Here is a 57,671-nt window from a genome sequence, read left to right on the forward strand (position 1 = left end):
CACAAAGCCCAAACAACGCGTCACCGGATCACCGGAATCAATACGACCGACGATGCCCAGTTCATATTCGTCGATACGCCCGGGTTCCAGACCCGCCACGATGCCGCACTGAATCGCTCGCTGAACCGTGCCGTCACCTCGACGCTGACTTCAGTGGACCTGATCCTGTTCGTGATCGAGGCCGGCAAGTTCGGTCCGGACGACCAGAAGGTGCTCGACCTGATTCCACCCGGCATGCCCACGCTGTTGATCGCGAACAAGCTCGATTGCGTGAAAGACAAGGAAGCGCTGTTCCCGTTCATGCAGCAGGTAAGCCAGTTGCGCGAATTCGTCGAAATCGTGCCGCTTTCGGCAACCCATCCGAAAGAAACCCAGCGCCTGCTGGAAATTATCAAGCCGTACCTTCCGCAAGGAACGCCGATCTACGGCGAAGACGACCTGACCGACCGGAGCTCCCGGTTTCTCGCCGCCGAGATCTTGCGTGAGAAGGTGTTCCGCTGGACCGGCGACGAATTGCCCTACACGAGCACGGTCCTGATCGACAAGTTCGAGGAGGAAGGGCGTCTCAAGCGCATCTTTGCGACGATCCTCGTCGAACGCGATTCGCAGAAGGCGATTGTGATCGGCAAGGAAGGCTCGAAGCTCAAGCAGATCAACACCGATGCGCGGATCGACATGGAAAAGCTGTTCGACGGACCCGTGTACCTCGAGACCTTCGTCAAGGTGAAGAGCGGCTGGGCCGACAATGAGGCCGGACTTCGCGCCTATGGGTATGAGTAACGAAGACCGTCGGCAAACCGGAAACGACCGCATTACGGCTTGAGTGCGCCGCAGTTTTATCTGTAACGACCCGCAGGTTTTTCACCCAACCTCTTTAGGATAACTTATGTCTACGTTGATCGCGATTACCTATCAGAATGTGCCCGATGCGGAAAAAGCGTTGCAGGAGTTGCAGTTGCTTCAAGGCGAATATCTTTTGCAGTTGAAGGACGCCGTCGTTGTCGAGCGCACGGCCGACGGGGCGATCAAATTGCATCAGACGCTAAGCCGCACCGCGGTCGGGGCATTGCGAGGGGCGTTCTGGGGAGGGTTAATCGGCTTGCTCTTTCTTGCTCCGGTACTGGGCGCCGCGGTGGGATCGGCCTCGGGCGCGCTGGCCGGGAAACTGAGCGAATTCGGCGTTAAGGACGAGTTTGTGAAATCGCTGGCGCAAAAAGTCCCGCCGGGTGCCGCTGCCGTGTTCGCGCTGCTGAAGGACGTGACGCTGGATAAGGTGGAAACCGACCTCGGTAAGCTGGGCGGAACGGTGCTGTATACCAATCTCTCCCTGGACGACGAGTTGAAACTCGTCGAGGCGCTGTCGAAGGCCAACGATTCCGCGGATCGATAGTCCAATAGCCGCGCCCGGGCGTGTCGCCGGTATCGTTCAGTTCGTCTCAGGCAACGACGACACGCTTTCTGCGCGGCAATAAATACACTGCGAAACGCGTTATGGGGCGCAGCAAGATCATCGACTTGCAGTAACGCTGAAATGAATGCGCCCGTCGCCAGGTATTCGATCGGTAGCAACGTGCGTGAGCTGCCAGCCGTAGTCCAGGCTGGTATTCAGATACTTGCCCAGCGCAAAGCGCACCATTCGCGCCGAATGGCCCGAGCGGCGAAACCGGCGGCCGCTGGCAGCGGAATTTCGTAGCGCATGCCGATCTGCGAAGCATGGCTCGTAGGGTCGAGCGGCGATTCTATGGTCGGATTCACACGCGACCAGGCGCCGCGGCGTGACGCACGATTGCCGGCTAGATCAACAACGCCAGCGTCTCGAACAACGCAAGGTCTTCCTTTTTCGCGGAACGCGCGTGCCGCCGTATCACCTGAAACAGGCACTCGATGAAAGCAAGGGCCGCTCGGCTCAGCGTGCTGTTGCGGCGCGTGACGATGCTGAGTTGTCGGGGCTCGAACGCCTCGCGCAACGCGAGCGGCCGCAGGCGGCCACCGAAGGGCGGCACGTGGCTCAGGATTGTCGGGCTCCAGGTGCACATGTTGGCGTGCTCGACCATGGTCTGCAGCGTCGCCACCGACTGCGCGCGCACAATGCGGCGCGCGTCGATCTGCGCACCGTGGCGCGTGAAGAGATAGTCCACAAGATCGCCCAGACCATCCGGTGCGAAGTTCAAGACCCAGTCCTCGTCCAGCAGTTCGTGGATCGAGCGCGCCCGCGCCTTGCGGTGGCCCTCGCGCACCATCACCGAAGACTCGTAAGTGAGCACGGGCTCGCAGGCGAACTCCTGCGCGCTTGCGCCGGGCTGCAGTTGGCCAATGGCGAAGTCCATGCTGCCCTCGCGCAACAGCGGCTGGGCCACGGCCATCAGCCCGTCGAACAGCTCCAGTTGAATTTCGGGCATGCGCTTGCGAAACAGCTGCACGGTCTCGGCCAGGAAGGTCAGCGTGATCCACGGCGTGACACCCACCATCAGGCTGCCCTCCACGCGGCCTCTCAAGCGCTCCAGATCGCTGTGCGCGTGCGCCAGCTGGTTGAGCACGAGGCGCGCGTGCGTGAGCAGCACCTTGCCGTGCTCCGTGAACGTAATGCCTTCGGGCGCGCGGATCAGGAGCGGCAAACGCTCCCCTGCCTCCAGCTCGCGCAGGGCGCGCGTGACCGCGGCCTGCGAAAGCCCGAGCGCGCGGGCCGCGCCGCGGATGCTGCCGGCGTCCGCGCTGGCAACGAGCGCTTCCAGTTGATGCAGTTTCATTTGCGCAGAGGCGCCGCCGCCGGCGTGGAACGAAAGGGGGGACAACAGGGAGTTGTCATCATAACAAAACGCTGGCTGTTCCCCGCGATTTGCGCTGCATACGATTCGCCCCACGACATAGGAAGCGCGTGGAGGAAAACGGGTGAGCAGACAGTGGGTTTTGCCGGAGGTGGCGGCAATCGAGGCCGAAATGATCGCGCTGCGCCGCGAGTTGCACGCGCGGCCCGAGTTGGGCTTCGAAGAGCACGCGACGAGCGCGCTCGTCGCCGCGAAGCTCGAAGCGTGGGGCTATCGGGTGACGCGCGGCGTGGGCGGTACGGGCGTGGTCGGAACCCTCGCACGCGGGTCCGGCACCAGCCTCGGGCTGCGCGCCGACATGGACGCGCTGCCGATCCGCGAAGCGACCGGCCTGCCCTACGCGAGCCGGAACGACGGCATCATGCACGCCTGCGGTCATGACGGCCACACGGCGATGCTGCTGGCCGCGGCACGTTGTCTCGCGGAAAAAACGCACTGGCGCGGCACGCTGAATCTGATTTTTCAGCCGGCCGAAGAGGGCCTCGGCGGCGCGCTCAAGATGATCGAGGATGGTTTGTTCCAGCACTTTCCCTGCGACCGCCTATTCGCGATGCACAATGTTCCCGGCTTTCCCGCCGGCAAGATCGGCGTCCACAGCGGCGCATTCATGGCTTCCGCCGACGAAGTGACGATTCGCGTGACCGGCCGCGGCGGGCATGCGGCCGCGCCTCATCAAACGATCGATCCGGTCGTGGTCGGCGCCTCGATCGTCATGGCGCTGCAAAGCGTGGTGGCGCGCAACGTGGCGCCGCACGAGCAGGCGGTCGTGAGCGTTGGTGCGCTGCATGCGGGCAGCGTCTCGAACGTGATCGCTCCGCACGCCGATCTGCACCTGAGCGTGCGCGCGCTTTCCGCCGACGTGCGCGAACTGCTCGAGCGGCGCATACGCGCGCTTGCCGAGGGGCAGGCCGCAAGTTACGGCGCAAGCGTGGAGATCGATTACCGCCACGGCTACCCGGTGCTCGTGAATCATGACGAGGAGACCGCGATCGCACACCGCGTCGCGCTCGACTGGGGAGGCGAAGCAATGCTGATCGACGGCCTGCGCCCGTTCATGGCGAGCGAGGACTTCGCATACATGCTGGAGCGCTGTCCGGGCAGCTATCTCTCGATCGGCAACGGCGACGGCACGCAGCATTGCTCGCTGCACCACCCCGGCTACGACTTCAACGACGCGAGCCTCGCCATTGGCGCGAGTTACTGGGTAAAGCTCGCGGAGTACATTCTGCAATGAACATCCGGGCAACCTGATTCGATCAATTCAACTCAAGCAACCGAAACGACAGAAAGGAGACGATGCAATGAAGCAATGGACGATGGCGCTCTCGCTGGCGCTTGCAGCCGCGGCAACGACGGGCCAGGCACACGCGGTGGATCTGAAGGGTCGAGAAATCCGGCTCGCGGTCGATCCCACCTATCCGCCACTCGAATACAAAATGCCGGACGGACAGCTCACCGGCTTCGGCGTGGATATTGCCAATGCGTTGTGCGCGCAACTGAATGCGCATTGCGTATGGGTGGAAACGAGCTTCGACGGCATGATTCCAGGCCTGCTTGCGCGCAAGTTCGACGTCATCTCCTCGTCAATGACGATCACGCCCAAGCGCATGCAGCAGATCGCCTTTACGAACAAGATCTCGAACGCACCCGCCCGGCTCGTCGTGCGCCGCGGCTCGCCGCTGCTGCCGGACGCAGCCTCGCTCAAGGGCAAGCGCGTGGGCGTGGAGCAGGGATCGAGCCAGGAAGACTACGCGCGCGCAGAGTGGCAGCCCGCCGGCGCGGAGATCGTCGCTTATCAAAACCAGGATCAGGTTTATGCGGACCTGACCTCGGGCCGTCTCGACGCCGCATTCCAGGCATCGATCGAAGCCAGCGACGGCTTTCTCAAGCGCCCCGAAGGCAAAGACTTCACGTTCGCGGGAGCCGCCATCGACGACCCGAAGTACTTCGGTCAGGGCGACGGTCTCGGCCTGCGCAAGGAGGACACCGGATTGCGCGACGCCTTCAACGGCGCGCTCGCCGACATTCTCGCAAACGGCACCTACGCACGCATCAACAAGAAGTACTTCGACTTCGACATCTACGGCACGAAATAACGCCGGACGGGCCGTGCAGGCGGCAACGCGGCAAAGCGGCCGCTGAGCTGCGGGCCGCCGCCGCGAAGGCAAGATGGCAACTCTCGCCTATATATTTAGCATACCTGATAAAAAACGGAATCCACATGAAGAGGAAGATCTTTTGCGTCATGGCGCTGTGCGGTGCGACTGCGCCCGCTTTCGCGCAGAGCAGCGTAACCCTGTACGGTCTGATCGACGAGGGTATCGACTACACGAACAACGTGGGCGGCCACGCCGTGTATGAAATGACGAGCGGTTATGCGCAGGGCAGCCGCTGGGGGCTCAAGGGAAGCGAAGATCTTGGCGGCGGCAACAGCGCCGTCTTCCAGATCGAGAGCGGCTTCAATGCGGGCAACGGCGCGCTCGCGCAAGGCGGCCGCATTTTTGGGCGCCAGGCGTTTGCCGGGCTGGCCAGCGAGCGCTACGGCACGCTCACGCTGGGGCGCCAGTACGACTCCGTGGTGGATTATCTGGCGCAGACCACGGCGAACGGCAACTGGGGCGGCTATCTGCTCTCGCATCCCTACGACAACGACAATACCGACAACACTTTTCGCCTGAACAACACCGTCAAATACGCGAGCCCGACGTTCGGCGGCTTCTCATTCGGCGGCACCTACAGCTTCAGCAACGACACCGGCTTCGCGAACAACCGCGCACTGAGCGCTGGCGCGCAATACACGACGGGCGGCTGGCTCATTGCCGCAGCCTATTTGAACGCGAACAATCCCGCGCTGACTTCGGGCGGTGCGATTGCGGGCGGGAGCAGCACGAATGGCACAGACGGCAATTTCGCTGCGTCGCGTCTGCAGATTTTCGGCGCGGGGGTGAACTACACGGCGGGGCCGGCGACGGTCGGCTTCGCGTATAGCAATACGTATATCGCCCAGCCCGTGGCGAACGTCGGCTATCTCACGGGCGACGAGACGATCCAGCCGGTGACAGGGCCGCTCGCCGGCGGCCGCGTGACGTCGCTCAGGTATCAGAACTTCGAGGTGAACGGCAAGTATCAGTTCACGCCGGCCTGCTTCGTGGGCGCGCAGTACGTCTACACGCTCGAGCGCTACGATGCCACGACGGGCAGCGTGAAGCCCGCGATTCATTCGGTGGGCCTGATGGTCGACTACAACCTTTCGAAGCGCACGGACGTCTATTTGCAGGGCGCATTCCAGCTCGTGGCAGGCGACAGAACCGGCTCGTCTCTCGACCAGGCTTATGTACCCGGTGCGCAGGATCTTTCGTCGACTTCGCGCCAGCTTGCGGTGCGTGCCGCCATCCGTCATAGCTTCTGAATCTGGAGGCGGGCGGCGCTCCATGCAGGCCGTACAATCGGAGCGCCACCCGGCAAGATGGGTCTACCCCGTTTCCCGCCAGTCCCCCAACGAACGCCAATCAAGCTCGCTCAAGACGCGCAACACGTTCGCCGGCAATGCCGTTCACGCGTGCGCCTTGAACTGAAACTGCAACCGCCCGTCCTTGAATGGCAAGCTCGACAAATCATCCTGCCCGACCTCCTCCCGAATCAATCGATTCAGTTTCGCGTTCATGTCCTCCATCAACGCGCCATGCAAGTCCGGCCGGATCGCGAGGTTGTCCATTTCGCCCGGATCGGTGTAGAGATCGAAGAGTTCCAGATCGTTGTGCGCCAGTAACGCTTCCAGCGTTTCCGGCTCGTTGAAGTCCGCCAGCGCAAAGTAGCGACTGAATCGATACCGGCCGTCAAACACGCTGCGAATCGCACCCCGTTGCCTCAGATCCGGCTGCAACGCGGCCGCGCGCGCGTGCATCTCCGCGGGGGGCACGCCGCGTTCGCGCATCGTCCTGAATTCGGCGAGCATCCACTCGCTGTCGTAGTAAAGCAGCATCGCGTAGTTGAACAGCGTTGCGTCGCGAATCGCGTGCACGCCGGCGCGTTCCGGTTGCGCGAGCAAATGGGCAAAGCTGTTTCCCTTCGCGTCGGGGCCGACGATGCGTGCGGCCGTATCGGCCGGCGCGCCGGTCAACGCGACGAGCGTCGGCGCAACATCGAGATGCGAGGTCAGCGCGCGGCAAGTCTTCCCGCCACGAAAAGCCGGATGCCTGACGAGCATCGGCACGTGATTCTGCTGGCGATAAGCGTTGGCGCCTTTGTCGATCATCTGGTGATGGCCCGCCAGGTCGCCGTGATCGGACGTCAGGACGACGATCGTTTTATCGGCGATCCCGAGATCGTCCAGCTCGTTGAGCAGGCGCTCGACGTGCTGATCGCAGTCGCGAATGCAATTCAGGTAGTAGTCCTGATAACGCTTTACCGTAGCATCGTCGAACGTTATCTTGCCGATCAGCGCCTCGTGGGCGGCTGAATACATCGCGTGCGCCTTCGGCCGGTCCGGCGACACGAGCGGTTGTCGGCGCGACGCGGGCAGCGGAACCTGGTCCCAGTGCGCGTCGTAAAGCTGGCTATCCGGCGCCGGGCGCGTTGGAATCAGGCCAGATCCGTTCGGCCGCCCCGAAGGGTCGGTGTTGAGCCACATCGCGTCATGCGGATTGACGAGATTGACCGCCAGGAACCAGGGCTTCCCGCCCGCCGCATCGGGGCGCTGCTCGCGCATCCAGCTGATCGCGGCCTGGGCGGTCATGCCATCGAAGTTGTAGCCGCCATGTGCGGAACCCACGAGATCGCCGACACCGAAATAGTCGTCGAAGCCATACGCGCGCATGGCGTTGTTGTAATCGGCCACCGGTGCGTTGTATGGCGAATTCGATTCGTGCATGGTCGCGCTCAGATGCCATTTGCCGACGTACACGGCCCGATAGCCCGCGTCCTTCATCATGTGGCCGACCGTTCGAATCGACGTCGGCATGTCCGGCTGCCACGGTAGCCCCGCGTTGTCGAATACGCCCGTGTGCTGCATGTGCTGCCCGGTATAGAGGGTCGAGCGCGACGGCGAACACACGCAGGCCGCAATCTGGTGATTGATGAAGCTGACGCCGCTCTTCGCAAGGCGCTCGCGCCCCGGCACGCTAACGGGCCATGCATCGAAATAGCGCTCCTGGTCGACGAGCACGAAAAGAATGTTATAGCCGGCCGGCAGGCCGGGCAGCTTCGCCGCGGAACGGTTCGCCTCGCTCGCGTCCGGACTCTCCGCCGATCCGGTGGCCATCGCCGCGACCGGTGCAATGGCCGCCGTCATCGCGACGGCGCCCGAGGTCTTGAGGAAGGTGCGTCGCTGGCTGTCGGGCAACGACGAATTGGTTTCCGCGGGGCATACAGGGGTGATCAGGTCAGGCATGACTCATTCCGATAACAAAAATCCGCAAGGGCACCCGCATGTTCAAAAATGTTCCATTAAAGGAACGTTGATCCTTTTTTGGCATTGTTGCACAGACGCTTATCGAAGAGAAATTGTTTCATTCGTCGCTGCGCAAATCCCACATTCCCCGTAATACCGGTGAAAACCACAAGATTCGCATCATTTATTTTGATGTTCTAATGTTTCATGTAAGGTCAATAGTTCCCGGTATGGAACATATCGATTTCAAAAACCCTTCTCTTTGAACTTGTCGATCCAGAACAAAAATGAACAGAACATGCATTGCAGGACTGGTTGCTATCAACCTTTGCGGATCCGCTTTCGGGCAAAGCAGCGTGACGCTTTATGGCAGCCTCGATTCCGGCCTGGCCTATGTCAATAACAGCGGCGGGCATACGCTGTTCAAGGCCAACCAGAGCAACATGCAGCCGGATCGTTGGGGCATCATCGGTGTCGAGGATCTGGGCGGCGGATTGCGTTCGGTATTCCGTCTGGAGAATGGGTTCTTCACGAATACCGGCGCATTCGTGAATTCGGGCACCGAATTCAATCGCCGCGCGTACGTCGGCCTCGAGTCGGATCAGGCCGGAACGCTGACGCTCGGGCATCAGACTGCGTTGTCATTCGACCTCCTGACGCCCTTCGCAAACGCGTATGCGGGAAGTTCGTGGAACATGTTCCATCCGGGCAATGTCGACGGGCTTGCCGATTCGGCCACGTCGGTCATCAACAACGCGGTCAAGTACCGCTCCCCGAACTATGGGGGCGTTAGTGTCGCGGGGCTGTTCGGATTCGGCAATACGACCAACTTCGGTCAGGACAACACATGGAGTGCGGCGCTGACCTATGACCGCGGCCCCTTTCAGGCTGCAGCGTTCTATCAGCTTCAGCACAATCAGGCGTTTGCGCTGGCGCCGCTGGCGCTCGGCACGTTCCAGGGGCAGATTGCCACCAACTATGTCGCCGACCGGGCCGAGTTCTGGGGCGCCGGCGGCGCCTATACGCTGGGATCGGTCAAGCTGCACGCGCTCTATACGCGAGTAAGGCTGGAGTCGAAACAATACGCGGACACCTATCAGGCCTATGACGCCGGCTCCGAATGGTCGGTCACGCCGTTCACCACGTTGACGGCCGGCGCCAACACCACGACGCTCCACGCGCACCGCTGGACCCAGATCGGACTCGGCTATATCTACGCGCTGTCCAGGCAGACCCAACTCTACCTGCAGGGCATTTACGAGCACACCAATCCGGGCGGGTATGCGTCGCTGTCCGTTGCCGGCACTTCGAGCACGAGCAACCAGGTCCTGCTGCTGACCGGAATCCATCACAATTTCTGACCGACTGCGAGCACGCGCGCCGACTGCAACGTTCGGCCGCGCTCACCTGGCGCAGTCGCCCCCGCCTCTCCCCTCGGGGTTTTACCTCATGACCTTTTCCTTGCGATGCCGCGCGATTGGCATCAGTATACGTGTTCAATTTAGTTCTATTTGTTCATTTTTGAACATATGAGACGCAACGCAGCGGGAGATGAAATGCTGAAGATTGGAATCGTGGGTGGCGGAATCGGTGGGCTTGCGGCGGCAATCGCGCTGCGCAAAGCGGGTCATCAGGCCGTCGTTTTTGAACAGGCCGCCCGTTTCGGGCGCGTCGGCGCGGACATCAATCTCACCCCCAACGCGGTTCGCGCGCTGGATGGGCTCGGCATCGGTGCCACGCTGCGCGAAACGGCCGCACGGCCGAGCGCGCGCATCAGCCGCATGTGGGACACCGGCGAGGTTACGTCGCGGCTCGCGATGTCGGACGAGGCGGAGCGCAAATACGGCGCGCCGCAACTGACCCTGCACCGCGCGGACGTGATGGCCGCGCTGGAGCAGGCGTTGTTGCCGGAAGAGCTTCATCTGGGCAAGCGCACGGTGTCCGTCGCGCAAACCGGCGATGCCGCCACGATCACGCTCGACGACGGCTCCACGCACGCGTTCGACCTGCTGCTGGGCGCGGACGGCATTCATTCCGGCGTGCGCCGCTTCCTGCTCGGCGACGAGCACCCGCAGTTCACCGGCATCGTGTCGTATCGCGCGGTCGTGCCGGCCGAGCGTCTTCAGGGCGGCGACCTCGGTGCGTTCGTCAAATGGTGGGGTCCGACTGACGACCTGCAGATCGTCACGTTCCCGTTGAATCTCGGTCGCGACATCTTCGTCTTCGCCACCACGTCGCAGCCGGACTGGACACACGAATCGTGGACCATGCCGGGCGACCCCGACGCGCTGCGCCGCGCCTATGCGGACTTCCACCCCGAAGCGCGTGCGCTGCTCGCCGCTTGCGACACGGTGCTGGCCTCGGCGTTGTATATTCGCGATCCGTTGCCGAAATGGACCGGCGAGCGCATGGCGCTGCTCGGCGACGCGTGCCACCCGATGATGCCGTTCATGGCGCAGGGGGCCGGCATGGCGATCGAGGACGCGGTCGTGCTGTCGCGCGCATTGACCGGCGTCGGTACGGACGGTCTCGGTGCGGCGCTCGCGCGCTACGAGCACGCACGTCAGGAACGCACGGCACGCATCCAGATCGGTTCGCGCAGCAACAACTGGCTGAAGGCCGGCGGCAACGCCGACTGGGTCTATGGATACGATGCGTGGACCGTCCCGCTGGCCTGAGCCCCGCCCCCCTTTTCAAGCGTAGAGATGACGACAGACAAGCCCGACCATTCGAAATCGGCCGATACCGCGCCGTCGCCGGTCGAACGCGCCTTCCGCCTGCTGCGATTCATCGCGGAAGGCGGCTCGACCGCGAACATGAGCGACGTCGCGCGGCAGATCGACGTCAATCGCGTGACGCTGAAGCGCCTGCTCGACTCGCTCGAGGCCGCGGACCTGATCGAGCCGCTTGAGTCGGGTGGGTCGTATCGCCTGGGCATGTCCTTCCTGACGCTCGCTGCCGGCGCGCTGGGCAACGCCGATCTCACCGCACGCGCACGGCAGGTCCTGCCGGGGCTCGTCGAAAAGACCGGCCTGTCCGCTTACCTCGCCGTCCTCGAAGACGCGGAGATCGTCTATCTGATGTGCGAGACGCCGGACACGCCGCTGGTCAGCCGCATTCGCGTCGGCAGCCGGATTCCCGCGCACCGTGCGACGCCGGGGCTGGCGATACTCGCCGGTCTGCAAGGCGGCGCGGCGCTTCGCGCACGCTACGGCACGCACGGCGGCGATCGCGACACGCCCGACTGGGATGCGCTGGAGCACGCGCTCGACACAGTGCGAAGCAACGGTTGCGCGTGGAGTTTTTCGGGCCTCGAAGCCGGTATCGATTCGTGCGCGGCCGCGATCCGCGACAGTCGCGGGACCGTGCTGGCGGCACTCAGCGTCGCGGGCCCCGACAGCGCCTTTTCAGCAGATCCTGCGCTGCGCCAGCTCGCCGAGAAAAGCGTCAGGGCGGCGGCCGACGCGCTGTCCCGTTCGAGTCTTTGACGGCCACTCGCCTTTCCTGGCCGATGCCACTTCGACGTCACTGCGAAGCTTTGCGCCCCGTCCCCTCCCCACCGAGCAGAAGCTGGTCAACGAGTTCGAGCTTCAGCGGCTTGTCCGCATCGAGCTTCTTTTTCTCGATCACGTATTTCCAGCCGTCTCCGCTGCCCGGGTTGCGGTAGAACGCCACGACGGCCACGTACTTCGTATTGGCTTTCATCGGCTGCGACAGGCTCGCCGACGCCCCCGGGTTCAACGCCGCGGCCATGCCGTCCTGCAGATCCTGCGCAAGCACGGTGCGGTCGCTTTTCAGCAGATCGTCGTACGAAGCGCCATCGAAAAGCTTGCGATCCCGGAGCTGATACACGCGCACCGCGACCGAGGTCGGCCGGCCCGCATCGTCCGGATTCAGGGCCTCGCGCGCGGACAGATCGACGTTGAGTACCTTGACCTGCTTGTAAAACACAGCGTGGTAAGCACTCGACGTGGTGTCGGACGCAGCCTGCCAGGCGCCGCAGGCCGGCAGCAGAAAGGCAGAGACAGTCGCCGCAATCGTCAGGCGGTTAAGCATCATGGTTCCCCGGTTAGGTGCGTTTCGGAATCAGGTAAGGATTGGGCGCCGGCGTGGGAAACGCCTCGGTCATGCCGAGTGAAATCGTGATCGTGCGCTCGTCCTCGGCGGGCAGCACCGTGGTCCACCCCAGGCGCGGCGCAGGCCCCGCGGATACCGCGCCGATGGCCGGCAGCGGCGCGATCCGCGACGACACCTGCATGCGCAGATGGACGTCGGCCTTCACACCCACATAAAGCCGCACGAACGCCAGCAGCTCGCGATTGAGCCACGCTCCCGGCAAAAGATCGTGCGCCTGCTGCGCATTGGCGGGGCGCAGCGTGACCCGCGCGGCACGACTGCGATAGGCAAGCCGCCGCCCCAGCACGTAGCCTCCGCCCAGCCCTCGCCGTGCGCCCTCTCCCTGCGCTGCGGGACGAGAGCTTAGCGGCAGCGGTTGCCCGGGGCGCGTGAGCACGGCAAAAAATTCGTCGACGCGCACTTCCACGCCCGGCACCGCCAGCGCAATCACGCCCGCGAGACCTTCAGGCGTGCGGGTCTTCAGGTTCAGGAGACCCAGCAGCGCAAGCATGCGGCAATCGGGCAAACCCGCGCGCTTCGGCTTGTCGCCCCAGCCGAATCCGACGAGGCTCAGCAGGTTGCGCGAATGCGCGTCGGTGCCGCCCGGCCGGAAGCTCTCCGGATAGCGGTACTTCTTCCATGCCCGGTACAGCATCGTGACGAAGCGGTGATCGAAGCGGTCGAGAAACGATTCGACCACTTCATGTCCCTCTTCGCGCAAGACAATGTCGTCGATCAGGTGCGGCGGCATCGCCGCATCGACGCCATACAGCCCCATGAAGGTCGTGCGCACGGTGGGCAGCACCGGCGGTGCGGCTTCATCGGCTTCGTCAGTTGTGTCGCCTGTGTCGCCGAAGTCGACCGCGGCGACCTCGCCCGCCGGAAATCCGGCGCGCGGCCACGAGCCGAAGCGCACGGGCTCATGCCCGGGCGTATCGCGCGTACCGAGGCCCGGGCGGTCCGGCGCACGGACTTCGAGCAGACGGCACAACTGCATGAAGTTCATTCGGGGCGCGCGGGCCAGCAGCGAGGCGACCAGGGGCTCGAGATCGGGAGAGTCCTGCGGCTTCATAGCGGCGAATGCTCCGCCTTGCTGCGCGGCCAGACCGTGCGGGTCTGCGACGGCAGGCTCACGATCGCGAGCTTCGTGAACAGGTTGATTTCCGCATACAGCGCGAAGAACCGGTGCAGCAGTTCGCCGAACAGCATCACATCGCCCTCGCCCGCGAACGCATGAGCATCGAGTGTGACCTCGATCAGCACGCCGCGTTCGACCGAGCCGCCCGACACCTCCTCGAGCAGTTCCTCGGAAACCCGGAGGATGCCGTTGAGGCGGCGCCGGTTCAGTTCGTCGTCGGTCCAGTCGTAGAGGCCGAGCGCGCCGCGCAGCACCTGCGCGTCCATCAGCGAAAGGAAGTTGGGCGCAAGGTGCGACAGAACCCGCCACTGGAACCGGTCATCCGTTGGCGGATAAAGCGGCAGCGTGGGCGCGACCAGATTGCGCACGCCGGCAACGTTCGGCGTGCTCGCCGCGAGTTCGTTCAGACTGGCCTCGCGCAACCCCTTGCGCGGCAGCATACCGTTGGTGCCGGTCACGCGCAGCGAGAGACTTTCCTCCGGCAGCGTCTCCATCGTCTCCCAGGCATGGCCGCCGAGGACGACCCACGTTTCATGCAGCCCCGACATGCCCGGCCGCACGCGCGCGTGAAAATACCGCTCCGGCGCCTCGTGACGCAGCATGCCCCCACGATGCCGGAACGTGGCGAACGGCACGTATTCGTAGCGCTCCGCCGTCACGTGGTCGAATGCCTCGATGGCATCGACCGCGTATGTTTCGACGTGCTCGCCCTGATGGCCAGCCGGCACGACACGGTATTCGGTCTCGTGATGATTGATCTCGATGGGTTCCGCGTCCAGTTCGAAGAGATTGATGACGGGCGAGCAGAACAGCCGCACGTTGTCCCGGCTGAAACGCTGGTCGGACGGGTAGGCATCCTTAAGGACGATCTCGAACTCGAAACGGGTGGCTCCTGCAGGCAGCCTTGCCACATCGAGTCCACACAGATCGACAAAGAGAAACTTCTCCCGGAACGAAAAATATTCGAGCAGAAGCTGATAGCCCGAAAACGCAGCCTCCGCCTTGGGCCACAGCCGCTCTTCCGTGGAGAAGCCCGCAGGCTCGATCGTGACGCCGGCTACCTGCAGCGCCTCGCCATCCCGCACTTCCGGAATGCGCCACAGGATCGCATCGACCTGGCGCGTGAGCGCGAGGTGCATGGAAAACGCCACCGGCAGATCGGCGTTCAGGTGCAGGCGCAACCGAGACAGATCGGTTTCCTCGCGCCGTGCCGAATGATGAAGTTCGAAGCCCAGCCGGATGACCGAGCGGCCGTCGTGCCGCACCGTTGGTTCGGCATGCGTAATGGTGAGCGGCTGCAGCATCACCGCCTGAGTGGTGCGATAAAGACACTGCACCGTGCGTGGTGTCGTGCCCTCGGCGCCCGCCGCGGGCGGCACGCTGATCGGCGCGGAGCGGATCGGCACACCCGCAGGCACGACTTCGGTCCGCTGGAGCTTCTCCCGAAGCGAAATCAGTTCGACGACCGAGAGTGACGGCATCATCCGCAGATAGTGCGGCCACAGCAGGCTCACGAGCCCTTCGGTGAGTTCCGGCAATTCGTCGTCGAGTTTTTGCTGCAGGCGCCCGGTGAGAAAGGCAAAACCCTCGTGCATCCGCTCGACGTAGGGATCGCGGTCGCCCACGCGATCGAGGTTGAGCATGCGCGCCCGGTCCGGATACGCCTTCGCGAACTCTTTCCCGGATTCGTGCAGATAGCGCATCTGGGCTTCGTAGTAGCGCAGAATCGGATTGTCCATCGAAATACTTCCTGTTATTTACTCGTAGTGCAGATCAGATTGGAACCGTTACCTGATGTTCTGGATTCCGATGCTGCTGTACGCCGGTGACTCGCAGGCAACAGGCGACGTTGCCCGATTGCCGCACGAACGGATCGCCGCGCGTGCCTCGCTCATTGAGCCAGCGTCAGCGCGCGGGCAGGATCGAGTGTCGTCATCTCGCCCTGCAATTCGCCCATCCTGCGGGCGAGCGCCGGCTTGTCAGCATCCTTGCGGTTGCTCGTCGCCTTCAGCGCTCGCAGCAGTTGATGCTTGACCTCGAAGACGAGCGCAGGATCCCAGCGCACGAGCGGCAGCGATTTCGCGGATGCGTCCAGTTCGACCAGCAGGGCGAGCGCCGTGTCCGCGCGTCCCGCATGATCGGCGAGGCGCGCCATGACGAGCCGCTGGAGGTAGCGGTGGCGGTCGGTCTTCAGACCAGGCAGAGATTCGAGCCATGCGAAGGCGGCTTCGATCCCGTCGCGCCCAGCCAGATCGCGCGCCTGCGCCTCGATTTCCGGCCAGTCGCCGGCAGCATCGTCCTCGCTATCGGCCGAAACCGGCAGCGGCGCGACACCTTCGCCCGCTTCGAGATCGCGAACCACGGCATGGCGGGCGATCCATTCGAGCGTCGTATCGTCGGCGAACGGCGTGCCGTCGCTGAACGACAGCCGTTCGAGCCCGGGCAGCCGTTCGAGAAAGAGCGCGAAATCCGCGCGCAGCAGTTCGCGCCACGCGCTGTACGGCGCGCCCACGTGATCGAGGGCGACGTGCTGGAAGTACTGCAGGTCGAACCACAGGTGATTGACGCCTTCCATGAACGCGCCCTCGACACGTTCAAGCAGTTCGTGCCACTGCTTCTGCAACACGAGCCGCTTCATCTGCTGACGCAACTCGGCGCGCGGCGCCGCGAGCCGCGTATGCGCAGCCGGATCGGCCGGCGGCACATCGTGGAGCGTGTCCCAGCGGATGCTGCGCACGAGCCGCACCGAAGGCAGATAACCGTTCTCCTGGTCCCGCAGCCACACGGCCATCGTGCGCACCTGATCGAGCAGATCGCGCGTCGAGACAATCGGCCCGGATGACGTCCCGGCGACGGCTGGCGACGACAACACGACCGGATCGTCTTCGTCGATGCGATCGGTGCGACCCGCGCCGTCCCTGCGCTCAAACCGCGACACCAGCGGCTGCAGATTCGGACGCGCAGCCTCCGGCCACGCCCCCGTGAGCGTCACCAGAACGTCGAGCGCCGCAAGCGCGCGTTCGAGATCCGTCTGCGCGAACTCGCCGCGAGACTCCAGCAGTTCCAGCATGCGCGCGGTCGCAAGCATCTCAAGGGCGCCCTTCTTCGCTTCGGCGCGCGCGGGCAGCACGGCAACGCCGAAGCAGTCGACGAGCGCAGCGGCCAGTTCCAGACCGTCCGCAAAACCCGCGGTGCCATCCTGCCGCAGCCTCGCAAACGCGTAATACCCCGCGAGGCGCAGATCCTTGCCGGTCTCCTTCAAAAGCTGCTCGCACGACCGGGCGATCAGACTTTCGTCGATGCCCGTGAGCTTGCCCGCCTCGTCCCTGAGCGCGAAGAACGCATCCTCGTAGCCGGGGTCGCGGCCGACGCCGGCTTCGCCCGGTAGCGGCTGCAACCACGGCGACCATGCAGCGAGACGCAAGCGCGCAAGTTCGCCGGCATCCTCTCGCGCCGGAAAGAGGTGCTTGAACAGATGTCCCAGCTTCATTCCGCCTCCGGCACGGTACCGTGCGGCAAAGGCATCGCTGCGTGCTTGGCCGCGGCGATTGCCGCCGGCGGCAGAGGCGGAGGACTGCTTGCGGCGGCCTTCGGCCCGGGCCTGGCGCCGCCGGTCAGAAAGATGCGCGCGGGCAACGCAAAGTGCCGCAATTGCAGAACGTCAAGCGGACCGGCCCCCGCATCGCTGCGCAACTGAGCCCTGAGCGGAATGCCCTGGCTCGAATCCGGCGCCCATGTCAGCAGATAGCGTGCATTGTCCTGCTGGGAGATCTTCGCGCGCTCCAGCAGCCGGATCAATCCGAACCTGCCCTGCGCATCGAGCGCCGAACGCAGACCGCCCTGCTCGGTCTGCCATTCGATGTGCGAAAGATTTTCGAGCGACTGACCCGGCCACTCGAACGGCATCCACTCCTCTTTCTGGTTGAAGTAGTCGAGGGCACGGCCGGACAGCACCAGCTTCATCTCCGTCACGCCCGGCGTCGCGACACCGCGCAGATCGAACCGGATATGGGCATCGCCGGACGGAAACAGCACATTCGCCACCCGTATCAACCGGTTCAGCCCTTCCAGAAAACCCGGGTCGAGCCGCAAGGCATCCTGTTGCGTGCCCGCCCCCCGCATGGCCACCCAGCGGTCGCCCTGACGCTCGACGACGCCCGCCAGTTGCGTCGCGACGAACTGCGCGATCACGCCGTTATCCGGGCGCATGAAGCGGGCCATTTCGGGCAGCGACGCATCGTTGTCAGAATCCGCGAACGGATAGCGGCCTCCGAACGCACTGTTCCAGTCGGCGACGATCGAACTGCGCCAGATGTCGTTCAGGCTGGCTGCCGCGGGCTGAACCACCGCCTGCCAGGTCTGGTCGAGCGGTGCCTGGAACAGGTCGCCCAATCCCGCCCAATGCTCGCCAAGGCTCGCCGCCACCCGACTCGCGTAATCGCGGCTGTCCGCGATATCGGAGGTCCTGCCCTGCAACACCGCCTGCGCCGCCACGCGCGACATGGCCTCCGTGTCGCCGCCGTTCACCATCTGCTCCAGCTTCAGGCGCATCGCCGTGACCCGTTCGAGATAGCGGGCGAGGCTCAGGTCGCCGGTGTTCGTGACCTGCGCGGCCGCCTTGCCGGGCTGCACCGGCGCGCCGGACACGAGGTCGCTGCCGGTCAGGCGCAGGATCGGACCGAACGCCTTCGAGAGCGGTGCAAGCTGAGGCTGCGCCTGCTTTGACGGATCCTTCTCGTCGGCGCCGACGAGTTGCTGCGCTTTGCTGATCAGCGTATCCGAAAGCGATGGCGCCGTGACGCCCGCACCGGCCTGATACACGATGGCATTCATGAGCGCGACGAGCGGCGAGCGTTGCGGGTCGCCCAGCAGCGAAAGCTGGTCGGCGGTGGCCGACAACGTCGAAGCGGACTGCCAGCGCAGGCTGTTGAGGAACTGCTCCCATGCGCGCGCGTAGTCGTCGAAGTAGCGCTGCCGTAGTTCGGCCTTCAGCGTCGACGACGTGGTGCTTGCCGTTTTTGCGTCCGAGAGCACCCAGTCGCCGGCCACGTTCCCCTGCTCGCTCGCGTCTTCGATCGCATTCGCAATGCGCTGGTCCCACGCTTCGCGCGTGAAGACGCCCGGAATGGTCTGGGCCGTGTTGAAGAGGCCGCGCCCGGTAGTGTCGCCAAGCAGGCTCGCCAGAGAGACCGGGGGATACTTCGGCCTGGCGTCATCGAGGATCTGCTGGTAGATCGCATCGGTCGAGTTCTGGATGCCGCGCACGCCGATGACGGTCTGCCGCGTCGCCGCGACCAGGTTGCTGTCCGGCACGATGGCGAGCGGCGAGCCGTTCGCAGCGGGTCGACGGCCCAGGTGATCCGCGAAGAATGCAATAGCGTGCTGGCGAAGGTCCTCCCACGTGCCGGCCGAAAGCGGCGAGTCAGACGGGCGGGCAGGCGCCTGCGTTGCCAGGAGCTGGGGCGTCAGGAAAGACGCAATGGCCCGCTCGGGCTTCGCGAGCATCAGGTAGGCCTTGAGCGTATCGTAGGCGGCCTGCGCCTGAGCGTTGCCGCCGCTCGCGATCTCGGCGTCGGACATCAAGGCGAGTTGGCGCAGGCGATCCTCCAGTTTCTGGCGCATCGGGCCGACGAGGATTCGGCCTGTGGCGTCCTCATAACCGGGCCACAGTGCGGCGAGCAGGGCGCTGTCGCGATTCAGACCAAAGCGCGTTGTCCAGGGTGCCCCATCGCGCTGGCGCGTCTCAAGCGTGTCGATCTGATTGTCGAGGCTGCCCAGTGTCTGCATGCCCTGCGTCGGGCTCAGGATTCCTGACAGTTTCGCGAGCGTGTGTTGCGCTGCGCCGATCGTTGCGCGGTTCGAGAAGCCCGACACCATCGTGCCCGCGATCCAGAGGCCGACCACGCCGGTTGCCATCCACGCAGCGATGATCGAAGGCGAAAAACCGACGCGGCGGCCGTGAATTTTTCGGCTGTGCTCGGCTATCGTCTGCCAGACTGAGCGCTGCTGTGGGGTGACGGGATCGGCTTCCGGTTGATCGTCTGTCTTGCCGTCGGCCTTCTCCGCGGCTTTGGGCGTTGCAAGCCCCCTCTCCCTGAAGAGCGGTGCAAACAGGAGCCCGTGAACGGCCTGACGCCAGTAACGCGAATTCGCCGTCTGCATCACAAGTCCCGACAGGGCACTACCTAGGCGCTCGATATGCTGCGAAAGCTCGGCCGGATAGCGGTCGTAATTGTCGGCGGCAAGCCTCGCAACACCTGTGTCTGCCAGATTGCGCATGAGGCCTTGCAGCGAGGCCCCGACTTCTTCGGCATTAACTCGCGTGTTTGCCCAGGTAAAACCGATCGCTTCATCCGGACCCGTCGGCTCGGTGCCAAAGTCCGTCACGTTAACCAGATAGGCCGGCGCCGCCCAGCGCAGCGCGCGAGCATGGCGTGCGAGCCGTTGTGCAAGGCCGTCGACGTCAAATGGCGCGGTTGCGGAAATACGGTTGCCCGTGACCGCGACGATCGCATCGACCGGGCGACGATGACGCAGGCGGCGGATTTCCTCGAGCCAGCCTGTTTCGAGTTTGTCGCTGGTTTGCTTCGCGTAAAGCAGGACCGTATCGCCCGTGAACGTGTAGCCGGTCTCGATGAGCCCCGGAGCCAGGCGTTTCACCAAGGGTTCATCTCCAGCGACAAGCACCCAACGATCGCGCCAGCGCCAACGCCAGCCATGGCGGTCCCGGAGCGCTTCTGCCAGCGACACAGATCTGGATGAACTGGTTGCCTGATCTGATTTCGGAACGTTTGATTGCGCGTCATATTGCATCAGCCACCGGGCCGCCCGCATGGAAGCGATCCAGAGGAGAATGGCCTCAAAAAGCTTCACAAGAATCAGGCACAGCAGCAGCCCCGAGAGAAGGCCTAGTTCAATAATGATCCGTGTGTTTTGACTCCACCCCTGTTCCATCCCCCCGAACCACGTCGCAAGGCCAAGAATAATAAACAGGATGGTTATCGCAATACCAATGAAAAGCGCTGCGGGCCGTGGCTTGTGATCGTTCATGTTTGTTTCTGGCATACCAGTGCAACCAGGTCATCGCCTTCCTGCGCGATAACGAGCTGGGGTTCGTTCATAAGTGCTGCGTTTGCAGCGGCCAGCGTTGTCGCAAGCCACGCGCGTGCCGCACCAGCATTGCCAACCGTCTCATCTACGTTGACGGGCCTCATCAGGTGTCCAAACCGGCACGATGATCGAATGGTCCTCGAGGCATCCTTGCCAAGTCCGGTGCGCCATGTCGTTCCGGTCTCGTCGAACGATGTCCTTCCCCAACGGACGGCAAGCTTCAGTACGTCCGCCACGTTTCCCGAGGCTCCACGCGCCGGGCGATGGATGCGTAGTGCAGGCTTGTCGTTCATCTGTCCGGCAACAGCAGGACTGCCAACAAGCAGCATCGACGCGGCCTCCGCGACTCCGTTAGCAAGCACCTCACTTGCTGCCTTACGCAACTGGACAGCAACGAGAAGACGAACGACATCAGGGCGAGCTCCGTCGTGCCACGAATCGGCATGGAATAGCGAAAGTTCCCTGGTCGCGGGATTCACCTCGACGCGCAACGACGGAAATTTTTCTTTCAGAAGCGACTGCAGACGTGCAACCCATGTGGCAGGCTGCAGTACAGTGTCAATGCAAAAGTCCACACTCATTGACACTCTCCGGGGAAGCTGAAGAATCTGGGGGGCCAGGTCTCTCATCAACTCGTTCAGTAGCCATTCACAGACTTCCGTCTGACGCGCATGTTCGGTCCGGGTGTTACCCCCATAGAACCGCTTGCCCGGTATCTCGAGCCAACGGGCCATCACGTCGGTGTTGGGCCTGACCTGGCTGGAAGCCGGACACAGTTTTGTTTTCCCATCAACCAGATCTTCGACGGAATTTTCCTCCTCGCTGGACGAAAATCTCCAGGCGTGTCCCAGAACGGCCAACGGCTGACTTGAAAGGTCGTGACGCTGCTTTTCAATGTCATCGGCGGTCCGGTTTGTAGCCAGTGCGGCGTTGATGCGCACGTATGTCCAGGCGAATCGGCAAGCTAGCAGAAGCCCCCACGTCAGGACGGGAAGTACGGCCGCACGAAACCAGAACCCGGCTGTGTTCGTTGGCTTGCCAGCAGGCCAGACGAAAATGGTCAGCAACGCACTCGCCCCAAGCATGAGGCAAAGCAGAAGTGCCCAGACGAGAATAGACGGGTGCGATACTTCCGGGACCCTGGCTCGCGGCGGAATGCGCACAAAATCAACGGGCATGGAGTTACCGGACCTTTGCGCCGTCAGTCGAGGCTATCAGGACACTGCCGCACTGCGTTGCGTCACCATCTCTCGACAAAGGCGTACCAGCGTCTTTCATGCTGCTGCTTCCTTCAATGATTTCGTTGTCGCCGTGGATTGGGCAGGATACAAGGATGCCAACCTTCGCTGTCCGCCGTCCCTTCACCTTGATACGGTCGGAGCCTGAAAGAACCTTGCCACCGTGGCTTGTGCTGTCACCTTCGTATGCAAGTTTTTTCATCTTTTAACAGTCCCAGGTCTATCGACCTGATTCACACTAAAAATTGATTCAATGTACTATGCGCAATCAGAATTAGAGCCTTATATTGTCATCCTCGATCGCCATCCACATTAAAGTACTGCACATTCAATTTTTATCAAGCAATCCTTATCATGATAACAATTCTTTCAATCTACTAATTTCTATTATTTTCTTGCACGTTGGCATCCAATGCATGACACATTAGCCACATTACTAAGGGCTTCGTCTCGCCAGAATACTCAACTTGGCACCATCCCGCAGTAGCCTTATCAACAGTGACCCGATCCCTTTCGATCAAATATTTTCTTGTCTTGCTTTTAACGTTAGGATCTTCAAAAAGATAGCTCTTACTCTTCAATCTTACAGAAATAGGCTCGTCGTCACTCATCAGCGTGGCAAAAGGGGAATTCATTGCCTGCTGAACATCACTCTTTGATTTGTAAGGATATTCATAAATCTTCTTTCGCCCATCCGATACCCAGCTGTAATCGGCCCCAAACCACTCAGAAGCGCGCTCATCACGACGCAAAGTGTTCCCAAACGGGTCAAAGACAGCAACGGAGTAGAATTTACCGGACGAATTCGGCTCCACGAGAGATTCTCGTATATCCATAGAATGAATTACGAATATCTCCTCTCGATGACCGTGATCTGCCGTCAATGAAAACGCGTCAACAATCTCACCAGGCGTATCATCATAAAGGAGCCCCCGTCCTTCCGCCTTCACGGGGGCGTTCCCATTGGGGATGTAGTATAGCGAAATTGCGTCGGCACCGATTTGCGTCCCAGTCTTAGGGTTTAGCACCGGTTCCTGAACAAAGCAAATCGTCCCAACTTTAATGTCCAGCGGCGGATAGCTTTGCTGCCCATGAATATCGGCACATGTACTTTTCGCAAATGCCGAACCGCATATCAAAATAATCACCCAAAAAAGCAAGCTTTTAATCATCCGTACACCCTGACGAAAAAAATTCATCAACGAAGGCACCGTTTGCATTTGGCGCAATTTTCTTCGTGAAGTCTTTAGTCAATATGATTGACGCACCGCACCTCTTACAAATAAGATTTTTGGCAGTGAAATTTCCGACCAAAGCAACCGGGTGGATATGAAAAACGTCCGAACCCGGAAATCCCGACACACCAGCCGTGACCTCATCCCACCACACGAGATTGGTGATGCGCTTCTTTTCCTCTTCGTGCTCCGGTTTCGGCCCGGTGTGCTGCTCAATCGCACTGATCAGTTCCTGCCACTTCGCCGGGTTGGCCCACTCACTCTCGTGCTTCGGAATCAGGCGCGAGGCCCGGAAGGCAACCCAGGGGAAACCGGAGTCCTGCGCGCCTTGCCCAATGCTGGAGAGTTCGTCCGCAGCGTACGCACCGTCGCCCGTCGGGAAAAGCACACCAACTTCGCCATCAGCAATGCTGCGCACCCCACCCTTGAGGTCCATTGACTGCCCGGCACCCGCCTCGGTGACATGGATGCCGCCGTGCCACATCCCCCCGCTGCTTACCGGGAACGAGCCTGATGATTCCTGTTTCAGAAGCCGGTACACCTCGTGCTCGTCAGTAAAGTCTGCTGCGGCGCCACGATTGCCTTGTCCCTTCTTGCGAAACGGAAAGGCAAACGTGATTTGCTTCAGGGGGGGTGTCGGTGTAGCCGCAGACGAACTGTTTGTCATGAGTATCCTATCCAATTACTGGTAGAGCACGCGTTCACATCTTCACAACGAATCCATCGCTCGATAATATTTCCGCTCTTCTGACGATACCTTGATGGCATAAACCCCTGCGACAAGCTAGATTCATTCACCAATACCGAATCGCCTTTCACAAGGTAGGCTCTGGTAACTGATGATTTCTCGGGTTCTGCATAGAGATATGCCTTCTTGGAAATCACTGCGTGGACGACCCACGCGTCCGACTCAACTGGCGCCACGTGGATAGATGTGCCTTTCCGGCCACTACTCAGGATCTTCTTCAGCTTGGCGGCGTTTTCGGTGTCTCCATCCCGCTGCAATTTGACAAGTAGTTTCGAATAGGTGCTTCTGTTGCCTGCATTCGGTGGGTCGCACGCAAGCAGATTGCCAAATGAGGTACCTTCCGCCAGATAGGCCAAGATTGGCGGCCGTGAAATTTGGTTTCCGCTTTTGTATTTCGATACGTAAGCCGAATAGGTGTCGGCTACATTAGGTGGACTATCGAAGATCGGCTCAATGTTGATGGACCACTGGTGAGGCGGGTGCCATTCTCCACCACAGACAGCATCTTGCGCCACATGCACAACGCAACCGTCCTTCATACGCACAAAAGCACACAGATACTCGGTATGCGCAGACACACCGCTGGAATCGGTGAGATCTCCTTCAGCAGAAAAACTCACGATCGAGTACTGCCTGTCCGGAGACAGACTGTTGGTGCCAAGCTTGTAAAAGTTCAATCCCTCATCGAAGGGGGTAAACATCGTGCCATCTGGGCGCTTAAAGCGTAACGGCCGGTAGACGTTGTGCCCGCCATTGGCATACTTTAAAACGCTTGATCCACCCGACACACTTACTTTAGCCTGAACGCAGGCAGACAGTACTGCCAAGAACATAAATAGGAATTTACGAGTCATTTGGATTCCTACAGTAAGCCGCGAAGTTGGCTATAACGTTCTACCGCAGAGTTCATGCGGCGTGATGGGCCATAGATCTGAAATTGACACTCTCCGGGGAAGTTGAAGAATCTGGGGGCCAGGTCTCTCATTAACTCGTTCAGTAGCCATTCACAGACTTCCGTCTGACGCGCATAAAGGTCGTGACGCTGCTTTTCAATGTCATCGGCAGTCCGGTTTGTAGCCAGTGCGGCGTTGACACGCACGTATGTCCAGGCGAATCGGCAAGCTAGCAGAAGCCCCCACATCAGGACGGGAAGTACGGCCGCACGAAACCAGAACCCGGCCGTGTTCGTTGGCTTGCCAGCAGGCCAGGCGAAAATGGTCAACGACGCACCCGCCCCAAGCATGAGGCAAAGCAGAAGTGCCCAGACGAGAATAGACGGGCGCGATACTTCCGGGACCTTGGCTCGCGGCGGAATGCGCACAAAATCAACGGGCATGGAGTTACCGGACCTTTGCGCCGTCAGTCGAGGCTATCAGGACACTGCCGCACTGCGTTGCGTCACCATCTCTCGACAAGGGCGTACCAGCGTCTTTCATGCTGCTGCTTCCTTCAATAATTTCGTTGTCGCCGTGAATCGGGCAGGACACAAGGATGCCAATCTTCGCTGTCCGCCGCCCCCTCACCTTGATACGGTCGGAGCCTGAAAGAACCTTGCCGCCGTGGCTAGTGCTGTCACCTTCGTATACCAATTTCTTCATTCGCTAGCACTCTAGTTCACAGTCAATGACCATCTTTCTAGTTGTCAATATCATTCGCAGGAGGCACAGTGCGAATACCTCGAAATGCGCGAGGACTTATCGCCTGATAGTCACCCGGGTCGCAAGTCAGATTTGAAATGGTTTTGCCTGACTTCTTTATATATAGACCAGAAGGGAAGCCGCTGTAAATTACATAATTATATTTTCCAGATTTGAATTTTAAATGCGTGAATTTAGCATTCCCCTGGTCAATATCACTAATAGAGAAAGAATTCCTCGGAGCATAAGGGAGATTTGGATACTCTAGCTCGACATGACTTAAGTCGCCAAACCGATATTGAACATAACCATTTTCTGGCGAAATATTTCCTGACGCACAAACTGAAGCTATTTTTTTTGCGATATGGCAGCTAAAGTACACCTCCTCGTGTGCCTTGCATAAGGTAGTCTCCTCGGCCAATGCTGATGAACAGCCAATGCACGCGCAGAGTGCCAAAATGAATCGAATTACTCTAATGAAAAAACAAGAAATCATTTAAAGTCCCCTCTATTCCAAATCGTCTGGAAATTCTCCACTCTGTCACCGTAACTATCCGTGTGCAAATTCACAACTGCAGTAATCGCGTTCACCTGTTCCGCAGTTGAACCTTGGTCTGCCAGTTCAGTATCCAGGCGAATCGGCAAGCTAGCAGAAGCCCCCACGTCAGGACGGGAAGTACGGCCGCACGAAACCAGAACCCGGCCGCGTTCGTTGGCTTACCAGCAGGCCAGACGAAAATGGTCAACGACGCAGCCTCCCCAAGCATGAGGCAAAGCAGAAGTGCCCAGACGGGAATAGACGAGCGCGATACTTCCGGGACCCTGGCTCGCGGCGGAATACGCACAAAATCAACGGGCATGGAGTTACCGGACCTTTGCGCCGTCAGTCGAGGCTATCAGGACACTGCCGCACTGCGTTGCGTCGCCATCCCTCGACAAAGGCGTACCAGCGTCTTTCATGCTGCTGCTTCCTTCAACGATCTCGTTGTCGCCGTGAATCGGGCAGGACACAAGGATGCCAATCTTCGCTGTCCGCCGTCCCCTCACCTTGATACGGTCGGAGCCTGAAAGAACCTTGCCACCGTGGCTAGTGCTATCACCTTCGTATGCGAGCTTCTTCATAGACACTTTGCGTTACGTTCGTGTTGATCTCAGTGAGCAACTGAGGGGACCCTCGCTGATTCAGCCAGGTACCATTAAGCGGACGTGGACAGTCGCCTCATCCCGAATTAGCCCACGAACTCTTGCATTAGAAATTTTATTTTGCGCCAATATTTTTGTAATTTTCACGAGGGAAATTCTGATACGCATCCCGCCTAATTGACGCATCATTATTGCACATCATATTTGCAATTTTCAGATCATTATGATATATCACGATGCCAGCTGAAAAAATCGGCCCCTCATCGGTCTTGACAGTTTTATCATAAATATAGTAATTGTAATCATTATTCGAAAATCGAATATGACCCTCTCCACCCCCAGCATACGGAATGTTGCTAAAGAAGAATAAATTCGATTTACCGGCATCTGATAGCACGAGTCGATATCCTGCTCGACCACCATCCCTATATGTCAGCACATTGTCTTTCTTTGATCTACAAAGTGACGCCGTGGTTTTTTTTAGTTCGCAATTGAATATTACTGCCTCGTCAGCATTGCACATTCCTTCCGCCCTAATTTTTGCGCCAGAAAATAAACCGAAAATCAACAATACGATGATTTTATAAGCACGCACAGAGTTACTCCTGATAAAGTCCGAGCAGGGAGGCAATTCTGTTATAACGGGCCAACCGGTCAAGATATCCGTTTTGCCCGCCATTGACGATTTGCGTAACATTTTCCACAGTCCCAGAGTCCGCCGTAGGGTTTAAACTTGTTCTAGACCAAAATATAAATGCCGACTCTACGCCATACTCGATGTTTGACAATACGAGATCTGGGTTTCCAACAAAATCTTGCCGATCATCTGGCGACCTGCGATTATGCTCATCCTGAAATGCCTGATACCCACTCTTGCCGGTAACTTGGATAAACCCGCGGCCACGATACTTAAATCCATCACCGCTCGGTTCGTCATCGTTTCCGTTGCGGTTCGCATATACGTAATCGCCAAGATGCTTCGCATTGTGCGCGTAATATGATTCTTGCGTCCACAGTTTGTCCCGCAAACGCCCAAGCGTGCACTCGTCGTGGTGCTCATCGTATCTTTTTGGCCCACCTCTACACCCAAACGTTTTACGCATTTGTTTGGGCGAGTAATCTAAGCCTTCTTCCGATGAACGAAGATGGCTTTCATGTGCAGCCTGCGACAAGAAGTGTGCAATCCGCTTCGGAGTGTTTACAGCGTAGACTTTCGCGTATTTATTTATGTATGGCAGAATCTCAGCGTAATATTCTCGGGAATTATTTGGCTCTGCGGCTACGAGCATCTCGATGGATATTAGCCCGGGGGCATTTTTAAAATTTCCTACCAACGCAACCGGATGGATATGAAAAACGTCCGAACCCGGAAATCCCGACACACCAGCCTTGACCTCATCCCACCACACGAGATTGGCGATGCGCTTCTTTTCCTCTTCGTGCTCCGGTTTCGGCCCGGTGTGCTGCTCAATCGCACTGATCAGTTCCTGCCACTTCGCCGGGTTGGCCCACTCACTCTCGTGCTTCGGAATCAGGCGCGAGGCCCGGAAGGCAACCCAGGGGAAACCGGAGTCCTGCGCGCCTTGCCCAATGCTGGAGAGTTCGTCCGCAGCGTACGCCCCGTCGCCCGTCGGGAAAAGCACACCGTAGATTGCAGCCATGAGCGGGCTAAGTTGGGCCTTGGAGCCCCGGTCGGGTGTCTGCTGCTCGCCTGCCTGATAGGCGACATAGTCCTGCGTGTTCGCAAAGATGGTGTGCGCTGGATCGTGGTCCTCGTCGTGACACTCGAAATCCACCCAGCTTTGAGCATGTTCGCGGGTCACCATGCCCCCGGCAAAGCTTTGCTCCCGCACCCAACCTGAAACCGGATTGCGTTGAATATCCTCGCTGTCGATTTTCCACCAGGTGCGCTTCTGCCCGTCGTTGCCAGGCTGCGTTTCCGTGACCATGTGGCTGGCATCGTGCGGTAGCGTGGCAAATCCACAGACCTGGATCACATCGGTCGGATTCGGCTCCTCGACAGGTTGTGCGGGAGGCGGGCCCTGGTACAGATGCACGCCGCTGTTCACGCGCAAAATGGTGGGATCCGTTGACACGCCAAGTTGGTTCCACTGATTCTTGTTCCCGGTCGTGTCCTCGATGTGCGCGTCGACCCAGTTCCGTCCGTCTTCAATAAACTGTTTGATGGTGTCATCACAGAACACCTCAATGTGCACCATCCGGGTGAAGGTTGAATTGCGAAGGGAGTCGAAACGACCGAGGTAACCGAGCACATCACCCGCGTTGACCTTGACCCGTCTTCCCTCCGGTACGACGTTCACCGAATCGAAGGAGGAATCCGGCACGACGTTTTTTACGACAGGACCATCGTGCCCGTGCTCCTTGCCCAGGAATATCCATTTCCCGATGGCAACGGCTGGATCTACATACTCACCAACCTTGGGCGCGTACAGTGCTCCGGGCGCGTCCGCTATTTGTCCCCAGGATCCCTCGCGTTTCGAGAGACTCACCTGTGTTCCCTGCGGGAGAATCCCGAGCACGGCTCCGTGAGGTTTGCTTGCGCGGACATTCAGTCCTGTCTGCCCGTCAGGCACCACCTGGCCGTTGGTGCCTGATTTGGGTTTGTCGGAAGCCTCCTGCGTCACTTCTACCTTCGCAGCCCAGTACGCCGGCCACGGCAATGCCGGATCACTTTCGTAACCGGCGTAGTCCTGCAGATGCATATACAGGCTGAAAAACGTGAGCGTCGTGCCACGTGGAAATTCTATCGTGTGCTTCACCAGTGCAAAACCCGTGCTGTACGAGGCGTTGATCTCGGGTTGACCATCGGTGGCCGGGATCTGGTTGACCAGATAAGCCCGATTCAGGCGCCACGCGACAACTTCGCCATCAGCAATGCTGCGTACCCCAGCCTTGAGGTCCATTGACTGCCCGGCACCCGCCTCGGTGACATGGATGCCGCCGTGCCACATCCCCCCGCTACTTACCGGGAACGAGCCTGACGATTCCTGCTTCAGAAGCCGGTATATCTCGTGCTCGTCTGTAAAATCCGCGCCAGCGCTTCCATTGCCCTGCCCTTTCTTGCGAAACGGAAAGGCGAACGTGATCTGTTTCAGGGGAGGTGTGGGCGTGGCCGGAAAGGAACTGTTTGCCATGCGATTTCCTATTCAGAAAAACCAAAACCCAGGTTGTCCTTAACATCTTTCAACGGTGTACCGTTCCAGTTCGGAAACGTGAAGTTGCCGCCGGCCGCGTCGTCGACTTCCAGATTGCCCTTCGCATCGATCTGGCCGCTTGGGCTGGCCAGTTCAATACGCCCATTGGCGACCTTGATATACGCGCCGGACCCATCGCCGAGCGTGATGCCTTTTGACGCGGTGATCATGACTTCGCCAGTGGAAGAGCTAACCACTACGTTTTTAAGCGCCATCAGCTCCAACTCGTCGCCCTGCGCCTGAACCTGTACTTTTCCCTTTGCCGAGAAAATCCGGATTCCAAGTCTCGCCGCAAACAACGATATGGCCTCACCGGCTGCAAAGGTAATGCGCTTGAGTACCCCCACGTCCAGGCCCTGGCCGGCAGTGACGAATATCTGCTTCTGGGCCGCCAGTTGCATGTGCTGGCCGCTGGCAATACCAACGCCGTCGGGCGCACTGGCAACGACCACGGACTTCTTGAGCGCGATGAGCCTCTGTTCGATAAGGTCGCGCTGCTGTTCAATTTCGGCAACCCATGCCTTGGCGGCATTGGCCGAATCATTGAGCGAGCTCAACAACTCTTTGGCTTGCTCGAGCGTCGCGTTTGCATCGTTCATCGCGAGCTGCTGCCCTGAGGCGCCAGGCTGCGCCTCAGCGGAAACGAGTACGCCCTTCGCCCCCCGAACGGCAACGTGTTCATCCGAGCGCAACTCCGCCCCCCGCCCCCGCTCCTTGCGCTGGTCATCGACCATATGCCCGAGATTGAGCTCACTGGTCTGAAACGGCGTCGTCAGGTGAATATGCTCGACACCTTCCTTATCCTCCATCCGCATCTCATTCTGCGCGGCCGTCCGAATCAGGTTGCGCGTATGGTTGAGATTGTTGACGAGATCCGGATGCAGGCTGTCATGCATCGCCCCGATGATGATGGGCCGGTTGGGATCGGCCGCCGTAAATTCCAGCGCCACCTCCGCCGAATCGATCAACGGAAAGTGGTGGCCATAGTTATCGCCGCTATAGGGCTTGGCAAACCGCACAGGCCGGCTAGTCCCCCCCGGACTCCACTCGTCCAGATCGAACGGCAGCTTGATCACATACCAGCCTTCTTCCGTTAAATAGGCATACTTATAATTTCCGGGCGACGCAATCCGCGCCGGGAGAACCCCTCTGATCTCCGGTTTCGCAATCGCTGCCATCGACGTGCGCCAGATCCGATCCGAAGGAATTCCCTCGAACGTCACCCGGTACGACTTGTTGCGGCCGCCGTGCGAGCGGACCGACGTGATGAAGATCCCATGTTTCGCATCCACCGGCGCCGGATCGACCAGCATGACCTCTCCGGCCTCCAGCCAGAACGGATTGCCCGTGCCGATGAACGTCACCTGCCCCGCGAGGTGGGCCTCGTGCCGCAAGCGGGCAATGCGCTGCCCCTCTTCCGGCGTCTCGTAGTGCTCGCCCCAGTGATAATCGACGGCATTCGTGGTCTTGTCGCCGCGTGCGGTGTTCTCTTCCACCAGCAGCGACACATCGGCCTGGCGGTGGTTGTAGTCGTGCAGCCGCACCGATTGCGGCACGCGCAGGGTACGACGTCGCAGCGACTTGATCGCGTCCGTGCCAACGCTTTCGAGCCCCGAATCACGACGATACGGCACCGTACGCTGCTTGCGCGCGTACGCATCCAGATCGTCGCCAAACACCATCGCGGCGTAATCTTTCTTCTGCTCCCAGCGAAACCAGATGCCCTCTTCCGCACAGATGCGCTGGATAAACGCGAATGTCGTCTCGTGATATTGGGTGATGTACTCGTGCCGCTTGTACTGGCCGCGCAGGTTAAACCTGAAATCGACGCCGGCCCGATAACCGTAGTGCCGCAGCGTGTCCGTAATGATCTCTACGACCGACTGCTTCTGGAACAGCCGGCTTGTCTTGCCGCGATTGAGGTCCGCCACCGCGGGCTCGAGCCTCACGCGGTAGCGCGTCTCGTCCGCGGTGGTCTCGAGTTCGTCGAAACTCGTGATGATGCCGTGGACTGTCTGCGCGGGCGGCTTCTTGCTGAACTGCGCAGCGTTCTCGCCGAACATGCGCTGCAGATGCCCCATGTCAGGATCGATCGGATCGACGATAAACCGGGCAGGACGCCCGAGCACCTGATCCATCGGAATACCCGCCGTCGGGCTGGTGAATTCAATCTCGTACTCGTAGAGCTGGCTGAGCTTGTCGCTACCGACAAATTTCACGATCGAGAACGGGGCCGGTTGCGGCGCCAGTTTCAATGCATAAGCCTGCAATGGCATGAGCCACGACATCGGACTTCTCCCCGGATACGCAAAACGCAGAAGCACCACCGGGGCGCCCACAGGCGCCCCGGCGCTTGCACAGCACACGTCAGATCAGCCGCGCGATCAACCCTTGGCCTTGGGCATCTGCGACACCAGCGACAGGCCGATGTCCATGCCTTCCACCTGGAAATGCGGGATGATGAACAGCTTGATGCGGAAGAAGCCCGGGTTGTCCTCGATGTCTTCCACCGTCACCTTCGCCTCGCGCAGCGGATGCGAAGCCTGCAACTCGTCGCCCGGGTCCTTCATCTCGGTCACGAGACCCTTGATCCAGTTGTTCAGCTCGAGTTCGAGCAGACGCCGGTCCTTGGTCGTACCGATGTTTTCGCGCTGGATCATCTTCAGGTAGTGCGCGATGCGCGAGAGCAGGAAAATGTACGGCAGGCGCGCGTTGATGCGGCTGTTGGCCGTGGCCTCTTTGGTCTCGTACAGCGCCGGCTTCTGGGTCGAATTGGCCGAGAAGAAGCACGCGAAGTCGTGGTTCTTGTAGAACGAGAGCGGAATGAAGCCCAGGTTCGCAAACTCGAACTCGCGCGTCTCGGGAATCAGCACTTCGGTCGGGATCTTCGGCTGCACGCCGGTGCCGAGGTCGTACAAATGCACCGGCAGGTCTTCGACCTTGCCGCCCGCCTGCGGACCGCGGATCTGGACACACCAGCCGTTGTTCACGAAGCTGCGGGCCATGTTGGCCGCGAACGCGAACGAGGCGTTTACCCAGCAGTACTTGCTGTGGTCCGGGCCCTTCACCGCCTCTTCGTAGTTGAAGCCCCGCACCGGCACCGTGTCCTTGCCGTACGGCAGGCGCCCCAGCACGCGCGGCATCGTCAGGCCGACGTAGCGCGCATCGTCCGTGTCGCGGAAGCTTTTCCACTTGGTGTACTCGGCGCGGTCGAAGTAGTTGCCGATGTCCTGGATGGCCGCGACTTCTTCCATCGTCTTCTTGCCGAAGAATTTCGGACCGACCGAGCCGATGAACGGCATATGCGCGGCCGCCGCCACCTTCGAGATGTTGCGCAGCAGTGCGGTGTCCATCGGCGAGTTGTCGAACTCGAAGTCGCTGATCATCGCGCTGACCGGCTGACCGCCCGGCGTGTCGTATTCCTCGACATAGGTGAGGCGATAGAGGCCGCTCTGGATCAGCTCGGGCGTGTCCTCGAAGTCGCGTTGCAGCGCTTCCTTCGACACGTCGAGCACCTCGATGCGCGCGTTGCGGCGGAAGTCGGTCTTCGAAACCAGCATCTTGAGTCCGCGCCAGCGCCCTTCGAGCGCCTGGAACTCGGGGCTGTGCATCACGGCGTCGAGTTGCCGGCCGATCTGGCGATCCAGCTGGCCGATATGGAAGTCGAGCAGCGACTTGTCCAGGCGCTCCACGGGCTGGCTCGATTTCGCGACGAGGTCGAGAAACGCGCCCATGCCGCGCGCGATGCGTTCGTCGGCCGATGCCTCGGAGAGCGCGTCGTTGTCGCGGAACACTTCAAGAGGACGCGCTTCGGAAACGGGCTTGAGGTTGATCTTGTTGCACAGCGCCGCGTACACGCTGTCGGTTTGCTGCGGGGCGTCGAGCACGACAGTGCCCGCGGCGCCCGTGCGCGATTCGTTCTGGTTCATGGCTTGTCCTGTCTTCGTGTGGAACGCAAGCGGGTTGCGAAAGCCGGTGAAGGCCCGTTTGGCGCGCTGGCGCTCAGGCATGTCCTTCCGGCTGGGTCGCGGCCGTTGCAAGCTGCCCCAGCTCGCCGCGCAGCCTGTCGGACAGGCGCTTGTCCCGCAGGATCTTTTCGAACTCGCGGCGGAAGGTGCCGTTGTCGAGCAGATTCGATTTCAGGTCGCGCAGCAGATTGCGCATGGCCAGCAGCGCCTGCAGCTCGGGAATCTGGTGAGCCACCTGCTCCGGCCCGAAGTCCTTCATCGCGCGGAACGACAGGTTCACGGGCAGCTCGGAGCCGTCGCCGGCCAGCGTGTTTTCGGCGGCGAACTTCAGGTCCGGCGCATAGTCCGCCAGCACGGCATCGAAATTGTTCTTGTCGATATTGACCTTCCGGCGCTCCGCCAGCGGCGCCTGCTCGCGACCCGCGCTGAAGTCGCCCGCGACCAGCAGCTTGAGCGGTAGTTCGACCTTTTTCTGGGCCCCGCCCGTGTGCAGATCCAGCGTGATTGAGACCCGCGATTTCGGGATTTCTCTTTGAAAGCTGTCCATCAGTATTCCTGATTGTGTTGGTTTCGGAAGCCCGTACAGCAGCACACCGGTTTCGACATGACGCCACGGTCCCCGTGCGTATCAACGCACGCACGAGATCGAGCAATGGCAGTCACGGCGATACCTCACGGCGTAGCCTCCCTCTCTTAAGCCATCTGTCGCCAGCGCATTAAATCGGTTTACTAAAATTAAGTCAAAGTCTTCCCGACATTGGCAACTCTCTCAGCACGTTAAATATTGTTAATTACCTTAAAAATAACAAAATTTTGCTGGTTCACCGCGCAAATTCCCGGCTTCTCGAAGGTATATCGTTGCATTATCCTGCACCAAAAAAGCCGGCAGAATCTGAAAAATTGTGACGGCATCGATAAATTTATGAGAAGCCATCGAGCATTTACAGATATGCCTCATCTTATCTCTAAATAAAAACTAAAAATTCACACAATTCGCATAACGAAATGTATTTACCGTATACAAAAACCGGATTCCATGTTTAGAATCGCGGCGTTCAATAAACAGCAAGACAGACAGACCACGCCATGCGGATCAACAAACCGCTCTTTCACGACGGGCTAATCCTCACGCAGCAGCACTTCCAGCAGCAGGAGCGGTGGACCGGGTTCGCCCTGCAGCAGGTTGTCGCGGCATCGTTCGCCGATCCCTGGGGCGTGCTGGGCGTCGAGGTCGATACGGAAGCACTTGCGACGGGGCGGCTGAAGCTCGAACTGCTCAAAGGTCGCATGCCCGACGGCACGCCGGTGGACACCACGGTATGCGACGCGCTGCCGGCGGCGCGCGATCTGACTCAAGGCGTGCCCGCAGATCTTCAGAGCGTGGTGGTGTTCGCCGCACTGGCGCTGCCCGACGCCAACGGCAACAACTGCCGTTTCGACGAAACCTCGCTTGCACGGCCGCGGCGCGCCTGGCGCGAATTCGCGAAGGTGACGGACCTGAACGGCACGGGCGAAGCCGAGATTGCAGTCGAGCGCCACGCCATCCGCCTGCTGTTCGATTTCGAGCCGCATGCCGACGATACGGTCTGTGCGATTGCGCGTCTCACGCGGGCGGCGAACGGTCAGTTTCAGGTCGATCACCGCTTCGTGCCGCCATGCCTGACACTGGGCAGCCACCCGCTGCACCTCGAACGGATCAACCGGCTCGCCGATATCCTGCAGGCCAGGAGCCTCGCCCTCGGCGCGCGCCGCGGCGAGCGGATCGAACAGATCGCCGAGTTCGGCGTGGCCGATGTCCAGCTCTTCTGGCTGCTGCACTGCATTCACGCAGCGTGGCCGCAACTGCGGCTTTTCGCGTCCCACCCCGCGCGTCCGCCCGAACAGCTATATGTCGCGCTGGCTCAACTCGCGAGTGCGCTCACCACGTTCTCGACCAGCACGCAACTGTCCGATCTTCCGCCGTGGGACCATGTACACGCCGACGACGTGTTCGCAAAACTGGAGTCGACGATCCGTGAGCTGCTCGACGCAATCATTCCGTCACGCGTGGTGCCGATCGGCCTGACACGCAAGAGCCCGACGACCTGGAGCGGTCAGTTCCTGGACGAGCGCATCGTGGACGGCGTCGCGGACTGGTATCTGTCAGTCAGCGCGCCGATGTCCGCATTCGAGCTCGTCGGGCAATTCCCGCGCCTGTGCAAGATCGGCGCGCCGGACGACGTAGAACACATCGTCAACGCGGCGTTGCCCGGCATTCCGCTCAAGGCGGTCCAGCGGGTTCCGGCAGCCATCCCCGTGCGTCTCGACAACCACTACTTCGCGCTGGATGCCACGAGTACCGCGCACGCGAAGATGCTCGCCGCGCGGGCCTGCCAGATCTATCTCCCCGGCTCGGTGGCCGATGCCTCGCTCGAACTCTACGCGGTGCTGCGCTCATGACTACGCTGACTCCGGGCCGCAACCCGGCTGCCCTCCTGGGCGCCTCGCCAGGCGCGGGCCGCGTCAACGGCAGCGGGATGCGGGATCTGCTGCGCGACACAGCCCTCCTTGTGACCTCGATAGGCTCCGGCGGAACGATTCCCGATGCCGCGAAGTTTCGCGAACGCTGCAGGCAGTTGATCCAGCACTTCTCGGACGCGCTCGAACGACGCGGCTATCCCGACGACATTCGCAACGAGGCGCTGCTTGCCCAGTGCGGCGTACTGGACGAAACCGTGTTGCGCCATCTGCCGGCGGAAAGCCGTGCCAGTTGGGAATTGACGCCGTTGCAGGTCGAGCGGTTCAGGATCCACGATGCGGGCGAGCAGGTGATGGCGCGCATCGAAGCGCGGCTGCGCGAAACGCCGGCTCACGCGGACCTGCTCGAATGTTACGCGGCGATCCTGGGCATGGGATTCCGGGGCCGCTATGCGCGCGACGGTCAAGCGAGGCTCGCCGAACTGGGCGCCGCGCTCGATGCGCGGCTCGCGACGCTTCGCCCGTCTGCCGGCCGGCCGTTCATGACGGACCACGCGGCGCACCGGTTTTCCGACTGGCTCTACCGGCTTTCGCCGTGGGCCATGGCGGGCCTCGCCTGCCTTGCCGCCGCGGCGGTCTGGGGCACGTGGAGCGTCACGCTCGATACCCAGCTTGCGAACGTCGCACCAGCAAAGGTCTCGCGGCCGTGAAGTCCGATCTGCCCGTGCTGACCGCCACCCCCACCGGCACACAGGCTGACGGCCATGAGGGCCTGGGCTATCCGTTCCGGCTAGTGGTCGTGCTGGCGGCTGCGCTGACGCTCGCCGTGATCTGGCTCGTCATTCAGCCGGGACTGGGCACGGCGTGGCTGCTTACCGGCGTGATTCTGGTACTCGCCGCCTGGCTCGCGATCTGGCACACCCGGCGGCTCGCTCTCGCGCGCGAACGGAGTGCACCCGTACTCGCTGCGCTCGGCAAGGCCACCGCCGATATTCCGGTTAAGCTGCGCACCCGCATGCCACTCGTGCTGGTGACAGGCGACGACCTCTCGGCACTGTTCAACCGGCATGACGGGGAACGCTACGCGCACGTCGGCGACGGTGCGATCTGGCTGCGCGCGGACCGGCCCCAGGATCTGTCGCGCCTTGCCGCCGCCGTCAAACAGTGGCGCGACGGCCGTGCCCCCGATGGCGTTGTGCTGTCGGTCGTACCGGCCCGCTACGCCGACGCCGACATGCTGACGCAATCATTGCGCGTAGTGCGCCAGGCCGTGGCCGACACCGCGCGCATGCTGGGGACGCGCACGCTTCCGGGTTATGTCGCGGTCTATCAGCGTCTTGCTCCCACCGCCGCGTCGGCGAGTCTCGCTACACCTCAGTGGTACGGCGTTTCGTCGGCCACGCGCATGGTCGATGCGCAGCGCTTCGAAACCATAATCTGCGCGGCCGAGCAGGAGGCCCGGCAAGCGTCGGGGCGTTCCACGGAGCCTACCCGCTCGGCCGCCCTGGCATCAATCGTCGGCTGGACGCAGCACGTCGTGATCTCCGCGCTCGCGGACCGGCGGCAACCGGCCGCTCCGTGGGCGCTCTTCGGCGCCGGCTGGATCGACTGCGGGCCGGCAGGCAGCGCCGCCAATCCGTGGGAGCGCGACGTGGAAATGCATACGTGCGTCATGCGCGCGACGGCCCCGGCCTCGCCCATGCCCTGGCCATTGCCACAACCGCTGATCGAGGCGCTGCCTGTACGGCTCTGGGCGTCGCCGCGGCTGGCCGCGCTGGCCCACGCCCTCATGCTATTGGCCTGTGCAGGTGCTGTCGCGTTCTTCTGCGCCGGAAAGAACAACCAGGCGCTGCTCACGCGCATCAGTGCGGATCTTGGGCGCTACCGCATGATTCCGGCCAACCACGACACCGCAAAGCGGGACGCCCTGCAGGCGCTGGTGGCCGACCGCGACCAGCTCGACCGGTATGCGCGGACCGGCGTTCCGCTGCCGCTGTCGTTCGGCATGTACCGCGGCGCACGATTGATGCCGGTGCTCGACGACGCGATCGCAACGTATCAGCCGCCGCCCCCTCCTCCGGCCATCGTGACGCTCGACAGCATGTCGCTCTTCGACAGCGGCAAGGCAACGCTCAAGGAGGGTTCGACGCGGGTCATGGTGGGCGCACTGGAGCTCATCAAGGCGCATCCCGACAAGCGGATTCTCGTGGCGGGCTACACCGACAACGCAGGCAACGCGGAGCGCAACCTGATCCTCTCCACCGCGCGCGCCGGAGCGGTGCGTGACTGGCTCGTCGATGCGTCGGGCATCCCCGTCACCCGCTTCGCGATCCAGGGCTACGGCGACACGCGCGCCATCGCCAGCAACGACACGGCCGAAGGACGCGCGAGGAACCGTCGTGTGGAAATCACGCTGGTGCCCGACACGCAGTGACATTGCGCAGCGTATGCGGCCGCGCACCGCGGTCGCAGCCCGCACCGGGAGACGGGGAGTCCACGCGGGTATTCCAGCTTTTTAGCCCCCGAAGCCCGGGCTTCGGGATCATGAAGCCCGGTCACTCACTCCGGGCGACTGTCGCAGTAAAAGAGGGGAGTAAAGCAATGGCAATTCCGGCATACATGTGGCTCAAGGACGACGGCGGCGCCGACATCAAGGGTTCGGTCACGGTCCAGGGCCGCGAAGGCAGCGTCGAGGTCACGGCGTTCGACCACGGCCTGCACATTCCGACCGACGGCAACACCGGCAAGCTGACCGGCACGCGCGTGCACAAGCCGATCAAGCTCGTGAAGGAGACCGACGCCTCCACGCCGTATCTCTACAAGGCGGTGACCAGCGGGCAGACGCTGAAGTCGGCCGAGATCAAGTGGTACAAGATCGACGACGCCGGAAAAGAGAAGGAGTACTTCAATACGAAGCTCGACAACGTGAAGATCGTCGCGGTCAGCCCGGTGATGTACGACATCAAGAACCCCGACTTCGAGAAGCACAACCACCTCGAGGAAGTCGAACTGCGCTACGAGACGATTACCTGGTCGTACAAGGACGGCAACATCATCCACAAAGATACCTGGAACGAGCGCTCGTAATCCAGAACGATGCGACGGGAGGCGAGTCCCGCATGACCGCCTCCCTTTGCCAGCCTGCGCGTGCGCCTGCGGCGGGCTGGACTTTTTATTACCACGGGCGCCGTCGCCCTCAGCGGCCGCAGCCTCTTCAACTGTGCGAGAGCAGTCCGAACATGACCCTGCACTACGACCGGAACCCCGCAGTTCGCGATGCCAGCCAGCTTCTGCAGCGACTCAATCCCCACTGCGCGAATGCGTTCGAAGCCGCGGCGAGCCTTTGCCAGACGCGACTTGCGAACGAGATCTCGGTCGAGCACTGGCTGCTGAAACTCATCGAGGCCGGCGACGGCGACATCCCCGCCATCCTGAACCACTACGACCTCGATGTGGACGCCGTCTGGGACGCCTTGATCGCGGCCATCGAGCATAGTCCGCGCAATCTGCGCGGCCGCCCCAGCCTCTCGCCGCAATTGGCCGTCGTGCTGCAGGACGCGTGGTTTCATGCATCGGCTCGCACCACGGCCGCCGATCCGGCGATCCGCTCCGGCAACGTGCTGCAAGCCATCATCGAGGCGCCGCACGTGCTGCGCGCAAGCAACGCCTGGCCACTCCTGTCGGTGAGCACGGCACAGATCGAACGCCTGCTGCCGCGCCTTGGCCAGCGCTCATGCGAGAATCAGGATCAGGAATCCTGCACATTTCCCGAACAATCCGGTACGGCACGGCAAACCGCCGTTGCGGATCGCACGCAGCAGGAAAAAACGGAACCGGCCGCTAAACGCAGTGTGGATGGCGATGCGCTCGGCCGCTTTTCCATCGACATCACGGCCAGGGCGCGCGAAGGCAAGATCGACCCCGTATTCGGGCGGGATAGCGAGATCCAGCAGATGGTCGATGTCCTCGCACGCCGGCGCAAGAATAATCCCATTCTCGTGGGCGAGCCGGGTGTCGGCAAGACGGCGCTCGTTGAAGGCCTGGCGCTGCGCGTGGCCGAAGGCACGGTTCCGCACGCGATCCGCGACGTGCGCCTTCTCACGCTCGACCTCGGCCTGCTTCAGGCCGGCGCCGGCGTGAAAGGCGAATTCGAGCAGCGCCTGAAGAACGTGATCGACGAGGTGCAGGCCTCGCCTGTGCCGATCCTGCTCTTCATCGACGAAGCGCACACGCTGATCGGCGCGGGCAACGCCGCCGGCGGCGCCGACGCGGCGAACCTGCTCAAGCCGGCGCTCGCGCGCGGCGAATTGCGCACGATCGCCGCCACCACCTGGTCCGAATACAAGGAGTACTTCGAGCGCGATGCCGCGCTCGAACGGCGCTTCCAGGTCATCAAGGTCGATGAGCCCGACGACAAGGCCGCCTGCCTGATGCTGCGTGGGCTGAAGTCGCGCTATGCGGCGTACCACAACGTCCACATCCGGGACGAGGCGCTGGTCGCCGCCGTGAAACTGTCGCGCCGCTACATTCCCGCGCGCCAGTTGCCCGACAAGGCCGTGGACCTGATCGACACGGCCGCCGCGCGTGTGCGCATGGGGTTCGAGTCGCCGCCGATCGCGCTGCAGCGGGCACGGGCCGCCGTCTCGGCTCTCGAACTGGAACGCGCCACCGTCGAAGACGACGCCCACGCCGGCATCGACAATACCGCGGCGCGGCGCGCCGCGCTTGCCGCCGCACTCGACGACGCGCGGAGCGAACTCCAGCGCCTGCAGGCGCGCTACCAGGCGGAGCTCGACCTGATTCGGCATCTGCATGAAAAGCGCGATGCCGCGCCCGCGGGCGGTAGCAATGCCTCGCTCGCGAACGCCCGGCACGCGCTCGTGCGGGCCCAGGGCAAGGCGCCGCTGATTTTCGCGGATGTCGATGCGCAGGCGGTCGCGCGCGTGGTCGCCGAGTGGACGGGCGTACCGGTCGGCAGCCTCGTCGAGGACGAATTGCGCAGCCTGCTGACGCTCGAGACACAACTCGCCGAACGTGTGGTCGCGCAGGACGAAGCGCTCGCGGCGCTCGCCGAAAGCCTGCGTACCGCCAGGGCCGGCCTCAAGAACGAACAGGCCCCGCTCGGCGTATTCCTGCTCTCCGGTCCATCGGGCGTGGGCAAAACGGAGACGGCGCTGGCCCTGGCGGACCTCCTCTTCGGCGGCGAAGCGGCCCTCACGACGATCAATATGTCGGAGTACCAGGAATCGCATTCCGTGTCCCAGCTCAAGGGCTCCCCGCCGGGCTATGTCGGCTACGGGCGCGGCGGCATATTGACCGAAGCCGTGCGGCAGCGCCCGTACAGCGTCGTGCTGCTCGATGAAGTCGAGAAGGCGCACCGCGACGTGCTGGACATGTTCTATCAGGTGTTCGACCGCGGCTCGATGCGTGACGGCGAGGGGCGCGAAATCGACTTCCGCAACTGCGTGATCCTGATGACGTCCAATCTGGGCAGCGCACAGATCGACGAGGCCACGCTCGACAATCCGGCGCTCACGCATGCGGAACTGCTTGAGGCCATTCATCCGCAGCTTGTGGCGCACTTTCAGCCGGCGCTGCTAGCGCGCTTCCAGCCGCTTGTCTACCGGCCGCTCGACGCGAACGCGCTCGCCGCCATCGTGCGTCTGAAACTGACGAAGATCGCTCAGCGTCTGAAGCGGCAGCACGACGTGGAATTGATTTGCGACGAAACCCTGACCGGCATGATTGCGGAACTGTGCCTCGCGCGCGATTCCGGGGCGCGCAGCGTGGATGCTTTCCTGAACCAGCGCGTGCTGCCCACGGTGTCGCGCGAGCTGCTCGCGCGAATGGCGGACGGCGCGGCACCGGCCACCATCGCGCTGTCCATTTCGGCCGAAGGGAACCTCACGATCGACTTCGTGGACCGGATCGACAGCGAGCGCGACGCCTCGGTGGTGTATCACGGGCCGGCTCCGGCGCCCCTCGCCGACACGCTCGTTTGAGGTTCGCCGCAATGCCAGCCGGCCCTTCCCTCTATGACATGCTGCTCGGCCACATCGACGGCGAAGCGCTCGAAAACCACGACGACAAAACGCTCGAAATCCTGAGCGTTCAGGCGAACATCCGGCGCATCCTCAACACGCGAGCCGGTGCCCTCAAGCATGTCCCCGCGTATGGGTTGCCCGATCTCACCGACGTGTACCGGAACCTCCCCGCGTCGGTTCACGATCTGCGCAACCAGATGGAAATGACCTTGCTGAAGTTCGAGCCGCGCTTGCGTTCGGTCGAGATTGAAATCGACGACAAGCCGGACCCGGGGCTGATGGTGAGCTTCACAATGATCTGCCACCTGAAGCGAGCGGGCCTCGTGCGCTTCGGGACGTACTTTGAACCGCCGGGCCGCATGACACTGAAGCGTCTGGTGCCGGGGCGCGACTGAGGTGTTCGACGCGCTCAGGCAATCCAGGAGCAGCGAACGCCACCTGGACATCAAGCCGTGAACGCCCTATCGTGGCAACATGGCTAGACGCAGGAACCCGATTTCACCAGCGATATGACATGACGGCTCACGCATGCCCGGTAAAAAAACCCGCCTCTGGCTTAAAGGTTTCGACTTCCTCTCGAGCTTGACGGGAACACGGCCGAAGCGAAAAAAGGCCGCCCCGCGCAAGACCGCGGCAGTCAAGACCGCTAACCCGGCCGCCACCAGGCGCACCGGCAAAGCACGCGTGACCCGTCCGCCTGCGGCACGCACGCCCGGTGTGTGGACGCGCTCGTTTCACTCCGCGCCGGCGCGGGCCGGCCATCTCGTCAATCACCTCGCCTATGCGTTGTATCTGCCGGCCTGCGCGACGTCGCAAGCGAGCCTGCCGCTCGTCGTCATGCTGCACGGCTGCAAGCAGACCGCCGAATCGTTCGCTGCCGGCACACGCATCTGCCGGCTCGCCGAACGTGCCGGATTTGCCGTGCTGTTTCCCGAGCAGGCCAAAACCGCCCATCCGCACCGCTGCTGGCACTGGCACGACAGCCCGGAGCACTCGGAAGCGCCTGCCGTCGCGTCGCTCGTCGAAGCGATGGTTCGCGAACACGGCTTCGACCCTACGCGCATCTATCTCGCGGGCATCTCGGCGGGTGCCGGCCTCGCTGCGGTGCTGGCCGTCCATTATCCGGCGCGCTTTGCCGCTGTCGGCCTGCATTCGGGACCGGTATTCGGCGCCGCGCATTCCACGCTCAGCGCCATGCGCGTCATGCGCAGCGGCAGCCGCGAAGATCCGCTGCATCTTGTCGAAACGTCCGTCGATATCGCGAGCTATCCGGGTATGCCGGCCATCATCGTTCATGGCGAGCTCGATAGCGTTGTCGCGCAGCGCAACGCCGGGCAGCTCGGCGTTCAGTTCGCGCGGCTCAACCGGCTGATCGACGCGCAAGGCACGCTGCGCGTGGGCGAGCAGCGGGTCACGCGCCGCGACAACATCGACTACGTCGATTACCTGAAGGCCGGCCGGCTCGTGGTGCGGGTCGGCATCGTCCGTGGACTGGGGCATGCGTGGAGCGGCGGCGACCCTCGCGAAGCGTTCCATTCCGGCAAGGGCCCCGACGCGACGGCAATGCTGTGGAGCTTCTTCCGCCGCCAGCGGCGCGAGCACGCCGCGGCTTGACCCCCGTGCCCGACGCCTGGCCCCTGGCGATCAAGCGCGAGCGGCCGCTGCGATCACCGCTCAATGCTCGAAGTACGTGAGCCCCATCGCCCGCTTCACCTCGGACAAGGTTTGTCCCGCCACCTCCCGCGCGCGCAGCGTGCCACGGCGCAGCACCTCCAGCACTTCGCCGCGGTCGGCTTCCCGTTCGCGGCGGCGCGTGCGGATGGGTTCGAGCAGCGCCTGCAGCCGCTCGTTGAGCACCTGCTTCACCACGCTGTCGCCCAGGCCGCCGCGGCGGTAGTGCGCCTTCAACGCGTCCACCTTCTGCACATCGGGCTCGAATGCGTCGAGAAACGCGAAGACGACATTGCCCTCCACCTTGCCCGGGTCGCTCACGCGCAGATGCCCGGGGTCGGTGTACATGTCCTTGACGGCCTGCGCGATTTCGTCGGGCGTGGCGCCGAGCGCGATGGCATTGCCGAGCGACTTGCTCATCTTGGCCTTGCCGTCGATCCCCGGCAGCCGCGGCACCGCGGAAAGCACGGGCGCGCACTCCACGAGCACCTCGCGCTCCACGGTGTGGTTGAAGCGGCGCACGAGTTCGTTGGTCTGCTCGATCATCGGCAACTGATCGTCACCCACCGGCACGTGCGTCGCCTTGAATGCGGTGATGTCGGCCGCCTGGCTGACCGGATAGGTGAGAAAGCCCGCGGGAATGTCGCGCTCGAAACCGCGCAGGCGAATCTCTTCCTTGATGGTGGGATTACGTTCGAGGCGCGCGACCGTCACGAGGTTGAGCAGGTATTGCGACAGCTCGGCCAGCTCCGGCACCTGCGACTGGATGCAAATAGTCGATTTCGCGGGATCGATGCCCACGGCGAGGTAATCGAGCGCGACTTCGATCACGTTGGCCGTCACGCGCTGGTGCCGGCCCACGTTGTCGGTCAGCGCCTGGGTGTCCGCCAGCAGCAGGAACTGCCGCGCCTCGTGCTGGAGCGCCACGCGTGCGCGCAGCGAGCCGATGTAGTGGCCAAGATGCAGCGGACCGGTCGTGCGGTCGCCGGTGAGGATGGTGGGCAGGCTTGTCGATGTCACGGTGAGGGCTCCACGGATTCGATACCGCCAGCCGCCAGCGCGCAGAAACGACAATGCCGCCAGGACTGGCGGCATCACGTTTTAAGGGTGCAAAGAGTGCGTAAAGAAACGGGCCGCCGGGTTCAGGCGCGCCACCAGCGATGCAGGTTCAGCGAAAGCGGTTTCGTTTCCATCGGATCAGTATAGCCTGGCCACGCCGCGAACGCGGACTACGGCTGCTCCATGGGAGCCGATGCGGACGCCGAAGCCGCAACCGCCGCGGCCGCGGGCACCGCCACCCGCGCATCGTGCCGGATGTCGCGCTGGCCGCCGACGATGCAGTTTCTCCCCGAAGCCTTGGCCTCGTAGACGGCCTCGTCGGCCATGCGGATGAGCTGATCCACGTGCTCGATCTCGCCGCCCTCCGAACTCGCAATGCCCACGCTCACGGTAACGCGGCCGAACGTGCTGGGCGCATGTTCGATGGCGAGATCCCACACGGCCGTGCGAATCCGCTCGGCCAGCAGCGCTGCATCGGACTCCGAAGTTTCCGGCAAGACCGTGAGGAACTCTTCGCCACCGTAACGCGCGGCGGTGTCCGCGGGCCGGCGCAGGCACATCGCAATGCTGTGGGCGACGGTGGCGAGCGCATCGTCGCCCGCCTGGTGTCCATAGCAGTCGTTGAAGGCCTTGAAGCGATCCACGTCGATGAAGAGAATCGCGAGCGCGCGGTGCGTTCGCCGCGCGCGCCGCCACTCCTGCTCGAGCGTTTCGTCGAGCAGGCGCCGGTTCGCCAGCCCCGTGAGACCGTCGGTGCGCGCGAGCAGCCGCAACTCCGACTCCGCGCGCATGCGCCGGCGCAGTTGCGCGCTCAACTGCACCGCGAGGACGATGAGCCCGAGCGCGAAGAGCCCCATGACCGAGCCGAGCTTGATGGCCCGCTGCCGCCACGCGCCGAAGATGTCGGTGTCCGCCTCGGCCACCATGATGATGAACGGCAGCTTCGGAAAGTTGCGAAAGAAGTAGTGCCGCCGGATGCCGTCGATGCTCGATGTATCGGAGAAGTAGCCTTCGGAGGCGGCGGCGAAGTGGCGGAAGGTGCTCGCGCTGGCGATGCTGCGCCCCGGGATGCCCGGGTCGAACGGCTGGCGCATGAACATCACGCCGTCCTTGCCGACGAGCGAGATGGCGCCGTGCGGCCCGACGGCGAGGCCTTCGAAGAGCCGCTGAAAATACTCGGGCCGGATCGCCATGACGACGACGCCCGCAAAGCTGCCGTCGGGATGCGAGAGCCGCATGCTGAGCGCAATGCGCGCCCCGCCGCCGAGGCGCGAGCCATAGGGGTCGCTCACGTACAGTCCGGCGTCGGCGCGGTCGCGGTGGATCCAGAAGTACTTGCGGTCGGCGAAGTTGCCTTTGCGCGGTATGTCGCTGCCGGAGTCGATCTGGATATTGCCCTGCTCGTCGAGCACGTACATGCCGCCGAGGTATTCCGCCGTGGCCGCGCGGTCGAACAGGACGAGGCGCTCCAGCCGGGGCGGCAGCGCCATGATCTCGGGCTGCCTGATGCCTTCGGCCACGGCCCGAAGCGAGAGGCCGTAAATCTCGAAGTTGCGTTCGATGTCGCGCTCGGCCACGAGCGCGATGCTGTGCGAGCTTTCCTGAGCGTGTTCGAGCGCGTCCATGCGGCTCTGATAGAGCGCCACCGCGTACAGAACGGCCAGCGTGAGGGCCGCGACCACGCCGCCCGCGACAATGGCGTTCGGGCCGGCATGGAGCGCGCCGCGCAGCGGCCTTCCGGCCAGCCGGAGGCGGTATCTGACGCGTGCTGTGATCCGCCCGGAGTCCGGCATGGTGTTCGGCATATCCCGATGTCGCCTGGAAAAGATGCGTGGACAGGACGCAATGACCTTGTGTTTTACGGCTTCTCGCCAGAAAACTTGAGGGAATGCCGCACGGCCGCAGGATCGGCCGCGCAAAAGGGACATACCGGACCGAGCCCGGCACGCTCTGTGCGCGGTGGGTAAAATGCTTCGCAGCCTGCGCGCCCCGCGCCCGGGCGCGCCCTGCCGGGCCGCCCTTTTTGCTCTCCCGCCGCCTCCGCCATGCCCCGACTGTCCTTTTTCGTGCGCTTCATCACCATCGGCGTGCTGCTGCACGTCTATGTCGGCTTCCGGCTGATCCCCGACCTGCCGGTGCCCGCGGCCGGCAAATGGCTCGCGGCGCTGTGGCTCGTGCTCTCGTGCCTCGTGATTCCGCCCGGCATGCTCGCGCGCACGATCCGGCGCCAGCCGCTCGCCGACCGCCTCGCCTGGGCCGGCATGCTCGCCATGGGGTTCTTTTCGTCGCTGCTGATGCTCACGATCCTGCGCGACCTCGTGCTGGCCTCGCTGATGACGGTGGAGGCGATCTGGCCGAGCGCCGTGAATCTCGCGGACTGGCGCACCGTCAGTGCCGCCGTGGTGATCGGGCTCGCGCTGCTTTCGAGCGCCATCGGCTTCTTCAATGCGCGGCGCCGCGCACCGGTGCGCACGGTGGAGGTGCCGATCCGCGGCCTGCCCGCCGACCTCGACGGCTTCACGATCGTCCAGTTGAGCGACATCCACGTCGGGCCGACGATCAAGCACGACTATGTCGAGGCAATCGTGCGGGCCGTGAATCAGCTCGACCCGGATATCGTCGCGATCACGGGCGACGTGGTGGACGGCAGCGTCGCGCAGCTTGCGCGCCACACCGCGCCGCTCGGCACGCTGGCTGCGCGCCACGGCGTGTATCTCGTGACCGGCAACCACGAGTACTACTCGGGCGCCGACGCCTGGGTGGCCGAATTCCGCCGCATCGGCCTCACGGTGCTGATGAACCAGCATGTCGTGATCGAACACCGCGACGCGCGACTCGTGCTGGCCGGCGTCACCGACTACACGGCCGGCCATTTCGACCCCGCGCAGCGCAGCGACCCGGCGGCGGCGCTCGCCGGCGCGCCCGCGGACGTGGATACGCGCGTGCTGCTCGCGCACCAGCCGCGCACGGCACACGCGGCGGCCGATGCGGGCTTCACGCTGCAGCTATCCGGCCATACGCACGGCGGCCAGATCTTCCCGTGGAATTTCCTCGTGCGGCTGCAACAGCCGTTCACGGCCGGGCTCGCGAAGCTCGGCAGCCTGTGGGTCTACACGAGCCGCGGCACGGGCTACTGGGGGCCGCCGAAGCGCCTCGGCGCGCCATCGGAAATCACGCGCGTACGCCTCGTGGGCACGAACTGACCCGCGAAAGCGCGCGTCCGCCCGCCTCTCCTTCGTCCTTCGCCGCCGCGCCACGGCCGCTGCCGCCGTGAGTCCGGCTGCGCGCGCCCGCGCCGCGCCTCGGGGCCGAGCCGGTATCATGAGCCCGGCGCGCCCCCTTTTCCTTCGCCCGCACCCACAGGAAACCCTTGCCCATGGACGGCAACAAGCATCTTCACCAGACCGCCTTCTACCTGCTGCTGCTCGCAGTTTCCGTCGCGCTGTGCTTCATCCTCGCGCCCTTCTTCAGCACCGTGCTGTGGGGCGCCATCCTCGCGCTCATCTTCCAGCCCGTGCAGCGCCGGCTCGTCGCGCGCCTCGGCCGCCGGCGCAATCTCGCCGCCTTCATCACGCTCATGCTCTGTCTCCTGATCGTGATCCTGCCGCTCACGCTCGTGGCCGGCACGCTGGTCCAGCAGGTGGCCTACGCCTATGGCCAGGTCCGCTCGGGCAGCCTCGATGTCGGCGCGTACTTCAGCCAGATCGTCCACGCGCTGCCGCAGTCGCTCCAGAACCTGCTCGCGCGCTACAACCTGATGGACCTGCCTGGCCTGCAGCAGCGCCTCACCGCCGGCGCCGCGCAGATCAGCCAGTTCGTCGCCACGCGCGCGCTGAGCCTCGGCCAGATCACCGTGCAGGTGGCCGTGAGTTTCTGCGTGATGCTCTATCTGTTCTATTTTCTCGTGCGCGACGGCCGCGAGATCTCGAAGCTCATCCGCAGCGCCATTCCGCTCGACGAGCAGCACAAGCAACATCTGATCCGCAAGTTCACGACGGTGATCCGCGCGACGGTCAAAGGCAATCTGGCGGTGGCGTTCGTGCAGGGCGCGCTGGGCGGCATCGCCCTTGCTGTGCTCGGCATTCAGGGCGCGCTGCTGTGGGGCTTCGTGATGATGCTGCTCTCGCTGCTGCCCGCGGTGGGCGCGGCGCTCGTCTGGGGGCCCGTGGCGATCTACTTCTTCTCGACGGGCGCCGTGGCCAAGGGGCTTGGCCTCGTGATCTTCGGCTCGCTCGTGATCGGCACCGTCGATAACGTCCTGCGCCCCGTGCTGGTGGGCAAGGACACGCGCTTGCCCGACTGGGTGGTGCTGATCTCGACGCTCGGCGGCATCTCGCTCATCGGCATCAACGGGTTCGTGATCGGGCCGCTCGTCGCCGCGCTCTTCATCAGCTGCTGGGACCTGCTGCGGCGCGACCAGATCAGCCAGGAAGGCGGGGCCAGCGCCCAGGCCGACGACGGCACCGCGGGCTAAGGCGAAACGTGCAGCGGCAGCCCCGCGCGGCCGCGCTGCCCGGTATCGGCCACAACCGGCGCATTCGTCTGCGCGCCGTCCACCGCGACCGAAAAGCCGAACGTATTGACGCCGTCCGCGCTGCGCACGAACACCGTGCCGCCGTGCATCTCCGCCACCGCCTTGACGATGGAGAGCCCGAGACCGTGATTCTCGTGGCTGTTCGAGCGCGCCTCCTGAATGCGGTAGAAGCGGTCGAAGATATGCTCGCGCACCACCGGATCGAGCGGCTCGCCCGGATTCGAAACGGCGATCTCCACGTGGCCGTCCTGCGGCGCGATGGTCGCTTCGAGCGTGGTGCCGGGCTGCGAATGCTGGATCGCGTTGACGAAGAGGTTGCTCACCGCGCGGCCGATCAGCGAGGTGTTCACCCACGCGCGCGCATCGCCCTGCACCTGCACGCTTAGCTGCGCGTCTTCGAGCGGCATTTCGAGGAACTCCAGCATGCGCTCCAGTTCGGCGCGCAGCGACACTTCGGTCAGCTCCGTCGCGCGCTCGCCGCGGTCGCTGCGCGAGAGGAACAGCATGTCGTTGACGATCACGCGCAATCGTTCGAACTCCTCCAGATTCGACTGCAGCGTTTGCCGCAGTTGCAGCACCGAGCGGTCGCGCGTGAGCGCCACCTGGGTCTGGCCGATCAGGATGCTGACCGGCGTGCGCAGTTCGTGCGCGACGTCGGCGTTGAACGATTCGAGCCGCTCGTAGGCCTTGTCGAGCCGCTCCAGCGCGCCGTTGAACGAGGTCGCCAGTTCGTGCAGTTCTTCGGGCAGCGCGTCGTCGTGCAGGCGCTGCCGCCGGTTCGAAGGGCTCAGTTGCGCGGCTTCGCGCGAGAGCCGCGTGAGCGGCGCGAGGCCGAAGCGCGTCACGGCCCGGCTCAGCAGCGCCACCGCAATGGTCGAGGCCGCGATCAGCATGCCGAGCACGAGGCCGAAGCGCTGCAGCATCCGCTCGGTGCGTTCGCAGTCGCTCCCGACGACGAGCCTCACGGCCGGCCGGTCGCCGCTCGCGGGCACCATGTAGCGGGTCACCACGATGTCGTAGTCGGCGCCAGGCGGGCGGATCAGTTGATGCTTCGGCCCGAGCGTGTCGGTCACCACGCCGGCGATGGGCGTGCCGAAACGAAAGCGCGGGTCGGGGCCTTCCACGTAGTAGTGCATGCGGCTGTCGGCCGGCGAGAGGTCGCGCAGCTTCTCCTGCACGAAGGCCCACTTCTGCACGTCGGGTGCGTGCGCAACGATCAGGCTCGCAATGCGCGCCCGCGTGTCGAGCGTCTCGCGCAGCTCGTCCATGAGCTGGTTCCTCATCAGCAGGAAGAGCCCCGTGCCGGTCAGCGTGAACACGACGAGCGACACCGCCGCGAACATGGCCGAGAGCCGCAGCGAGATCGAGTGTTTCATGACGGCTGGCCTCCCTCCTCGCGCACTTCCAGCACATAGCCCATGCCGCGGATGGTGTGCAGGAGCTTGGCCGCATGCGGGCCGTCCAGCTTCGCACGCAGACGCTTGATCGCCGTTTCGACCACGTTGGCATTGCTCTCGAAGTTCACGTCCCAGACGAGTTCGGTGATGAGCGTCTTCGAGAGAATTTCGCCGCGCCGCCGCGCGAGCACCGATAGTAGCTGGAACTCCTTCGCGGTGAGATCGAGCCGCACGCCGTCACGCGTTGCGCGGCGGCTGATGAGGTCCACCTGAAGATCGCCCACCGAGATCAGCGTGGACTCCTGCGAACGCGCGCGGCGCGTGAGCGCGCGCAGCCGTTCGACCAGTTCGAGGAACGAGAAAGGCTTCGTCATGTAGTCGTCGGCGCCGTCGCGCAGGCCGTGCACACGGTCGTCCACGCGGTCGCGCGCGGTCAGCATGATGACGGGCGTGTCCTTCTTCGTGCGCAGCGCGCGCAGCACGCCGAAGCCGTCGAGCTTCGGCAGCATCACGTCGAGCACGATCACGTCGAAGTCGTACTCCGTGGCCATCCACGCGCCTTCCTCGCCGTCCATCGCCACGTCGACGATCCAGCCCTGCTCGGTCAGCCCGCTGCGCAGGTAATCCACCACCTTGCGCTCGTCTTCGATTACCAATACCTTCATGCCCGTTTCTCCCTCTTCGTGCGGTGCTGTGCGGTGCCGTGCAACTCCGTGCCGCTGGCCGTCCGCTGCCTTCGCCGCGCCGGACGAGACGCTACGCGAGGTCAGCTTTTTCCGCCCACAGCCGCGAGCGCGGCTGCGTTCCCCGTTGCAGGCACGGCGCTCGCGCCTTGCATGCCCTGTGTTTGCAGGCCCGGGGTGGTTCCCGTGCTCCCCGCGCCCTGTGCGGCCGCCGGCACGGCGCGGCACGTGCCCGCGCTGCATGCCAGTTCGCGCTCGTCGGCGCTCCAGCCGCCACCCAGCGCCTTCGCGAGATACACCACCATCGCAACCTGCTGACCGTGAATCTGCACCTCCGTGCGCTCGCTGGCAAGTAGTTGCTGCTCGGCGGTCAGCACGTCGAGGAAGGCCACGAGGCCGCCCTGGTAGCGGTCGTTCGCGAGATCGTAGGACTGGCGTGCGTCGTCCACGGCCGCCTGGCCTTCGGTCGAGGCGCGCTCCAGCACGGACAGACCCGTTACCGCATTTTGCACCTCCTCGAACGCGGTGAGCACGGTTTGCCGGTAACTGGCTTCGGCCGAAACGTAGCCCGCCTGGGCGTAATCCACGCCCGCCGCGCGCTTGCCGCCGTCGAACAGCACCTCGCCGGCGCTCGCGCCGAGCGACCACATGAGGCTCGGCACCGAGAAGAGCGTGCCGAAGCGGGTGGACTCCCAGCCGAGGCTGGGCGAAAGCGTGATGTCCGGATAGTAGGCCGAGCGGGCCACGCCGATCTGCGCGTTAGCCGCGGCCATGGCGCGTTCGGCCGAGGCGACGTCGGGGCGGCGCTGCATCAGTTCGCTCGGCAGGCCCGCGGGCAACGCGGGCACCGGCAGCGGCGTGACTTTCGGCGCGATCGAGAACTCGGGCGCGGGCTTGCCGATCAGCACCGCAATGGCATGTTCGTCCTGCTGGCGCGTGTTCGCGAGCAGCTCGGCCTGGGTCTTCGTGGCGTCGAGCTGGGCCTTTTGCTGCAACAGGTTGAGACCCGAAACGGCTCCCAGGTCGTGCTGCGCGGTGACGAAATCGAGCGCCTTTTGTTGCAGCGTCACCGACTGGTTCACGACGTCGATCTCGTCGTCGAGCTCGCGCAGCGCGTAGTAGTCGGTTGCGAGTTCGGCGGTGAGCACGAGGCGCGCGTTTGCGAGGTCGTCTCCGGCTTGCTGCGTGGAAGCCTGCGCCGACTCCACCATGCGGCGGATGCGGCCGAACAGGTCCAGCTCGTAGCTGATCGTGGGGCCCACGGTAATGTCGTTCTGGACCGTGGACATGTTCGGCGTGGCGTAGGTCAACTGCGGCCGGTTCGCCGAGACGCGCGCACGCGCGAGGCTGCCGTCGAGCGTGACCTGCGGTGCCTGTTGCGAGGACACCGAAGCAAGCGTCGCGCGCGCCTGATCGTAGTGCGCGACGGCCACACGCAGCGTCTGGTTCTCCGCCAGCGCCTGGGTTTCGAGATCGTTCAGCTCGGCGTTGTCGAACGCCTTCCACCACTGCGGATCGAGCGGCGCATGCGAGGGCTGCGCCGCGTGCCAGTACGAATCGGCGGGATCGACGCGCCAGCCGGCCGGGCTGGCCGTTTGCGGCGCGTGATAATCCGGTCCCACCGTGCAGGCAGCGAGGGACGTTGCAGCGAGCGCCGCCAGTCCCGCGCGGGCACGCGCGCCGAGCCGGGGCTTTGCGTGACGCTTCATGCTCACGTCGTGCTCCGCTTCGCCGTGGCGCTGGCTTCAGCGGCACCGCTTGTGCCACCGCTGGCGCCTCCATTCGCGCGCGGCGCCACGACCGTCACAGTGTCGCCATCGGCAATCGAATCGCTCGGGTTCAGCACCACGTGGTCGGCCGGGTCGAGCCCGTGGGCGATCACGAGCGTCTGGCCCAGGTCCTGCGCGATCTCGACCGGCTTGAGCCTGATCGTGTTGTCGGCGTCCACCACGGCCACGCGCGGCCCCTCCGCGCGGAACAGCAGCGTATTGCCGGGAACCGTAAGGAGTCCGGCAGAATCGGTCTTGATCGAGGCCTGCACATAGGCGCCGGGCAGCAGCTTGCCGTCGTGGTTGGGCAGCGTGATTTCCACCTGCAGCGTGCGCGTGGCCGTATTGATCGCATCCGAGGTGCGCGTCACCTTGCCCTCGAACGTCACGCCCGGCATTTCCTGCTGCGTCACGCTCACCGGCTGGCCCACGGCCACTTGCTGCGCATAGGTCTGCGGCACGTCGATATAGAGGCGCAGCGGATCCGCCTGCGCAATCGTGAAGAGCGCGTGGCCCGCGCCGCCGTTGCCCGCATTCACGAGGTCGCCGATATCGACGTTGCGCTGCGTGATGATGCCGGTGATGGGCGCGACCACGCGCTGGAAGCCCTTCGTTTCCGTGAGCCGCCGCACGTTGGCGTCGGCCGCCGAGAGGTTGGCCACGTCCTGGTTGTACGCGCCCTGGCGGTCGTCCAGTTCCTGCTGCGAAACCGCATCGCGCGTGCGCAACTGCTGCGCGCGGTCGAGCGAAGTCTTGGCAAGCGCGAGCGTGGAAGCCGCCTGTTCGCGCTGCGCCTGCGCCTGGGCAAGCTCCTGGTCGATCTCGGGCGTGTCGATATCGGCCAGCACCTGGCCTTGCTGCACGTGCGCGCCGATATCGGCATACCAGTGCAGCACGTAGCCGTTCGCACGCGAATAGATCGGCGCCTCGACATAGCCGCGCAGCGTGCCCGGCAGCACGATGCTGGCGTTCGCGCCCGCCGCCACGGGCTGCACCACGCTCACGAACTGTTTCGCGTTCTGCTTCGTGACGTCCGCGAGGCGGTGCGAGTTCTCCAGGTTCGAGACGATCGTGCGCGCGGCGCCGGCCGCCAGCAGCAGCGCGACGACGATCGCGGCTACGCGCGCGCGCTTGCCCGCCTGATGGCGCGCCGGCAGATCCATGCCTTGCTGGGTGCCGCCGACGGCGATATCGAGAGAGGAGTGATGATGGGGTTCGTTCATGTCATCAACCAGATAAGACGTAACCGAGGACGTAGCCGGATAACGTGCCGCCGCCAGTCAGCGCAGCCCGTGCCGCGCTTCGCGTTCGCGCTTTCGTTCGGCGCGCCGCGCAAGCCGGCCGTGCACCGTCGCGAACATCAGCGGCACGAACAGCAATGTAGAAACCGTAGCAAAGAGCAGGCCGCCTATCACGGCACGGCCCAGCGGTGCGTTCTGCTCGGCCCCTTCGCCGAGGCCCAGCGCCATCGGCACCATGCCGATCATCATGGCGAAGGCCGTCATGAGCACGGGGCGGATACGCGTCGCGCCGGCTTCGAGCGCGGCCGCAAGCGGTGTCGAGCCCGCGGCGAGCCGCTGGCGCGCGAACGCCACGACAAGAATGCTGTTGGCCGTCGCCACGCCCACGGTCATGATGGCCCCGGTGAGCGCGGGCACGCTCAGGTGCGTACCGGTGATGAAGAGCATCCACGCGATGCCGGCGAGCGCCGCGGGCAGCGCGCTGACGATGATGAGCGGGTCGGCCCACGACTGGAAATTCACGACGATGAGCAGATAGACCAGCACCACGGCCATCGCAATCCCCACGCCCAGGCCGATGAACGACGAACGCATCGTCCCGATCTGGCCGCGCATGGTGATGGTCGTGCCGCGCGGCGCCTGCGCCTGCGCGTTTTTGATGAGATCGTCGATGCGCGAGCCCACGCTGCCGAGATCGCTGCCCTCCACGCTCACGAGCAGGTCGATCACGGGGCGGATGTTGTAGTGGGTGACGATGGCGGGCCCCACGTGCGGGCGCAACTGCGCCAGATTGCTCACGAGCTGGATGGGCGCATTCGGGCCCGACATCACCGGCGTGCCCATCACCTCGTTGATCGACGTCTCGCGGTACTGCGGCGTCTGCACGGCCAGCGGATACTCCACGCCGTTCTGCGGGCTCACCCAGAAAGCAGGCGCCGTCTGCGTGCTGCCCGAGAGCGCGATCAGCACGTCCTGCGCGACGTTCTGCGGGCTCAGGTTCACCTGCTGCATGCGCGTGCGGTCCATGGCCAGCGTGAGCTCGGGCTCGTCGTTGCGCTGTTCGATGTGCGCATCGACGGCACCGGGCATCTGGCGCACCTCCTTGAGCAACTGCCCCGCGAGCGCCATGTTCTGGCCCAGGTTCGCGCCCATCACCTGCACGTCGATCGCGGCAGGCTGGCCGAAGTCGAGGATCTGCGTGATGATGTCCGCGGGCTGGAAGAAGAACTCCACGCCCGGGAAACGTTGCGGCAGCAACTGTCGCAGCTTGTCGATATAGACGTGCGAAGGGTCGTGATCGGGCTTGAGCGCAATCTGGATCTCGCCGTCGAGCGTGCCGATGGTGCCCGCGTTGCTGTACGAGAGGTTGATGCCGCTGTACGGCAGGCCGAGGTTATCGACGATCGTTTCGAGCTGGTCCGGCGGCACCACCTGGCGGATGGTCCGCTCCACCTCGTCGGCAAGACGCGCCGTTTCCTCGATGCGGTAGCCCGTGGGCGCGCGCATGTGCAGGCGGATGTTGCCCGAATCCACGCTGGGGAAAAAATCGCGGCCAAGGAAGAACACCAGGCCGAGCGAGAGCAGGCAGAACGCGAGGAAGCTGGTGCCGAACACGCGGCGGCGCGCGAGCAGCAGGCTCAGCAGTGCGATGTAATTGGCGCGCACGCGCTCGAAGCCGTGATTGAAGCGCTCGTGCATGCGTGCGAACACCGAGCGCGAAGCACCCGCATGCGCGTGGCCCGCATCAGGGGCGCCGTGCGTGAAGAGCAGCATCGCGAGCGTCGGCACCAGCGTGCGCGAAAGGATATACGACGCAATCATGGCGAACACCACCGCCTCGGCGAGCGGCACGAACAGGAAGCGCGCGACGCCGGTGAGGAAGAACATCGGCACGAACACGATGCAGATACACATCGTCGAAACGAGGGCCGGCACCGCGATTTCGCCCGCGCCTTCCAGAATGCCGTCGTGAAGGTTCGCGCCGAGATGCAGATGGCGTTCGATATTCTCGATCGTCACGGTCGCGTCGTCCACCAAGATCCCGACAGCGAGCGCCAGGCCGCCGAGCGTCATGATATTGATGGTTTCGCCGAGCGCGAAGAGCGCGAGAATCGAAGCGAGAATCGACAGCGGAATCGAAACGGCGATGATGAGCGTGCTGCGCCAGTTGCCGAGAAAGACCAGAATCATCAGCGCCGTGAGCGCCGCGGCGATCAGCGCCTCGCGCACCACCCCCGCCACCGCCGCCGAAACGAAGATCGACTGGTCGAAGAGCGGCTTCACGACGAGGTCGGCGGGCAGCGTGTCGCGCACCTTCGGCAGCAGGCCCTTGAGGTCGCTCACGACCTGCAGCGTGGAAGCATCGCCGTTCTTGAGCACCGAGATCAGCACGCCGCGCACGCCGTCCTGGCGCACGACGTTGGTCTGCGGCGAGTAGCCGTCGCGCACGTGCGCCACGTCGCCGAGGTAAGTCGTCGCGCCGTTAATCGTCTGCACGGGAATGCGGTTCAGGCCCGCGAGCGTGTCCGGCGAGGCGTTGGTATCGACGCGGTACTCGGTCTGCCCCATCTTCGCGGTGCCGGTGGGCAGGATCAGGTTCTGTGCGTTGACCGCGCTGACGATGTCGGCAGGCGTGAGGCCCTTCGCAATGATCGCGCGCGTGTCGATGTCCACCGAGATCACGCGCGTCTTGCCGCCGTACGGATACGGCACCTGCGCGCCGGGAATCGTGATGAGCTGCGGGCGCAGGAAGTTCATCGCGAGGTCGGCAATCGCCTGCTCGCTCATCGTGCGGCTGGACAGGCCGAGCTGGATCACTGGGATGCTCGAGGCCGAATAGCTGATGACGAGCGGCGGCGTGGCGCCGGGCGGCATCTGCCTGAGCGTGGCCTGCTCGAAGGCCACGGCCTGGGCAATCGCGGTCTGCACGCTCGCACCGGGCTGCAGGAACAGTTTGATGACGGCGATGCCCGGCAGCGAGGTCGATTCGATGTGCTCGATATTGCTGACGGTGGTGGTCAGGCCGCGCTCGTTCACCGAGGTGATGCGGTCGGC

At 63.2% G+C, this 57,671-nt stretch carries 43 protein-coding genes (2 of these 43 only partly in view); 17 read left to right on the forward strand and 26 right to left on the reverse strand.

Annotated features, from left to right (window positions below):
• Positions 1–780, forward strand: the 3' portion of a protein-coding gene (era, locus tag BFE01S_RS10350; protein ID WP_028225421.1) for a GTPase Era. It extends 126 nt beyond the left edge of the window; 780 of the gene's 906 nt are visible here — the last part of the coding sequence; the start codon falls outside the window, past its left edge; its stop codon occupies positions 778–780.
• 106 nt (positions 781–886) lie between these two features.
• Positions 887–1,390 carry a DUF1269 domain-containing protein gene (locus tag BFE01S_RS10355; protein ID WP_028225422.1) on the forward strand — a complete coding sequence of 168 codons (504 nt, stop codon included), beginning with the start codon at positions 887–889 and terminating at the stop codon, positions 1,388–1,390.
• Positions 1,391–1,793: 403 nt separating this feature from the next.
• On the opposite strand, the gene BFE01S_RS10360 is transcribed toward BFE01S_RS10355, so the two are convergent.
• Positions 1,794–2,747 carry a LysR substrate-binding domain-containing protein gene (locus BFE01S_RS10360; RefSeq protein ID WP_028225423.1) on the reverse strand — a complete coding sequence of 318 codons (954 nt, stop codon included), beginning with the start codon at positions 2,745–2,747 and terminating at the stop codon, positions 1,794–1,796.
• Between the two features lie 190 nt (positions 2,748–2,937).
• Here BFE01S_RS10360 and BFE01S_RS10365 point away from each other — a divergent pair, with 190 nt between their 5' ends.
• The 3 genes from BFE01S_RS10365 (at position 2,938) to BFE01S_RS10375 (ending at position 6,234) form a co-directional block, all read left to right on the forward strand.
• A complete protein-coding gene (locus tag BFE01S_RS10365) occupies positions 2,938–4,059 on the forward strand; it encodes a M20 aminoacylase family protein (RefSeq protein ID WP_407668199.1) in 1,122 nt (373 codons plus the stop codon).
• Between the two features lie 67 nt (positions 4,060–4,126).
• Positions 4,127–4,921 (forward strand): ABC transporter substrate-binding protein, encoded by a 795-nt coding sequence (locus BFE01S_RS10370; RefSeq protein WP_028225425.1) that lies wholly within the window; start codon positions 4,127–4,129, stop codon positions 4,919–4,921.
• A 125-nt stretch (positions 4,922–5,046) separates the two neighbouring features.
• Entirely contained in the window at positions 5,047–6,234 is a 1,188-nt protein-coding gene (locus BFE01S_RS10375) for a porin (RefSeq protein ID WP_028225426.1), read from the forward strand.
• 144 nt (positions 6,235–6,378) lie between these two features.
• On the opposite strand, the gene BFE01S_RS10380 is transcribed toward BFE01S_RS10375, so the two are convergent.
• Positions 6,379–8,214: a sulfatase-like hydrolase/transferase gene (locus BFE01S_RS10380; RefSeq protein WP_028225427.1), complete on the reverse strand. Its 1,836-nt coding sequence runs from the start codon at positions 8,212–8,214 to the stop codon at positions 6,379–6,381.
• Positions 8,215–8,501: 287 nt separating this feature from the next.
• Between BFE01S_RS10380 and BFE01S_RS10385 the strand changes: the two genes are divergently transcribed.
• From BFE01S_RS10385 to BFE01S_RS10395, 3 genes are all read left to right on the forward strand, one after another.
• Positions 8,502–9,575, forward strand: a complete 1,074-nt coding sequence (locus BFE01S_RS10385) for a porin (RefSeq protein WP_042337432.1) — start codon at positions 8,502–8,504, stop codon at positions 9,573–9,575.
• 195 nt (positions 9,576–9,770) lie between these two features.
• Positions 9,771–10,892 carry an FAD-dependent monooxygenase gene (locus tag BFE01S_RS10390; protein WP_028225429.1) on the forward strand — a complete coding sequence of 374 codons (1,122 nt, stop codon included), beginning with the start codon at positions 9,771–9,773 and terminating at the stop codon, positions 10,890–10,892.
• A gap of 27 nt (positions 10,893–10,919) precedes the next feature.
• Complete coding sequence (locus BFE01S_RS10395) at positions 10,920–11,702, forward strand: IclR family transcriptional regulator (protein WP_028225430.1); 783 nt, start codon at positions 10,920–10,922, stop codon at positions 11,700–11,702.
• Between the two features lie 37 nt (positions 11,703–11,739).
• On the opposite strand, the gene tssJ is transcribed toward BFE01S_RS10395, so the two are convergent.
• The 17 genes from tssJ to tssB form a co-directional block, all read right to left on the reverse strand.
• Positions 11,740–12,270: a type VI secretion system lipoprotein TssJ gene (tssJ, locus tag BFE01S_RS10400; protein WP_028225431.1), complete on the reverse strand. Its 531-nt coding sequence runs from the start codon at positions 12,268–12,270 to the stop codon at positions 11,740–11,742.
• Between the two features lie 13 nt (positions 12,271–12,283).
• Positions 12,284–13,402: a type VI secretion system baseplate subunit TssG gene (tssG, locus tag BFE01S_RS10405; protein ID WP_028225432.1), complete on the reverse strand. Its 1,119-nt coding sequence runs from the start codon at positions 13,400–13,402 to the stop codon at positions 12,284–12,286.
• Positions 13,399–15,207, reverse strand: coding sequence for a type VI secretion system baseplate subunit TssF (gene tssF, locus BFE01S_RS10410; RefSeq protein ID WP_028225433.1), 1,809 nt, complete (start codon positions 15,205–15,207; stop codon positions 13,399–13,401). Before tssF ends, tssG begins: the two co-directional genes overlap by 4 nt.
• A 152-nt stretch (positions 15,208–15,359) precedes the next feature.
• Positions 15,360–16,958 (reverse strand): type VI secretion system protein TssA, encoded by a 1,599-nt coding sequence (tssA, locus tag BFE01S_RS10415; protein WP_028225434.1) that lies wholly within the window; start codon positions 16,956–16,958, stop codon positions 15,360–15,362.
• On the reverse strand, positions 16,955–20,518 hold the full coding sequence (locus tag BFE01S_RS10420; protein WP_028225435.1) for an ImcF-related family protein: 3,564 nt from the start codon (positions 20,516–20,518) through the stop codon (positions 16,955–16,957). Before BFE01S_RS10420 ends, tssA begins: the two co-directional genes overlap by 4 nt.
• Positions 20,515–21,645: a hypothetical protein gene (locus BFE01S_RS10425; protein WP_245621075.1), complete on the reverse strand. Its 1,131-nt coding sequence runs from the start codon at positions 21,643–21,645 to the stop codon at positions 20,515–20,517. The genes BFE01S_RS10420 and BFE01S_RS10425 overlap by 4 nt, the downstream gene beginning before the upstream one ends.
• 115 nt (positions 21,646–21,760) lie before the next feature.
• On the reverse strand, positions 21,761–22,018 hold the full coding sequence (locus tag BFE01S_RS42930; RefSeq protein WP_084169699.1) for a PAAR domain-containing protein: 258 nt from the start codon (positions 22,016–22,018) through the stop codon (positions 21,761–21,763).
• A gap of 175 nt (positions 22,019–22,193) precedes the next feature.
• Entirely contained in the window at positions 22,194–23,036 is an 843-nt protein-coding gene (locus BFE01S_RS44170) for a hypothetical protein (protein ID WP_169742616.1), read from the reverse strand.
• Positions 22,981–23,718: a hypothetical protein gene (locus BFE01S_RS46530; protein WP_407668198.1), complete on the reverse strand. Its 738-nt coding sequence runs from the start codon at positions 23,716–23,718 to the stop codon at positions 22,981–22,983. Before BFE01S_RS46530 ends, BFE01S_RS44170 begins: the two co-directional genes overlap by 56 nt.
• A complete protein-coding gene (locus BFE01S_RS44180; RefSeq protein WP_156966969.1) occupies positions 23,715–24,653 on the reverse strand; it encodes a hypothetical protein in 939 nt (312 codons plus the stop codon). The genes BFE01S_RS46530 and BFE01S_RS44180 overlap by 4 nt, the downstream gene beginning before the upstream one ends.
• Positions 24,654–25,139: 486 nt before the next feature.
• Positions 25,140–25,397 carry a PAAR domain-containing protein gene (locus tag BFE01S_RS10435; protein ID WP_028225438.1) on the reverse strand — a complete coding sequence of 86 codons (258 nt, stop codon included), beginning with the start codon at positions 25,395–25,397 and terminating at the stop codon, positions 25,140–25,142.
• 903 nt (positions 25,398–26,300) lie between these two features.
• On the reverse strand, positions 26,301–26,558 hold the full coding sequence (locus tag BFE01S_RS10440) for a PAAR domain-containing protein (protein WP_028225439.1): 258 nt from the start codon (positions 26,556–26,558) through the stop codon (positions 26,301–26,303).
• Positions 26,559–26,694: 136 nt separating this feature from the next.
• Positions 26,695–27,174 carry a hypothetical protein gene (locus BFE01S_RS44185; protein ID WP_156966970.1) on the reverse strand — a complete coding sequence of 160 codons (480 nt, stop codon included), beginning with the start codon at positions 27,172–27,174 and terminating at the stop codon, positions 26,695–26,697.
• A 4-nt stretch (positions 27,175–27,178) separates the two neighbouring features.
• Entirely contained in the window at positions 27,179–29,734 is a 2,556-nt protein-coding gene (locus BFE01S_RS10445; RefSeq protein ID WP_028225440.1) for a glycoside hydrolase family 19 protein, read from the reverse strand.
• Positions 29,735–29,742: 8 nt separating this feature from the next.
• Positions 29,743–32,082, reverse strand: a complete 2,340-nt coding sequence (locus BFE01S_RS10450; RefSeq protein WP_028225441.1) for a type VI secretion system Vgr family protein — start codon at positions 32,080–32,082, stop codon at positions 29,743–29,745.
• A gap of 96 nt (positions 32,083–32,178) precedes the next feature.
• Positions 32,179–33,723 carry a type VI secretion system contractile sheath large subunit gene (gene tssC, locus BFE01S_RS10455; RefSeq protein WP_028225442.1) on the reverse strand — a complete coding sequence of 515 codons (1,545 nt, stop codon included), beginning with the start codon at positions 33,721–33,723 and terminating at the stop codon, positions 32,179–32,181.
• A 73-nt stretch (positions 33,724–33,796) separates the two neighbouring features.
• The gene (gene tssB, locus BFE01S_RS10460; protein WP_028225443.1) at positions 33,797–34,309 is read right to left on the reverse strand and encodes a type VI secretion system contractile sheath small subunit; all 513 of its coding nucleotides are present in this window, start codon (positions 34,307–34,309) and stop codon (positions 33,797–33,799) included.
• 539 nt (positions 34,310–34,848) lie between these two features.
• Between tssB and tssK the strand changes: the two genes are divergently transcribed.
• The 7 genes from tssK to BFE01S_RS10495 all read left to right on the forward strand — a co-directional run bounded on the left by tssK (position 34,849) and on the right by BFE01S_RS10495 (position 43,877).
• Positions 34,849–36,201, forward strand: coding sequence for a type VI secretion system baseplate subunit TssK (gene tssK / locus BFE01S_RS10465; protein WP_028225444.1), 1,353 nt, complete (start codon positions 34,849–34,851; stop codon positions 36,199–36,201).
• Positions 36,198–36,929: a DotU family type IV/VI secretion system protein gene (locus tag BFE01S_RS10470; RefSeq protein ID WP_028225445.1), complete on the forward strand. Its 732-nt coding sequence runs from the start codon at positions 36,198–36,200 to the stop codon at positions 36,927–36,929. Before tssK ends, BFE01S_RS10470 begins: the two co-directional genes overlap by 4 nt.
• Positions 36,926–38,653, forward strand: a complete 1,728-nt coding sequence (locus tag BFE01S_RS10475) for an OmpA family protein (protein ID WP_028225446.1) — start codon at positions 36,926–36,928, stop codon at positions 38,651–38,653. Before BFE01S_RS10470 ends, BFE01S_RS10475 begins: the two co-directional genes overlap by 4 nt.
• A 167-nt stretch (positions 38,654–38,820) precedes the next feature.
• Positions 38,821–39,306: an Hcp family type VI secretion system effector gene (locus tag BFE01S_RS10480; protein ID WP_028225447.1), complete on the forward strand. Its 486-nt coding sequence runs from the start codon at positions 38,821–38,823 to the stop codon at positions 39,304–39,306.
• A gap of 152 nt (positions 39,307–39,458) precedes the next feature.
• The gene (tssH, locus tag BFE01S_RS38185) at positions 39,459–42,221 is read left to right on the forward strand and encodes a type VI secretion system ATPase TssH (RefSeq protein ID WP_042337436.1); all 2,763 of its coding nucleotides are present in this window, start codon (positions 39,459–39,461) and stop codon (positions 42,219–42,221) included.
• A gap of 11 nt (positions 42,222–42,232) precedes the next feature.
• The gene (gene tssE, locus BFE01S_RS10490; RefSeq protein ID WP_028225448.1) at positions 42,233–42,658 is read left to right on the forward strand and encodes a type VI secretion system baseplate subunit TssE; all 426 of its coding nucleotides are present in this window, start codon (positions 42,233–42,235) and stop codon (positions 42,656–42,658) included.
• Between the two features lie 133 nt (positions 42,659–42,791).
• Positions 42,792–43,877 (forward strand): extracellular catalytic domain type 1 short-chain-length polyhydroxyalkanoate depolymerase, encoded by a 1,086-nt coding sequence (locus BFE01S_RS10495; protein ID WP_028225449.1) that lies wholly within the window; start codon positions 42,792–42,794, stop codon positions 43,875–43,877.
• Positions 43,878–43,937: 60 nt separating this feature from the next.
• Here the strand turns inward: BFE01S_RS10495 and trpS are convergent, their stop codons facing one another.
• Positions 43,938–44,954 (reverse strand): tryptophan--tRNA ligase, encoded by a 1,017-nt coding sequence (gene trpS, locus BFE01S_RS10500; RefSeq protein ID WP_028225450.1) that lies wholly within the window; start codon positions 44,952–44,954, stop codon positions 43,938–43,940.
• Between the two features lie 209 nt (positions 44,955–45,163).
• The gene (locus tag BFE01S_RS38190; RefSeq protein WP_063834411.1) at positions 45,164–46,798 is read right to left on the reverse strand and encodes a sensor domain-containing diguanylate cyclase; all 1,635 of its coding nucleotides are present in this window, start codon (positions 46,796–46,798) and stop codon (positions 45,164–45,166) included.
• A gap of 240 nt (positions 46,799–47,038) precedes the next feature.
• On the opposite strand from BFE01S_RS38190, the gene BFE01S_RS10510 reads away from it, so the two are divergent.
• Together BFE01S_RS10510 and BFE01S_RS38195 are read left to right on the forward strand one after the other, a co-directional pair.
• Positions 47,039–48,196 carry a metallophosphoesterase gene (locus tag BFE01S_RS10510; RefSeq protein ID WP_028225451.1) on the forward strand — a complete coding sequence of 386 codons (1,158 nt, stop codon included), beginning with the start codon at positions 47,039–47,041 and terminating at the stop codon, positions 48,194–48,196.
• A gap of 173 nt (positions 48,197–48,369) precedes the next feature.
• Positions 48,370–49,467, forward strand: coding sequence for an AI-2E family transporter (locus tag BFE01S_RS38195; protein WP_042337438.1), 1,098 nt, complete (start codon positions 48,370–48,372; stop codon positions 49,465–49,467).
• Here the strand turns inward: BFE01S_RS38195 and BFE01S_RS38200 are convergent.
• The 5 genes from BFE01S_RS38200 to BFE01S_RS10540 all read right to left on the reverse strand — a co-directional run.
• Positions 49,464–50,903 carry a heavy metal sensor histidine kinase gene (locus tag BFE01S_RS38200; protein ID WP_042337439.1) on the reverse strand — a complete coding sequence of 480 codons (1,440 nt, stop codon included), beginning with the start codon at positions 50,901–50,903 and terminating at the stop codon, positions 49,464–49,466. The two genes, BFE01S_RS38195 and BFE01S_RS38200, sit on opposite strands and share 4 nt — an antisense overlap.
• Positions 50,900–51,589 (reverse strand): heavy metal response regulator transcription factor, encoded by a 690-nt coding sequence (locus BFE01S_RS10525; protein ID WP_028225452.1) that lies wholly within the window; start codon positions 51,587–51,589, stop codon positions 50,900–50,902. Before BFE01S_RS10525 ends, BFE01S_RS38200 begins: the two co-directional genes overlap by 4 nt.
• A gap of 101 nt (positions 51,590–51,690) precedes the next feature.
• Positions 51,691–53,316, reverse strand: coding sequence for an efflux transporter outer membrane subunit (locus tag BFE01S_RS38205; protein WP_084169701.1), 1,626 nt, complete (start codon positions 53,314–53,316; stop codon positions 51,691–51,693).
• A 2-nt stretch (positions 53,317–53,318) separates the two neighbouring features.
• Positions 53,319–54,599, reverse strand: coding sequence for an efflux RND transporter periplasmic adaptor subunit (locus BFE01S_RS10535; RefSeq protein WP_042337441.1), 1,281 nt, complete (start codon positions 54,597–54,599; stop codon positions 53,319–53,321).
• Between the two features lie 57 nt (positions 54,600–54,656).
• Positions 54,657–57,671, reverse strand: the 3' portion of a protein-coding gene (locus tag BFE01S_RS10540; RefSeq protein WP_028225454.1) for an efflux RND transporter permease subunit. It continues 177 nt past the right edge of the window; only the last 3,015 of its 3,192 coding nucleotides appear in the window; its start codon lies beyond the right edge, outside the window — the gene reads right to left on this strand; its stop codon occupies positions 54,657–54,659.

It is taken from the genome of Paraburkholderia ferrariae NBRC 106233 (genome assembly GCF_000685035.1).
GTDB classification, from domain to species: Bacteria; Pseudomonadota; Gammaproteobacteria; order Burkholderiales; family Burkholderiaceae; genus Paraburkholderia; species Paraburkholderia ferrariae.

Coding starts and splice junctions, on each gene's coding strand:
- BFE01S_RS10355 (WP_028225422.1), top strand. CDS start 887: ATGTCTACGTTGATCGCGATTACCTATCAGAATGTGCCCGATGCGGAA.
- BFE01S_RS10360 (WP_028225423.1), bottom strand. CDS start 2,747: ATGAAACTGCATCAACTGGAAGCGCTCGTTGCCAGCGCGGACGCCGGC.
- BFE01S_RS10365 (WP_407668199.1), top strand. CDS start 2,938: ATGATCGCGCTGCGCCGCGAGTTGCACGCGCGGCCCGAGTTGGGCTTC.
- BFE01S_RS10370 (WP_028225425.1), top strand. CDS start 4,127: ATGAAGCAATGGACGATGGCGCTCTCGCTGGCGCTTGCAGCCGCGGCA.
- BFE01S_RS10375 (WP_028225426.1), top strand. CDS start 5,047: ATGAAGAGGAAGATCTTTTGCGTCATGGCGCTGTGCGGTGCGACTGCG.
- BFE01S_RS10380 (WP_028225427.1), bottom strand. CDS start 8,214: ATGCCTGACCTGATCACCCCTGTATGCCCCGCGGAAACCAATTCGTCG.
- BFE01S_RS10385 (WP_042337432.1), top strand. CDS start 8,502: ATGAACAGAACATGCATTGCAGGACTGGTTGCTATCAACCTTTGCGGA.
- BFE01S_RS10390 (WP_028225429.1), top strand. CDS start 9,771: ATGCTGAAGATTGGAATCGTGGGTGGCGGAATCGGTGGGCTTGCGGCG.
- BFE01S_RS10395 (WP_028225430.1), top strand. CDS start 10,920: ATGACGACAGACAAGCCCGACCATTCGAAATCGGCCGATACCGCGCCG.
- tssJ (WP_028225431.1), bottom strand. CDS start 12,270: ATGCTTAACCGCCTGACGATTGCGGCGACTGTCTCTGCCTTTCTGCTG.
- tssG (WP_028225432.1), bottom strand. CDS start 13,402: ATGAAGCCGCAGGACTCTCCCGATCTCGAGCCCCTGGTCGCCTCGCTG.
- tssF (WP_028225433.1), bottom strand. CDS start 15,207: ATGGACAATCCGATTCTGCGCTACTACGAAGCCCAGATGCGCTATCTG.
- tssA (WP_028225434.1), bottom strand. CDS start 16,958: ATGAAGCTGGGACATCTGTTCAAGCACCTCTTTCCGGCGCGAGAGGAT.
- BFE01S_RS10420 (WP_028225435.1), bottom strand. CDS start 20,518: ATGAACGATCACAAGCCACGGCCCGCAGCGCTTTTCATTGGTATTGCG.
- BFE01S_RS42930 (WP_084169699.1), bottom strand. CDS start 22,018: ATGAAAAAACTTGCATACGAAGGTGACAGCACAAGCCACGGTGGCAAG.
- BFE01S_RS44170 (WP_169742616.1), bottom strand. CDS start 23,036: ATGCAAACGGTGCCTTCGTTGATGAATTTTTTTCGTCAGGGTGTACGG.
- BFE01S_RS46530 (WP_407668198.1), bottom strand. CDS start 23,718: ATGACAAACAGTTCGTCTGCGGCTACACCGACACCCCCCCTGAAGCAA.
- BFE01S_RS44180 (WP_156966969.1), bottom strand. CDS start 24,653: ATGACTCGTAAATTCCTATTTATGTTCTTGGCAGTACTGTCTGCCTGC.
- BFE01S_RS10435 (WP_028225438.1), bottom strand. CDS start 25,397: ATGAAGAAATTGGTATACGAAGGTGACAGCACTAGCCACGGCGGCAAG.
- BFE01S_RS10440 (WP_028225439.1), bottom strand. CDS start 26,558: ATGAAGAAGCTCGCATACGAAGGTGATAGCACTAGCCACGGTGGCAAG.
- BFE01S_RS10445 (WP_028225440.1), bottom strand. CDS start 29,734: ATGGCAAACAGTTCCTTTCCGGCCACGCCCACACCTCCCCTGAAACAG.
- BFE01S_RS10450 (WP_028225441.1), bottom strand. CDS start 32,082: ATGTCGTGGCTCATGCCATTGCAGGCTTATGCATTGAAACTGGCGCCG.
- tssC (WP_028225442.1), bottom strand. CDS start 33,723: ATGAACCAGAACGAATCGCGCACGGGCGCCGCGGGCACTGTCGTGCTC.
- tssB (WP_028225443.1), bottom strand. CDS start 34,309: ATGGACAGCTTTCAAAGAGAAATCCCGAAATCGCGGGTCTCAATCACG.
- tssK (WP_028225444.1), top strand. CDS start 34,849: ATGCGGATCAACAAACCGCTCTTTCACGACGGGCTAATCCTCACGCAG.
- BFE01S_RS10470 (WP_028225445.1), top strand. CDS start 36,198: ATGACTACGCTGACTCCGGGCCGCAACCCGGCTGCCCTCCTGGGCGCC.
- BFE01S_RS10480 (WP_028225447.1), top strand. CDS start 38,821: ATGGCAATTCCGGCATACATGTGGCTCAAGGACGACGGCGGCGCCGAC.
- tssH (WP_042337436.1), top strand. CDS start 39,459: ATGACCCTGCACTACGACCGGAACCCCGCAGTTCGCGATGCCAGCCAG.
- tssE (WP_028225448.1), top strand. CDS start 42,233: ATGCCAGCCGGCCCTTCCCTCTATGACATGCTGCTCGGCCACATCGAC.
- BFE01S_RS10495 (WP_028225449.1), top strand. CDS start 42,792: ATGCCCGGTAAAAAAACCCGCCTCTGGCTTAAAGGTTTCGACTTCCTC.
- BFE01S_RS38190 (WP_063834411.1), bottom strand. CDS start 46,798: ATGCCGAACACCATGCCGGACTCCGGGCGGATCACAGCACGCGTCAGA.
- BFE01S_RS10510 (WP_028225451.1), top strand. CDS start 47,039: ATGCCCCGACTGTCCTTTTTCGTGCGCTTCATCACCATCGGCGTGCTG.
- BFE01S_RS38195 (WP_042337438.1), top strand. CDS start 48,370: ATGGACGGCAACAAGCATCTTCACCAGACCGCCTTCTACCTGCTGCTG.
- BFE01S_RS38200 (WP_042337439.1), bottom strand. CDS start 50,903: ATGAAACACTCGATCTCGCTGCGGCTCTCGGCCATGTTCGCGGCGGTG.
- BFE01S_RS10525 (WP_028225452.1), bottom strand. CDS start 51,589: ATGAAGGTATTGGTAATCGAAGACGAGCGCAAGGTGGTGGATTACCTG.
- BFE01S_RS38205 (WP_084169701.1), bottom strand. CDS start 53,316: ATGAAGCGTCACGCAAAGCCCCGGCTCGGCGCGCGTGCCCGCGCGGGA.
- BFE01S_RS10535 (WP_042337441.1), bottom strand. CDS start 54,599: ATGAACGAACCCCATCATCACTCCTCTCTCGATATCGCCGTCGGCGGC.